A 55,541-nucleotide genomic window follows, 5' to 3' on the forward strand; every position below is an offset into this window, starting at 1 on the left:
TGCGTTCTGGGCGCAGGTCGAGCGTATTTTTGGCCCTTACAAAGAACCACGCCGCTGGCTGCGAGACAACGGGGCTGAACTGCACAGATATCGCTTCGACTCCGTCGCTTGACCTCGGCGCGATTTGTGATCACATAAACTCATGTTAACCTCACGCCCCGCCGAGTCTCATACGGCAACCCATGATCGCGTTTATCGCGCCCTCAGATCCCGCATCATGCATGGAGAGATTGCCCCGGGGCAGGCGTTGACACTGCGCGGGATTGGCAAGGAATTCGGTGTGTCGATGACTCCGGCGCGCGAGGCGGTGCGGCGTCTGGCGGCAGAAGGTGCTTTGTTCCTGTCCACCTCCGGTCGGGTATCAACGCCGGAACTCACGCGCGATCGGATCGAAGAGCTGGCGGCGCTGCGCGCGCTGCTTGAGGTTGAACTGGCCAGCCGGGCCCTGCCGCGCGCGCATATGGCGCTGATTGACCGGTTGCAAAGCATCAACATGGCAGTGGCCGAGATGGTCACGAAACGCGATGCGGTGGGATATATCCGTGCAAATCTGGAATTTCACCGCACGCTGTATCTACGCGCACAGGCCCCTGCGATGCTTGCCATGGCCGAAACTGTCTGGCTGCAGCTGGGTCCCACGATGCGTGCCCTATACGGTCGGTTGCGGAGGACCGAGCCACCGCACTACCATCGTCTGATCATCGCAGCGCTCAAGGCCGGGGATGAGCCTGGATTGCGACTAGCAGTGCGTTCGGATGTGACCCAGGGCTTGCGGCTGCTTGTGACCTGAGCGGCTTGTTGCCCATCTTCCAATTCAGTTGATTTCGGATGTCGCTTTGCTGGCTTGAGCGACCGGGCTGCGCTATCCTGAACGCAAATCACAACAAGAGCAGATTTAACCATGATTAATCGAAGAGTGTTTTCCTTAGGGCTTGGGTCAACCTTGTTGGCGGCCTGCTCCACAGGCACGGCACCCAACAGTGCCCCGGCTTCGCGGATGCGTGCGGTTCCGAACGCAGGATGGGATGCCTGGGTGGCCAGTTTCAAAAATCGGGCAGCGTCGCAGGGCATTTCACAGACGACCCTTAACCGAGCGTTTCAAGGCGCAGGATATCTACCCGACGTGATCGAACGCGATCGCAATCAGGTGGAATTCAAACGCTCGCTTGAGGATTATCTGGCGATTGCTGCCTCGGATGAACGGATCAACACTGGCAAGCAAATGCTTGTGCGGCATGCAGGAACCCTGTCGCAGATCGAAGCCCAATACGGTGTCGACAAAGAGGTCGTCGTGGCTGTTTGGGGCCTGGAAAGCCGCTATGGCGCACGGCGGGGCGATGTACCGGTGATCTCGGCAACGTCGACTCTGGCCTATGACGGGCGGCGCGGAGCGTTTTTTGAGAAGCAACTGGTGGCAGCGCTGAAGATCATTCAAGAGGGCGATACGACCCCGGCTAACATGACCGGCAGCTGGGCCGGAGCGATGGGCCACACACAGTTCATTCCGACGTCCTACCTTGCTTATGCAGTCGATTTCACCGGCGACGGGCGGCGCGATATCTGGTCCGATGACCCAGCAGATTCACTTGCGTCAACGGCTGCTTATCTGGCACGTGCCGGTTGGGTGCGAGGGCAGCCTTGGGGCGGTGAAGTGGGCACGGTTTCGGGCACGCCGGCGGCAGTGCTGCAACCGCAGACGCCCGGCCCACGTATTGCTGTGTTCCGCAATTTTCAGGTGATCAAGCGCTACAACAATTCGGACAGCTACGCGATCGGCGTGGGTCATCTTTCTGATCGCATTGCTGGCGGCGCGCCGTTCCAAGCGTCATTCGGGCCGGATGCGACCGGTTTGACGCTGGAGGATCGTAAAGAACTGCAGCGCCGCCTGACATCCGCAGGCTATGACACACAAGGCGCAGATGGTGTTATCGGCAAGAATACTGAGGCGGCAATTAGCGCCTACCAGCGCGCCAACGGGTTGTCCGTGACTGGCCAGCCTTCGGTGGCTCTGTTGCAGCGGTTGGGTGGCTGACGGGTTAAGCCGCCAGCCCTTTCGAACCGATATCCAGGAACTTCTGACGGCGGTCCTTGATCAGGGCTGCCGCGTCTTTCCCATCAAGCTCTTCCAGCATCGAGGCAATTGCAGACCGCACGGCTTCGACCGCCGCCGGGCGGTTGCGATGTGCACCGCCCTTGGGCTCGGTGATGATGTGGTCACAAACGCCCAGCTTGTGCAGATCCTGAGCGGTAAGGCGCAACGCCTCGGCGGCCTCGCGCATCTTCTCGGCATCTTTCCACAGGATCGACGCGCAGCCTTCGGGCGAAATCACCGAGTAGACCGAATGCTCCAGCATCGCTACGCGGTTCGCAGTCGCAAAGGCGACCGCGCCACCCGAACCACCTTCGCCGATGATTACGGACACCAAAGGAACGCCAATCTTTAGGCACATCTCGGTTGAGCGCGCGATCGCCTCGGACTGGCCACGTTCTTCCGCCCCCTTGCCGGGATAGGCCCCAGCTGTATCGATCAAGGTGATTACCGGCAGGCCAAAGCGGCCTGCCATTTCCATCAGGCGTACAGCCTTGCGATAGCCCTCGGGGCGGGCCATGCCGAAATTGCGTTCAATCCGCGATTTGGTATCGCTGCCTTTTTCGTGGCCAATCACCATGACGGGTTGATCGTTGAACCGCGCCAGACCGCCAATTACCGCCAGATCGTCGGCAAAGTTCCGGTCACCTGCCAGTGGGGTGAATTCGGTAAACAGCGCATCCACGTAATCGTTGCAGTGTGGACGTTCAGGATGACGCGCCACCTGACATTTCCGCCATGGGGTCAGATCGGCATACAGCTCGTCCAGAAGCTTGGCGGCCTTGGCATCCAGCGCGGCGGCCTCTTCCGTCACATCCATTTCTTCATTGGCACGGGCCAGCGCGCGCAGCTCTTCAGCTTTGCCTTCGATCTCGGCCAGCGGTTTTTCGAAATCCAGATACTGGGTCATGACGCCTCTCAACGCGGAAGTTCCCTGCTATATGACCAAAGGTGGTCCGGGATGCAACTCAGCAAGATTTGTGGTCGCGGAATATGCGACCACGGACGGGCAAAGAGAAGGAAGGATACCGAAGGCCGCCAGCTACGAAGATCGCGTGTTGCGCGTGTTGGCCTACATCCATGATCACCCCGCCGGGGATCTGTCGCTGGATGCTTTGGCCGAGGTCGCAGCCATATCGCGGTTTCACTGGCATCGCGTGTTTCGCGCCATTACTGGCGAGACCTGCGCGCAGGCCACCCGTCGGATACGCCTGCACCGTGCCGCCTGCTGGCTGGTGCAAACAGACAGACCGGTTACGCGGATCGCGACCGACATTGGCTATCCGAACCAAAAATCCTTTGCGCGGGGCTTTTCCGAGGCCTACGGCAGCAGCCCCACCGCGTTTCGACGTGCGGGGCAAATACTGCCGGCCCATCCAATGTTCAAAACCGGAGGATATCCGATGCATCCCGTAACAACCCGAACCGAACCGTCCCGCCGAGTCATAGCGCTGCCACATAAAGGGGCGTATGCCGAGATTGGCCGCAGCTTTGAGGCCTTTGGTGCCCTGTGCGAATCCCGCAAGCTGTGGCCGCAAGTCGGCCCGATGATCGGGCTGTATCTCGACAGTCCGGACGATGTGCCCGAGGATGATTTACGCAGTTTTGCAGATGCTGAATTCTGCGGTGATGATACGCCCGAGGGGATGGAAGACCTTGAAATTCCGGGTGGCAAAACAGCGGTGCTGACCTTCAAGGGCCCTTATTCCGGCCTTCACGGCGCGTATCAGACATTATTTGGCAATTGGTTGCCCGAGTCTGGCGAAGAACCTGCGGACCATCCGTGTTATGAGATCTATCTCAACGATCCACGAGAAACGGCCCCCGAGGATATGTTGACAGAAATTTGCCTGCCGCTCAGGTAACCTAATTCGGCCACAGCACCGGATAGAGCGAGGCCACAAGCAGGGCCGCCATCGTCCAGTTGAATACCAGCAATCGGTGCGGGTTCGTCAGGATTCGCGCCATTTGCTGTCCAAGAACCGTCCAGGTGCTGACCGAGGGTAGGTTAATGGCGCCGAACACCAGCGCGACCAGCAGAATCGCGTTGATCGTTTGGTCGGGCGCATAGGCGGCTGTCGCGGTCAGCGCCATCGCCCAGGCTTTTGGGTTGACCCATTGGAAGGCTGCAGCTTGCAGAAACGTCATCGGGGTGCCCGCAGCATCGGCACCTTTTGCGGGCGCTGCATGGGCGATTTTCCATGCCAGATACAGCAGATACAGAACCGAAAGAACTTTCAACACGGTATGACTAATCGGATACCGGTCAAAGACCTGAACCAGCCCCGCCCCCACCAGAAGCACCATAAAGGTGAAGCCCAAACCGATACCCAGCATATGCGGGATCGTGCGGCGAAAGCCGAAATTCGCACCTGATGCCATCAGCATAAGGTTGTTGGGGCCTGGAGTGATTGACGAGACAAAAGCAAACGCGATCAGGGCCATCAGGATATCGTAGGTCATGGCTGCATTTTCTCGCTGAACCCGGCAAATGAAATTGCGTATTCGTGCGTTCAAAGGTTAATGTTGCAATAAATGGCGAAGATTGATCAGATCAACCAACATATATTGCAAGAGCTTTCGCGGGACGGTCGCATCAGCAACCTCGATCTTGCCGAGCGGGTGGGCCTGTCGCCCTCCGCTTGCTTGCGCCGGGTGCAGGAGCTTGAGCGGGCAGGGATCATTTCCGGCTACCGAGCAGTGCTGAACCCGGCGGCGCTGGGGGTGGGTTTCGTTGCCTATATCGGCGTTGGTCTGGGCGAGCACACAAAAGCGGCGCAGGAAGGGTTCGAAAGGGCCTTGCAACAAGCGCCCGAAGTGGTGGAATGTCACAACATCACCGGCACGATCGAATACCTGTTACGGGTCGAATGTGCCGATCTGCCTTCCTACAAAACCTTCCACACCGAGGTGCTGGGTACACTGCCGCATGTGACCTCGATCACCTCATATGTTGTGATGGGATCGCCTAAGGATATGCGTGCGTGACCATTAAAAAGTGATTTTTAACCATCTTGCGAGGTCAAAGTTCAGCGCCTAGTGTCATCTCAACAGGATCGTCGGCAGGGATTAACCCCGAAGCAGGCGCAAATTCAGGGAGTAGACCATGACATTTTTCCGCACCGGAGCGCTGGTGGCTGCCTTGGCAATGTTTGCCGGCGCTGCGACAGCAGCACCTTTGAAGTTACAGCCAGCTAGCCCTCAGCCCAGCCCAAAAGCCGGCTTGAACGTAAAATACAGTTGGGAAGGTAACCCGCCTCGCAAAATCCAGAACCTCTCGAAGGTCAATCATCTATTGAAGAAGGCAAAGCCGGGTCAGCCCCTCAGAGGTTTGGACTACAGAGACACGAACGAAGGTGATCCTGTCCTGACCTACAATCAGGCGTTCAATGTTGCCGCGGAAATCAGCGGATATATCCGCTTTGATTCACCCGGAGTTTACGAGCTTGAGACCTGGTCGAACGATGGGATTGACGCCTGGGTCGGCGGTCAGCAGATCGGCTATGTCAACGGCCGTCAGGGCTGCGAAGCCAACCAACGCACCGAGGTCGAGGTGCCGCAGGCGGGTTGGTATCCAATCAAAATCAAGTATTTTCAGAAATACGGTACATCCTGCCTGATGATGAAATCAGGAAAGAAGGGTGAGCGTTTCACATGGACACCAAACAATGTATTTGGACGCTGATCAGATCGATTGGGGCGCTCAGCTGAGCGCCCTTTTTTCTTAGCTACCCGCCGCGATTAATTCCGCCTGCGCCACAATAACCTCGGCTTGCTTAATCGAAGCGATATCGACCAAACGCCCTTTGTAGACCGTCGCGCCTTCGCCGTTGGCTTTTGCCCGTTCCATGGCAGCCAGAATCTCTCGCGCTTCGGACACTGCTTCATCCGACGGTGTGAAGACCTGATTGGCCAATGCGATTTGCTTGGGGTGGATGGCCCATTTGCCGACCATCCCCAGTGTGGCAGACCGTTTGGCCTGCGCGATATAGCCCTCATCATCCGAAAAATTGCCGAACGGACCATCCACCGGCAGCACGCCATGGGTGCGGCAGGCGGCGACAATTGCGGCCTGCGCCCAGTGCCACGGATCGGACCAGTGCTTCTCACCCTCGCGCAGCATATAGTAGTTTTCCTGCGTACCCCCGATGCCGGTTGTTTGCATGCCCATTGAGGCTGCAAAATCTGCGGCGCCAAGGCTCATGGCCTGCAGGCGCGGGGATGAGGCTGCGATTTCTTCGACATGCGCCAGTCCGGCGGCGGATTCGATGATCACTTCGAATGAAATTGGCTTGGTTCGGCCCTTGGCACGCTCGATTGCGGTAACCAGCGCGTCCACGGCATAGACATCGGCCGCGCAGCCTACCTTGGGGATCATGATCTGATCCAGACGGTCGCCTGCCTGTTCCAGCACATCAACCACGTCACGGTACCAATAGGGTGTATCCAGCCCATTGATCCGAACCGACATGTATTTATTGCCCCAATCGACTGTGTTCAGTGCCTCGATTACGTTAGCGCGAGCGGTATCCTTGTCGGAAGGAGCCACCGAATCTTCTAGATCCAGATTAATGACGTCTGCAGCTGATGCTGCCATCTTGGGAAATAGCTTGGTGTTCGAGCCCGGGCCAAACAGTTGGCAGCGATTGGGCCGGGCCGGAGCGGCAGGTTGGATGCGGAAGCTCATTTGGACCTCATGCGAGTAAGGAAATTGCGTTTAGGGTTGGTCATGGGATATTAAATTGCGCAATGCTGCGCAAGCGTGATTGTGCATATGCGGCAATGCGTATGCAGCATGATTGAAGATACTGGCAAAATGGGGTGCTTAAAGTTTGATCAGTTTAAAAACTTCGAACAATCTTGTGCAGGAAAGCCCAAATACGCAAAAACTTCCCGCTGTGGGCGGGCAGGCAAGAAGAATTTGAGAAACCCTCGTCAAAACGGTTCTCTAGCTTAAGCCAGAATCAAAGGAGTGCACCGCAATGATCGAGACACCGTACCTGTTGTTTTTGGGCGATGCGCCCGACTTGTTGGCGGCCAAAGTGGCCATTGGTATCCGGGACTGGCGTCCTGAGAATGCCGTGGGTCAAATAAGGCTGGATGGTTGCAAGACTGATTTGGGTCTTACCGAAATGACACTTGCCGAAGGTAAAGCTGCTGGTGCCAAGACTCTTGTCATTGGTGTTGCCAACCGGGGTGGGGTCATCAGTGAGGCCTGGAAAGAGGTTCTGATCGCAGCGTTGGAAATGGGTTATGATCTGGCGTCGGGCCTACACAACCTGCTGCGCGACGAAGGCGATCTGGTTGCTGCGGCGCAGACTCACGGCTGCACATTGCACGACGTCCGTGTACCGACCGTAGGATATCCTATCGCAAACGGCCGCAAGCGTACCGGTAAGCGGTGCCTGGCCGTTGGAACCGACTGCTCTGCCGGCAAGATGTACACTGCGATGTCCATGGACGCTGAAATGCGCAAACGCGGCATGAAATCCACCTTCCGGGCCACCGGTCAGACCGGAATTCTGGTCACGGGTCAGGGCGTCCCGCTGGATGCGGTTATCGCCGATTTCATGGCGGGATCCGTTGAGTATTTGACACCAGACAATGATCCGGATCACTGGGATCACATCGAAGGGCAGGGCTCGTTGTTCCATGTGTCCTATTCTGGCGTCACCATGGCGCTGATTCATGGCGGTCAGCCCGACGCGCTGATCCTGTGCCACGAGCCGACCCGGACCCATATGCGAGGATTGCCTGAGTATTCGCTACCGACGCTGGAGCAGTTGCGCGACACAGCACTGCCGCTGGCGCGCGTGGCAAACCCAGAGTGTCAGGTTGCAGGAGTGTCGATCAACACCCAGCATCTGAGCGAAGACGACGCACACGCATACATCGCCAAGGTTGAGACCGAGATGGGTATCCCAGCAACCGATCCTTACCGGTTTGGTGCCGGTAAACTGGTGGATGCGCTGGCCGCACTGTGATCTAAGCAGGTTGCCGATCGCCCCTTGCTGTCGGCAACAGACACCACTTTCGATGAAAGGTTGAACGCGTGCAGATTGACGTTTCCCGCGATGTATTTCGGCTGGCGCAGGTATTCACTATCTCGCGCGGCTCACGGACCGAGGCAAAGGTCCTGACGGTTCGGATCTCGGATGGTGTGCATCATGGTTGGGGCGAATGCGTGCCCTATGCGCGCTATGACGAAACGCTGGATTCAGTCGAGGCCGAGATTGCCGGCCTGCCCGACGTATTCTCTCGCTATTCCCTGATGGATCTGCTGCCTGCCGGCGCGGCTCGGAATGCAGTGGATTGCGCGCTTTGGGACCTTGAGGCGAAACGCTCCGGCAAACGGGCGTGGGAGCTGGCGGAACTTGCCGCACCGGGGCCTGAAGTTACGGCCTATACTCTTTCCCTGGACACTCCCGAGGCAATGCAGGCACAGGCGGCAGAAAATGCGTTCCGACCCTTGTTGAAGATCAAACTTGGTACACCGGACGACATGCCTCGGCTTGAGGCCGTGCGGGCTGGTGCGCCGGACTCCAAAATCATTATCGACGCCAATGAGGGTTGGTCTGCTGAAGTGTACGCCGATCTTGCGCCGCATCTTGTGCGACTGGGCGTTGCTCTGGTTGAACAACCTCTGCCAGCCGGTGAGGATGATGCGCTGATCGGTATGGATCGTCCGGTGCCGGTATGTGCCGACGAATCCTGTCACGATCGGGCCAGCTTGCCTGCGCTAAAAGGCAAATATGATGTGGTGAACATCAAACTCGACAAGACCGGCGGTCTGACCGAGGCGCTGGAGCTGCGCAAGGCCGCGCTGGCCGAGGGCTATGGCATCATGGTCGGATGCATGGTTGGAAGTTCGCTGGCCATGGCACCTGCAACGCTGGTGGCGCAGGGCGCGATGGTGACGGACCTTGACGGACCGCTTTTGTTGGCAGAAGACCGCGACACACCCCTGATTTTTGATGACGCCGGAGTGCATCCGCCCAAAGCGGCACTTTGGGGCTGAGGAGAAGAACATGACCCGCACCGTTTATGTAAATGGCGAATACCTGCCTGAAACCGAGGCAAGCGTCTCGATCTTTGATCGAGGTTTCCTGTTTGCAGACGCCGTCTACGAAGTGACCAGTGTGCTGGATGGTAAGCTGGTCGATTTCGAGGGCCACGCGGTGCGGCTGAAACGCTCGCTGGACGAGTTACAGATGGCTGAACCCTGCAGCAAAGAAGAACTTTTGGAAATCCATCGCAAACTGGTCGAGCTGAACAACATCGAAGAAGGTCTGATCTATCTGCAGGTTTCGCGCGGCAGTGACGGCGACCGGGATTTTGTGTTTCCGTCAGCGGATACCAAGCCTACGCTGGTTCTGTTCACGCAGAATAAGCCAGGTCTGGCCGACAGCCCCGCGTCGAAGAAAGGGGCCAAGGTCATTTCGATCGATGACATCCGTTGGGGCCGCCGCGATATCAAAACCGTGCAGCTGCTGTATCCGTCCATGGGCAAGATGATGGCGAAAGCGGCTGGCTGTGACGATGCCTGGCTGGTTGAAGATGGCTATGTCACCGAAGGCACCAGCAACAACGCCTATTTCGTCAAGAACGGCAAGATCGTCACCCGCCCGCTGTCCAACGACATTCTGCACGGCATCACCCGCAAGGCGGTTCTGCGCATGGCAGCCGAGGCGCAGATGGAGATTGAGGAACGCCTGTTCACCATCGGCGAGGCGAAAGAGGCGGATGAGGCCTTCACCACTTCGGCCAGCGCCTTTGTCATGCCGGTGGTTGAGATTGATGGCGTGGCACTGGGTGATGGCACGCCGGGCCCGATTGCCAAACGCCTTCGCGAGATCTATCTGGACGAAAGCCGAAAGGCCGCAATCTAAAGCAAAGGCCCGCCAAAACGGCGGGCTTTTTCGTTTTCGGGGCGTCAGCCTTTTTTCGTGACGTTCTCGTCAAACGCGACCTTGAAGGCGGCTTGTTTCTCGGCGTTCGCTTCGGTCTGGTAGTTGGCCTTCCACTCATCCATGGTCATGCCATAGAAAATCTCGCGCGCTTCGTTTTTGTCCATGTCGATGCCCTTGGCATTGGCGGCTTCCTGATACCAGCGCGACAGGCAATTACGGCAGAACCCGGTCAGATTCATCATATCGATGTTCTGTACGTCGGTGCGATCCTGCATCAGATGCTGCTGCAAACGGCGAAACGCTGCGGCCTGAAGTTCGATTTCAGTTTGCTTGTCCATTGTCGGGCTCCGAATGATTGTCTTGCGATCTGGACCTGACCTAGCAATCCGTGGGCCATGTTACAACGAACAGGAGAGGCCCTAAGGCCCCTTGGAACGTCAGGTTTGGATGCTTTATGCCAGTTTGAGGGCCAACCACGGCACAAGGCAAAAAATGATTGTCAGGATTTTGTAGTTCGCAAGATACCTGAAATAGGCCCTCTTTACGTCGGCCCGCTCCATTTGGAACATTCTGCCATGTACGCCTGCGATCCAGTCCTGCATGATGATGATCATCAGCGTGCTGAACAACAAAACCGCAATGTTAAGGGCGGTCATCCAGCCGAAGACAGTTGTCAGGAATTCCTGAGTCATGGTCGTCTCCTTTCCCTTAATATATGGGTGTCAGTATATTGGCTCACAATATTTCGAGGATCGGAAGCGGCATGAAGTGACCTTACGTTATAGTCCGCTATCGTTCAGTGCATCCTGCAGAATAACGGCCAATCGTTCGGCCCAGCTGCGTTGCCCATCATGATCCGCAATCAGATCATTACGCAGCTCGATCAGTGCATTAGGACGGCCGAAACTGCTGCAATGCTTGTCGATCGCATCGCCGGGTAGCACACCTGTATAGGGTTCATTTACCCCAACGCACAGATCATCCTCGGCGTTCAACCGGTTGATCAGCGGGCGCGAGAACCGCTCATCCGGTGTGTGCAAGACGCCGATGTGCCACGGCCGAGGATCGCGGCCACGGAGCTGGCGCGTAAAGGAATGCATCGAGATGATGACCGCATGCGGCAGGGCCGCAAGCTGCGCCAGCGCATCGTGATAGGGCCGGTAACACATATTTAGACGACGCTCACGCTCGGTCGCATCTGCGTGGCGGTTACCGGGGATGATCGAGCCGTCATAGAGCTTCATCAGCAGCGTCGGATCGTCCTCGCCCCGGTTGGGGTCAATTACGAGGCGCGAGAAGTTGGCTGCGATTACGGGGGCGTTCAGGACCTCACCCAGATGCTTTGAGACCTCGTAGGCGCCCACGTCATAAGCGATATGGCGTTCCATATCTTCGCGCGGCAGGCCCAGGTCTCCGCCGTTGATATCGGGCGGCACCATGTTGGTGGCGTGGTCGCAAGTAATCAGCCAACGCGACGGGCGATCCGCGCCGTGAACAAAAAACGGAGAGTATGTCATGAGCCTGTCATCTTGTTTGCCGCAGGTGTAGGACAGTTGCGTTGGAAAGGGAATTGCGCAATAAGCAGCCTGAGCAATGTTTGCGGTAACATTTACGCGTTTGAGGAGAGCCTGATCAATGCGACGCCTGAGAAATGTGAAAATCGTGGCGACGCTGGGACCGGCGTCCAATGACTATGACACCATCCGTGCGCTGCATGAGGCCGGGGCCGATGTATTCCGGCTGAACATGAGCCATGGCAGCCACGATGAGATTCGCGAGAGGCACCGTATAATCCGGCAGATCGAAAAGGATCTGGAAAGCCCGATCGCGATTCTGGCTGATCTGCAGGGGCCAAAGCTGCGCGTTGGCGTGTTTGCAAATGATGCGGAAGAACTGGAGGAGGGCGCCGCATTCCGTCTGGATCTTGATCCGGCAGCCGGGGATATCACCCGGGTCTGCCTGCCACATCCCGAAATTTTTGCCGCATTGGAGCCAGGTGCGCGCCTGCTGGTCAATGACGGAAAGATTCGTCTGATCGTGCAGGATTGCGGTCAGGATTTTGCACATTGCACGGTCGAAGTCGGTGGCACGATTTCGAACCGCAAGGGTGTGAACGTGCCTGACGTGGTGCTGCCATTGGCAGCGCTGTCGGCCAAGGATCGCGACGATCTGGAATTTGTCTGCCAACTGGGTGTGGACTGGTTGGCGCTGAGCTTCGTTCAGCGTGCCAAGGATGTGTTCGAGGCGCGCGCACTGGCGGATGGCCGAGCATCGATCTTGTCCAAGATCGAAAAACCTGCTGCGGTCGAAGCTTTTGACGATATCCTTGACGCCTCAGACGGGATCATGGTTGCGCGGGGTGATCTGGGCGTCGAACTGCCTGTTTCGGCAGTCCCCCCGATCCAAAAACGTCTGGTGCGTAAATGCCGTACAGCCGCGAAGCCTGTGATTGTCGCAACCCAGATGCTGGAAAGCATGATCGAAAGTCCAATGCCCACACGGGCCGAGGTTTCAGACGTGGCCACCGCGATCTACGAGGGTACCGATGCAATCATGCTGAGTGCTGAATCGGCTGCTGGTTCTTATCCCATCGAGGCGGTTCAGACGATGAACAAGGTTGCCATCGAAGTTGAAGCTGACCCAACCTACACTCAAATTATTGCCGCGTCGCGTACCGCCAAGGGTACGACCATCGCTGATGGTATCGTGGCTGCGGCACGCGAGATTGCTGAAAAGACTGACATCAAAGCCATCTGCTGCTTCACTCAAAGCGGGACCACCGCCTTGCTCACCGCCCGTGAGCGTCCCGGTGTGCCTATCATCGCGATGACCCCCGCCACCGGCACCGCCCGCAGGCTTTGCCTGAGCTGGGGTTGTCATTGCGTCTTAACCCCTGAACAAGAGCGGTTCAAAGGTGCGGTCGTCAGCGCCGCTCGCGCCGCCCGTTCGGGTGGTTTCGCCGCTGAAACTGATCAGATTGTGGTCACCGCCGGCGTCCCTTTCAATGTTCCTGGCACCACCAACATCTTACGTATCGCCCCTTGTGATGAACGGCTGATCTACAACACTGATCCGGGCTAAGCCCGGATCACCACTACTAATTTCAGTTTGATACCAAGCGTATGCCTAATATTTGGGCATATAATAATATTTATTTACAGTACCTTAGAAGTTTGAGGGTTGTATCCAGCAATAATCTCTCTGTTTTTGCGTGTTTTTTCGGGATACTTGCCCTTAGGGCGGTCTACTCAAGCAAGTTCCAGGTTCCGGCTGCCCTGCCGGGGGCGAGGGCCCCGGCCAAAGCAACAATAACGGAGGAACGGCATGACAACGAAAATTGTCATAGGACTGGACGGGACAGAAACCGGAGAACGCGCGATCGCCTTTGCCAAAGACTTGGCCGGGCGTATCGGTTCATGCGAGCTTCTGGCGGTTTACGTCATCGAATGGTCTCCTTTCACATTCCAGACACCAGAAGAGAACGCCCTACGCCACAAACGGCGCGAAGAAGAGGTTGCGTTAGCTACGTCACGGATCATCGAGCCAGCGGTTGAAGCGTTGAAGGCTGCAGGATTCGAGGCGCGCGGCATCGTCCGTCACGGAGATGTGGCGGAAACGCTGAATGCAATCACGGTTGAAAACGGTGGCTCCCAGATCGTTGTGGGTCGGGCCTCGGCAGATGGGTTTAAAAAACGCCTGTTTGGCAGTTCGACCCAGAACCTTGTCATGCACGCCGATGTTCCGGTTACGGTCGTGAACTGAGGGGAGAGATTATGATGAATATTCAGAACAAACTGAGTCTGGCAGCACTTGCCGCTCTGGTTGCGAGCCCCACTGCCGCACAGGAGGCGGTCGGTTTGGACGATAAAATCAACCAGGCCTTTGCTGATTTCACCGGGCCTTTCGTCAGCTTTATTTTTGCCCCGTTTCCGGGCACCGGGTTCCCTTGGATCGTGGGTTGGCTGGTGATCGCCGCGACCGTCTTCACGCTTTATTTTGCCTTTGTACAATTGCGTTTCTTCGGTCATGCGATCAGCCTTGTGAAAGGTGACTATTCTGATCCCAATGATGCGGGTGAAGTTAGCCACTTTCAGGCGCTGGCAACGGCGCTGTCCGGTACAGTTGGCCTCGGTAATATTGCCGGTGTTGCGGTCGCCGTCGGTATCGGCGGGCCAGGTGCAACTTTCTGGATGATTGTCGCAGGCCTGTTGGGCATGGCGTCGAAATTCACCGAATGTACGCTGGGTGTAAAGTACCGCAACGAATATGATGACGGCACCGTTTCTGGTGGTCCAATGTATTATATGTCGAAAGGGTTCAACGAACTGGGCCTGCCGGGCGGTAAAATTCTGGCCGTTCTGTTCTCGATCTTCTGCATCCTTGGCGCGCTTGGTGGGGGCAATATGTTCCAGGCCAATCAGGCGCATCAGCAGATCGCAGGCATCGTCGGAGATTACCCGGGCTGGATCACTGGCCTGGTCTTTGCAGGCATCGTCTTTGCAGTGATCGTGGGCGGCCTGAAATCCATCGCGCGCGTGACTGAGAAAGTCGTTCCTTTCATGGGCGTGATGTATGTGGCCGCGGCGCTGGTGATCATCCTGATGAACGCGGATCAGATCGGTTGGGCCTTTGGCCAGATCTTCGCAGGAGCCTTCACCGGTCTTGGTGTTGCTGGCGGTATGGTCGGCGCATTGATCCAGGGCTTCCGGCGTGCGGCGTTCTCGAACGAAGCGGGCGTTGGTTCTGCGGCGATTGCCCACTCGGCGGTTCGCACCAAAGAACCGATCACCGAGGGCTTTGTGTCTCTGCTGGAGCCGTTCATTGATACGGTTGTGATCTGTACCATGACCGCGTTGGTGATCATCATCACGCAGCAGCTGATCGTCGATCCGGAGACCGGAAACTATATGCTGAACGAAGCCGGTAATGCCATCGCAACGGTTGACGGAAACTCGGGCGTCAGCCTGACTTCAGCCGCCTTTGGCAGCGCGTTCAGTTGGTTCCCTTACGTTTTGGCAATCGCAGTAGTTCTGTTCGCCTTCTCGACCATGATCAGCTGGTCCTACTACGGCCTCAAGGCCTGGACCTACCTGTTCGGTGAGGGTCACACCAAGGAACTGGTGTTCAAGGTCATCTTCTGCATCTTCGTAGTCATCGGTGCAGCGGCCAACCTTGGCCCCGTTATCGACTTCTCGGATGCGGCGATCTTTGCCATGGCGGTTGTGAACGTCTTCGCGCTCTACTTCCTGATGAAAGTGGTACGTCAGGAACTGGCATCTTATGCAGAGCGTTTGAAGAGTGGTGAAATCCGCAAATTCGAACATTAATCCAAACCACCGGGGCGGCGCGTGTCGCCCCGGTGCCTAGCCAGCCTGCAAAAAGCGCAGATTCTGGCCCAAACCCCCTTGCCAGTATGATCGAACTTGCGTAAACGGCGCTTCTGATCGCGTGACCGGCCGAGATGGCATGCCGAGTCGCGTTTGAAACCGAACCCCGAAAGGAGACGGAAATGCCTAAGATGAAGACAAAGTCGAGCGCCAAAAAGCGCTTTAAGGTGACTGCGACCGGTAAGGTCCTTGCTGGCCAGGCCGGCAAACGGCACGGCATGATCAAGCGGACCAAGAAATTCATCCGCGACGCCCGTGGCAACACCACCCTGTCCGCCCCCGACGCCAAGATCGTCAAGGGCTACATGCCCTACGACCGCTAAGAGGAGATTAAGAGATGTCCCGCGTTAAAGGTGGAACCGTAACTCACGCCCGTCACAAGAAGGTCATCAAGGCTGCCAAAGGTTACTATGGCCGCCGCAAGAGCACCTTCAAGGTTGCCCGTCAGGCCGTAGACAAGGCCAACCAGTACGCAACCCGCGACCGCAAGAACCGCAAGCGCAACTTCCGCGCGCTGTGGATCCAGCGTATCAACGCCGCTGTCCGTTCGCATGACGAGGCACTGACATATTCCCGCTTCATTAACGGCCTGAACCTGGCCGGTATCGAAGTGGACCGCAAAGTTCTGGCCGACCTGGCTGTGCACGAACCGGAAGCGTTCGGCGCGATCGTCGCCAAAGCACAGGCCGCGCTGGCTGCCTGAACCTCTTTCGAGAGACAGTGAATGAAAGGCCGTCCCAGTTGGGACGGCCTTTTTTTGAATCCGTAACGGGTGTCGATTGCGCCAGTTTGCCAAATTGAGCTTTCTAGGGCGACGAAGATAGATATCTCACCGCCTCCAACATCCTGGGCTGAATTGTACTGCAGACAACGCACCAAGCTCCGGCATCAGGGTGCAATGGTTGATGCGAGCGATCCAATCCGCCTTGAGAAATGGTAGTGTGCAACGCCCGTGAAATGCCGTGAATTCAGTGGGATGACTTTATGAGATCGTTCAGACCATGGCAGGCATCGCAGGTGATGCCCGGTATGGGTGGCGGAGACGAAGGGATTCGAACCCTCGAGACGGTTTCCCGCCTACTCCCTTAGCAGGGGAGCGCCTTCGACCACTCGGCCACGTCTCCGCTGGCCGGTATATCCTTGCCTGTCATCCAGATACAAGGCGATTTTCTATGTCTGGAAAATTTTTCTGAATACCGATGATCAAACCCACAAGAAGGAGCGCTGGGGCTACCGGAAGCAGGGGTGCGAAACCCCCGAAATGCTGAAAAACATGCAAAACCTTGCCAACTCCACCTGTTCTGGCGCATATTTGTCTAGTTTTAAGGCTCTAATAACTATTCAGATTTAGCTTTCTGAGGCGACAGATATCGGGCGTGGGGTGTTTGGCACCCTGGTAGGTACCTTTTGGGGGAAGGGGACTTGGGTTTGGCCTGGTTGAAATTGTTTTGTGTTTTCTTGGTTCTAGCGACGCTGCCTGCGTCGGCCATCGCATCAATCGGAAAAGTGCTCAGTGCTAAACCGGGCGCGGATATTATCCGGGCCGGTAAAAAGATACGCTTGCGTGAAGGGATGGATGTTGTTTCAGGCGATACTATTTCGACCGACAGATCAGGCGTGGTTCAATTGGTGTTCGTAGATGAAACCAAGATCGCGGTTGGTCCGAACGCGCGAATGATCCTGGATGTCTCGATGCTGCGAGGCAATCGGAAGGCAAAAAACTTCACCGTGCAGGCGCTGGGCGGCAGTTTCCGTTTCATTTCGGGCAAAAGCAGAAAGCGCGCTTATTCGATCAAAACGCCCGATGCCACCATGGCCGTGCGGGGAACGACATTTGACATGTGGATTACATCCGGCAGCCAAAGCGCGATGCTGGTTATCGAGGGCACCGTTCAGATGTGCGGCCGACGCGGGTCATGCCGGTCGGCAAGCCGACAGTGCAGTCTCTTTGCGACCGGTTCGGGCGGTCAGGTGGGGCGCCCGATAGATCAGGAGCAGTATGACAAAGCGCTAAAAGGTGGTTTCCCCTTCATACGCTCGCAAACGCAACTGCTGCCACCGTTTCGGGTGAGTGCCGAAGGGTGTTCGGGCAGACAGGCTCAGGCCCCAAAGATTGAATCTGAGAGGCCAGAGCGGCGCGAAGCGCGGCGGCAAACGGAACAAGGTCGTTCTGAGGTGTCGGCGGCCCGCGAAAGCGGGCGATCCGAAGCGCCAGACCGGGCCTCAGCCAGCGCCGAAGGGCGTTCCGGGACATCAGCGCGCGCAGGTGTAAGCGCCTCGGGTGAAACGAGAACATCCGTAAACGCATCCAGTGGAAATAGCGGTGGATCGGGTGTCAGGGCAACGGCGACGGCAGGTAACGCTTCAGCGATAGCTGGTTGGTAGCATCAGGTTACATATATTTTCATGTTCCCCTGCGCCTGGAAGGTGAACGTGGTGGGTAAGATAAGAGACAAAATTGGGCATCGATTAGTATTCAGGCTTGTAGGCTTGGGGCTGATCTTGATGGGCTGCTTCATTAGGGTCGCGGATCCGTATCCCGTTCAAATGTCCAGATTGATTTACTTCGATATCCTGCAGCGGATTTCACCACGGGCCTACAACCCGGATCTGCCGGTCCGCGTAGTAGATATTGATGAAAGGTCTCTGGCAGAATGGGGCCAATGGCCATGGCCTCGTACCCTGTTGGGTCAGATGGTCGAACGATTGGGCGAATACGGTGCCGCTGCGATTGCCTTTGATATGTTGTTTGCCGAGCCCGACCGATACTCTCCGATGCGACTGTTGCAAGACCCGACTTTGTCCGGACTATTGCAGGTGGATCAGGCCGCGATCGATCTGGACAATGACGTCAGATTTGGGGACGAAGTTGCGAAATGGCCAGTGGTTCTGGGTGTGGCAGCCCGGCAAACCGATAGCGGTTCGGCCATTGTACCGAAGGCGGGGTTAGTTGAAATCGGAGAGAACCCCGCAGCTGGCCTTGTCAGCGTTGCCCACTGGACCTCTCTGGCACCGCCATTGGGGGAAGAAGCGGCCGGGATCGGGGGTGTTAATGTTTCGCCCCAAGGAAGTTTGGGTGTGGTGCGACGGGTCCCTGTGCTTTGGTCCGGGCCCAACGGTGTATTACCTGCGCTTGGGGTTGAAGCCCTGCGGGTGGCCATGGGCGAATCCGTTTATTTTGCCGAAGGATCGCAGGACGAGATCGGCATCATGCTTGAGGTTGGTCTGGGTGATTTTGTGCTGCCGACCACCGAGAATGGCGAGATCTGGGTGCGTTACAGGCGGGACAATCCTGGCCTCTATCTGTCGGCCGATGATGTCATGCGCAGCGGTAGTGATCCAACGCTTCAGTCAGAGATAGAAGGACGGATCATTCTGGTCGGCACCTCTGCGGCGGGCCTGTTCGATATGCGCGAAACGGCACTGGGTGAATCTGTTCCCGGTGTTTCGATCCACGCCCAGATTATCGAACAGATCATCCTTGGCGATGTGCTGAGCAGATCGGATGTTACCTCTGCACTTGAGCTGCTGGCGTTCGTGATCCTGGGCGTCGTTGTCACAGTGGTCATGTCCAACTATGGGGCGGTCGCTTCTTTTGCTGCAGGCGGAGTGGCCGCATCGGCCGTGATTGCCATCAGTTGGTTGGCGTTCCAGAACCAGTCGGTTCTGTTTGATGCGACCTTCCCTTTGGCCGGAGGTATGGCCAATTTCGGGCTTCTGGCCGGGTACCTCTTTGTTTCGACCGAGCGGGAGAAGCGGGTGATCCGCCAGACTTTCTCGCACTATGTCGCACCGGAAATCCTCGATGAGATGGAGGCCAACGGGCATCAGCTGCAATTGGGAGGTGAATCTCAGGAGATCACGGTGATGTTTTCGGACATTCGGGGCTTCACGCCATTGTCCGAGTCTGTATCAGCCACCGATCTGGTGGCCTTGCTGAATGCGCTGTTCTCAGAGATCGGGGATCAGATTCTGGTCGAGCGTGGAACGATCGACAAGTTCATCGGCGATGCGGTTATGGCTTTTTGGAATGCACCGCTGCCCGTGGATGATCACCCGTGCCGCGCTGCTTTGGCCGCGCTGAAGATGCGCGGCGCGTTAGATAGGTTCAACACTTTGCCCATCATGCGCGGGCGTCCTCCCATCGCTCTGGCGACAGGCTGCGCAACCGGAGCCGCCTGCGTAGGCAATATCGGCTCGCGGCGCCGGTTCAATTACACAGTAATCGGAGATGTGGTGAATGTGGCAGCGCGGATCGAACAAAACTGCCGACATGTGGATTATGATATTCTAGTCTCAGACTCTATTCGCCGTGTCACCAATTCTGATCTTGCGCTGCTAGAGGCGGGCTTCGTGGATTTGAAAGGCAAAAGCGAGCCAGAGCCTGTTTATGTACTGGTCGGAGATCGAGAAGTTGCAGGCAGTGCATCGTTTCAAAAGCTGCAGACCGCACACATAGGTCTACTAGAGGCGATACGCGCACGGGAATCACAGACCGTAGTCGCTGGGTTGTGCAAGGAATGTGCCAAGTATGCGATGGCGGTTGAGCCAGGTTTGGCATCATTCTATCGCGCGCTACCGGGGCGCATGGCGGATTTCCGATCAGAGGTGCTTCATGCGCGGCCGGTGTTTAGTCATCATCATGGTCTGCGCGAAGGTGCAGAGTAAGTACTTCGCCATATGCTTTGGAAAAGAGAACGGGGCGCTGTTGAAAATCAACTGCGCCCCGCCGGAAGTATCAATCTCGCCCCCTCGAATACCATCTAAAACAACACGGGCTAAAACTTTCGATATATTCGAGATCGACCTTCTGTCCCTATATTTAACGAATTCGGCAGGGTAGACAGTGAAGAAGTTCACATTACCCTGAAATTGTTTAAATTTTTTCTTAGCGCCAGTCGAAAAACCCTGGTCCGGCCTGTTTCAACAGAGAGGCGGCCATTGTCTGACCCAGTTTTGCGCCGTCTTCGAGCGCCCCGGTGGCCTCTTCGCTGATCGCCTCGGAACCGTCCGGGCGCAGAGCTTCTCCGCGCAAAGTAAGTTGGCCATCCTTAACCTGCGCCAAACCGGCGATCGGTGTTTCGCATGAGCCATCCAGCCCGGCCAGCAGGCTGCGTTCAGCCGCAAGGCGTTGGCTTGTTTCAACATGATGAATCGCCGCCAGCATCTCGGCGGTGCGGCTATCGTCGCTGCGCCGTTCAATGCCGATGGTGCCCTGCGCAATGGCAGGTAGCATGTCATCAGGCGATATAGCAGTCGCGGGGACGTCTTTCATATCCAAGCGGCGCAATCCGGCCATGGCCAGAAAGGTACAATCGGCCACGCCATCGGCCAGCTTCTTCAGGCGAGTCTGCACATTGCCGCGAAACTCGACCACTTTCAGATCGGGCCGCCGATTCAGCAACTGCGCCCGGCGGCGCAACGATGAAGTCCCGACAACTGCGCCCTCTGGCAGATCGTGAATCGAACTCAGAGTCGGCGAGATAAACGCGTCGCGCACATCTTCGCGCGGCAGGAATGTATCCAGCACCAGCCCGTCAGGCTGTTCGACGGGCATGTCCTTGGTCGAATGTACGGCGATGTCGATCTCACCTTTCAGCATCGCCTCTTCGATTTCCTTGGTGAACAGACCCTTGTTGCCAATCTCTTTCAGCGGCCGGTCCGCGTCGATCATGGCGCGGTTGTCACCGGTGGTCTTGATTACCACGATCTCAAACGCGTCCTCAGGCAGGTCGAAAGCGGCGCCAAGTCTCTGACGGGTTTCATAGGCCTGCGCCAGCGCCAGCGGAGATCCACGGGTGCCGATTTTCAGAGGCGATGCGGGGGTAGGCAATATCAGACTCATGTGCACAGCTTTAGTCGCGTCACATTGCCCTGACAATGGGGGCAGCGCTTGACAAATTGCCACTGAGGGCCGACGCGTTGCACCAAACCGGAACACTGGGGGCACGAATGGCCGAGACAAAGAAATTGCTACGGGCGCTGGCGGGGGAAGTGCAGGATGTGCCGCCGATCTGGATGATGCGACAGGCCGGGAGGTATTTGCCTGAATATCGTGCAACGCGCGCGCAGGCCGGAGATTTCCTGTCTCTTTGCTATAACCCCGAGCTTGCCGCCGAAGTCACGCTTCAGCCCATTCGCCGCTACGGCTTTGATGCCGCGATCCTGTTTGCTGATATCCTGCTTGTGCCGCAGGCGCTGGGTGCAGATTTGTGGTTTGTCACCGGCGAAGGTCCTCGCCTTTCGACTATTACACGGGAGTCGGAGTTTGATACGCTGAAGCCGGTTGATGCAATTCATGAGACGCTCTCTCCAGTGTATGAAACCGTGCGTATTCTTTCGCGTGAGCTTCCTTCTGAGACAACTCTGATCGGATTTGCAGGCGCGCCCTGGACAGTGGCGACCTACATGATCGCCGGACGGGGCACCCCGGATCAGGGGCCAGCCCATGCGCTGCGCGAAGAAAACACTGCGCTGTTCGAGGCGCTGTTGGATCGGATCACGGCCGCGACAATAGAATACCTGTCTGCCCAAATCGAGGCAGGGGCCGAGGTTGTCAAAATATTTGATAGTTGGGCGGGATCATTGAAGGGCGAAGCGTTTCAGAAATACGCCGTAGAACCCTGTCGCGTGATTACTGCCGCCATAAAAGCCCGCCATCCGGGCATTCCCGTCATCGGTTTCCCACGCGAAGCGGATCAGGGTTACATCGGTTTCGCCAAGGCCACCGGTGTGGATTGTGTCGCGCTGGACAATTCTGTGTCGCCCGAATGGGCTGCTGCGAATGTGCAAGTCGATGGGTGTGTGCAGGGCAATCTGGCTTCATCGCATATGGTGACAGGCGGGCAAGCGCTTGTCGATGAGACGCGGCGGATTGTCGAAGCCTTCTCAAAAGGACCGCATATCTTCAATTTGGGTCATGGTATTACGCCAGATGCGGACCCTGAGAACGTTCAATTGATGATCGATACGGTGCGCGGGCGGTAAGCCTGGCGAGGGGGGCAGCCCCCTCTTGGCCTGCGGCCAATTCACCCCCGAGGTATTTTTAGCCAGATGAAGCGGGAGGAAGTTCGTTCAAAATCTCATTTGTATGCTCTCCGCGTTTGGGGCTGGGCCGCGGTTGCCAGTTGTAGGTTGAGAATCTAGGAGCGGCTGCGGCTTGACGTGTTTCGTCGTGGTCGATCCATGTTTGGCGAGCCGAATTCATAGGGTGATCCCGTGCTTCTTGTGGACTTAGGACCGGCGCAACGCAGGCGTCTGTCCCCTGGAATAGCGCCGCCCATTCGTTGCGCGGTTTTCTGGCAAAGATTTCGCTCAACCGTTCCGTCAGGTTGGGCCACGCGGTCTGGTCGTATTGCTGAGCGAACTCCGCATCATCGCTGAGCCCGAGGATGTCCAGGAAGTGAGCATAGAATTTTGGCTCCAGACATTGAACTGAGATGAAGCCGCCATCTGCGCAGGCGTAGGTTCGGCTCCAATGCGGTCCGTCAAGCAGGCTTTGACCCCGGGTGTCGGACAGGTTGCCGGTTTGGCGCAGACTCATCAGCAAATTCATCATGTGTGCCGAGCCATCGTAGATGGCGGCGTCCACCACAGTGCCTTTGCCTGTGCTCCGGGCATTCAGAAGCCCGGCGAGCAGACCTGCAACCAGATACATCGCACCACCGCCGATATCCCCGACTAGCGTTGCGGGCGTCAAAGGCGGTTGGCCGGGCGGCGACGCGTAAGATAAAGCCCCTGAAAGGGCGATATAGTTGAGATCATGGCCCGCTGTCTCAGAAAGTGGGCTATGCTGCCCCCAGCCTGTCATTCGGCCATAGACCAGCTTTGGGTTCAGGTGATGACAGTCTTCCGGCCCCAGCCCCAGCTTTTCCATCACGCCGGGGCGAAAACCCTCGATCAGCGCATCAGCCGTTGCGATCAGCCGTTTTGCAACGCTAAGGTCCTGCGGGTCTTTGAGGTCCAGCGCAATTGATCGTTTGCCGCGATCCAGCAGCGAACGTTCAGGCATACCCGGAGTGACGGCGGACCCTTTGCGATGGATGGTGATGACATCGGCGCCCATATCCGCCAGCAGCATGGCCGCGAAGGGGGCTGGGCCCAGCCCTTCGATTTCGATGATGCGTATGCCGTGCAGCATGTCTTCCTCCTGCGGCGCAGGGTTTCTGTTGGGCGGAGCGAATGCAAGCGAAGAATCCCGATCCAGTGCCTTGGTTTGAGCAAACTGGTTGCCTGCATCGATGTTTCAGGGCTAGGTCTTTGTGGTCTGCCGTAGGATTAAAAAGAGGTTGAGAGATGCAGTTAAGCGATACCCGTGAAATTCAGGCGCCGCCTGCCGCCGTTTACGCTGCGTTGCTGGACCCTGAAGTATTGAAAGCCTGCATCAGCGGCGCGCAGGAGATTACCGGTGATCCAACCGAGGGGTATAATGCGACCGTGGTGCAAAAGGTTGGCCCTGTGAAGGCGACTTTCAAAGGCACAGTGACCATGTCCGACATGATTGAGCCCGAACGCCTGACCATCGCAGGTGAGGGCAAGGGGGGCGCTGCAGGCTTTGCCAAGGGAAGCGCTGATGTAACCTTCGCGCCCAGCGAGGCTGGTGGCACCCTTCTGACCTACGAGGTCGAGGCTAAGGTGGGTGGCAAACTGGCTCAGCTGGGCAGCCGCCTGATTGATGGGTTTGCCAAGAAGATGGCCGATCAGTTCTTCGCCAATCTTCAAGAATATTTCGAAGGTCCGCCACCGCAAGAAGACGCTGCCGAAGAAGAGACCAAGTCAGGCTGGCTAGGTCGCCTGACGGGACGAGACTGAACCCTGCGCACACGCGCATGGCACTGTGCGGAATTGGACTGTTCGACGATGGTCCGTCACGATAGGTTGCGGGGTCAGAACGAGGGTACGCATGACGACCATATTGTCGATCCGGGATTTGCGGAAGTCTTATGCCGATGGGTTTGAGGCGCTGAAAGGTGTGTCTCTGGACATTGAAGAAGGTGAGATTCTAGCGCTGTTGGGACCCAATGGGGCGGGTAAAACAACGCTGATCTCGACTGTGTGCGGTATTACCACGCCGACTTCGGGCTCGGTCACCGTAGGTGGCCATGACATCCAGACCGAGTATCGCGCAGCCCGCAAGATGATTGGGCTGGTGCCGCAGGAAATCGCGCTGGAACCGTTCGAGAAGGTCTGGAACACTGTCCGCTTTTCGCGCGGGCTGTTCGGTCATAGCGGAGACAACGCCAGGATCGAGGAAATCCTGCGCAAGCTGTCCCTATGGGACAAACGCCGTAACGCAATCAAGGAACTATCCGGAGGCATGAAGCGACGTGTGCTGATCGCGAAAGCCTTGGCGCATGAGCCAAGGGTGCTGTTTCTGGATGAACCCACCGCCGGCGTAGATGTCGAGCTACGTAAGGACATGTGGGAGATCGTGGCCGAATTGAAGCAGGCTGGTGTCACCATCATCCTGACCACTCACTACATCGAGGAAGCCGAGGCAATCGCCGACCGTGTGGGTGTCATCGACAAGGGTGAGCTTTTGCTCGTGCAGGACAAAGACACATTGATGGCGCAGATGGGCAAAAAGCAGATTGAGGTCATGTTGACCGAGCCCATTTTATCCGTTCCCGACGTTCTGTCCGATCATCAACTGACGCTCAACGGTGCAGGCGATGCGCTGATCTATACTTACGACACCAATGCCGAGCGCACGGGCATCACCACTCTTCTCAATGATGTTGCACAGGCCGGTCTAGTGCTGCGTGATGTGCAGACGCGGCAATCGAGCCTTGAAGAGATTTTCGTCAACCTCGTGTCCGGAGAACCCGCATGAACTGGTCCGCTATTACTGCCATCTACCGGTTTGAAATGGCCCGGTTCTTTCGCACACTGGCGCAGAGTTTTCTGTCGCCGGTCCTGTCGACCTCGCTTTATTTCGTGGTGTTTGGCACTGCCATCGGCAGTCGCATTCAAGAGATTGAAGGCGTGTCCTACGGGGCCTTCATTGTGCCGGGTCTTATCATGTTGTCCGTAGTGATGCTGTCAATCTCGAACGCGTCCTTTGGCATCTACTTTCCCAAATTCTTGGGTACGATTTATGAGTTGCTTTCAGCCCCCATCAATTTCATCGAGATTGTGATTGGTTATGTGGGCGCGGCCGCAACTAAGGCACTGTTTGTAGGTCTTGTCATTCTGGCCACTGCGACGTTCTTTGTGGACATTCGCATTGAACACCCGTTTGCCATGGCGGCTTTCCTGATCTTGTCTTGCCTCAGTTTCTCGCTGCTGGGGTTTATCGTGGGTATCTGGGCGGGAAATTTTGAGCAAATGTCGCTTGTCCCCCAGCTTGTTGTGACGCCCCTGATTTTTCTGGGTGGGACGTTTTACTCGATCTCGATGCTACCTCCGCTTTGGCAGACGATCACTCTGTTCAACCCTGTGGTCTATCTGATTTCCGGGTTCCGCTGGTCATTCTATGGTATCGCAGATGTCCCGATATTTTGGAGCCTTCTGGCCATACTGGCCTTCACCGGAATATGCCTCGCGATCATTGGCTGGATCTTCAAAACCGGTTGGCGCATCCGCAGCTAGGGCGTTGCATTTTTGCCCATCAGGTGTGTGAAATTGGTTCACGTCGCGTTTATGGCGCTTCGGGTCTCTTGTTTACGGCTCCGGCGCGCTCTACATCGGCTTCCATGAAACTCAGCCTGCCCTTCATGAAAAAGCCGCCACTTGTGGCCGTTGTTCGCCTGTCCGGTGCCATTGGAATGGCCGGGCGAGGGTCGATGAACGCGACCGCTCTGGCACCGGTGTTGGAGAAAGCCTTTCGCAAGGGCAAGCCCGCTGCGGTCGCGCTGGAGATCAATTCGCCGGGCGGCTCCCCCGTTCAAAGCTCATTGATCGGTGCGCGTATCCAGCGACTGGCGGAAGAGCTTAAGATCCCTGTTTACGCTTTCGTCGAAGACGTGGCGGCTTCGGGTGGATATTGGTTGGCGGTTTCAGCGGATGAGATTTGGGCCGATGACAGTTCGGTTCTGGGGTCGATCGGCGTGATATCGTCGGGATTTGGCGCGCATGTTTTTCTGGCACGTCAGGGCTTTGAACGACGCGTACATACTGCGGGTCAGTCGAAATCAATGCTCGACCCGTTTGCTCCGGAAAAGAAAGAAGACATTGCACGGCTCAAAGTGCTGCTGGGCGATATCCACGAGAATTTCATAACCCATGTGAAATCTCGCCGGGACGGCAAGCTGGACAGCAGCGCTGATCTGTTCAATGGCGAGGTCTGGCTGGCCCGTCGCGCACAACAGCTGGGCTTGATTGATGGTATTGCCCATCTGAAGCCCAAGATGCAGGAGAAGTTTGGCGACAAAGTCAGGTTCCGCCGCTATGGCCTGCGCAAACCGATCTGGTCGCGCTTCGGCGCGACGCTGGCGCAGGATGCCATAGCCGGGTTTGAGGAGCGCGCTGCCTACGCGCGTTTCGGGTTGTAGAGTGATCATCAAAGCAGTCACCTTGTTCCTGATCGCCATGGGCGTTCTGGCGATGTTCGGCAAGCTACGCTTTCCTGGACAGAAACGATTGAGTTCTGCGAAATGTCCGCGTTGTGGGCGGTTTAGGATCGGCAAAGGCCCGTGTCCTTGCGAAGAAGGAGGCCGTGGATGACGGCATGGCTGTTCTCCGGCCTCGGGCTGCTGATCCTGTTGTTGGCAGGCGACGCGCTGGTGCGAGGGGCCGTGAACCTCAGCCTGCGGTTGGGGGTTCCCGCCCTGATCGTCAGCCTGACAATAGTTGCCTTTGGAACTTCGGCCCCTGAGCTGCTGATTGCAATCAGCGCCATCAAGGAAAACGCGCCGGGCATTGCGTTGGGTAACGTGGTGGGCTCGAATACAGCGAATATCTTGCTGGTTCTGGGATTGCCCGCGCTTCTGGCGACCTTGCACACAAGTGAGTGCGACAGCCGCAAGAACTACATCTTCATGCTTCTGGCGTCGGTGTTATTTATCGGGTTGGCTTTTTGCGGGGTCTTTAATCTGCTCAGCGGGGCAATTTTGCTGGCTGCGTTGGCTCTGATCCTCGGCAACGCGTTTCGCGAAGCACATGCGCACCGTAAAGCCTGTGGTGAAGCTTGTGCCGATGAGGACGAGCTTGAGGGTCTTGAGGAAGCAGATCCTGACATGCCTTATTGGAAGGTGGCGATCTACCTGATCCTCGGCTTGATCGGACTGCCAATGGGTGCGCATCTGCTGGTCGAAAATGCGACCGTCATTGCCCGGAACTATGGTGTGAGCGAAACAGTGATCGGCCTTACGCTGATCGCGGTGGGTACGTCCCTGCCGGAACTGTCGACAACCGTCATGGCTGCCCTGAGGCGACAAGCGGATGTGGCACTGGGTAACGTCATCGGATCGAACATGTTCAATCTGCTGGCCATTGTCGGCATTACGACCTTGTTTGGGCGTATTCCCGTCGATCCTGAATTCCTGCGTTTCGATCTGTGGGTGATGCTCGGCGCGTCGCTCTTGTTGGTTCCTTTTGTATTCTTCAAGAAAGATATCACACGCGTCTGGGGCCTGATCTTGACAGCGCTCTATGTGATCTATGTTGCAAGCCTGTTAGCCTGACCTGACGAGGAGAATGAGCCCATGACCCGAGCATTGGTGACCGGTGCCGGTAAACGCCTTGGTCGTGCCATGGCGCTGTATTTGGCGCAGCGCGGAATGGATGTCGCTGTGCACTATTCCAGTTCGGATCAGGCCGCGCGTGAAACGGTTGATGAGGTTCAGGCGCTGGGCCGAAGGTCAGTTGCGCTGCAGGCCGATCTGCTTGATGAGGGGCAAGTCAGCTCATTGCTGCCGCGTGCAGCTGAGGCGCTGGGTGGTCCGATCACCTGTCTGGTCAACAATGCATCGATATTTGAGTATGACAATATACACACAGCTACCCGCCAAAGCTGGGATCGGCATCTCGACAGCAATCTGCGCGCACCATTCGTACTGACCCAAGCCATGGCCGAGCAGGGGTTGCAGTCGGAGCTTGATGATCAGGGAGAGCCTCTGGCGATTGGGCTGATCGTGAACATGGTGGATATGCGGGTGCGTAAACTGACGCCTGAGTTCATGTCATACACGATTGCCAAGATGGGGTTGTGGGCCTTGACCCGGACTGCAGCGCAGGCTCTGACACCCGCAATCCGTGTGAACGCGATCGGCCCCGGTCCAACGCTGCAGGGTCATCGCCAAAGTGATGCTCATTTTAGCGCTCAGCGGCAGAACACGATTCTGGAGCGCGGCGCGAACCCGTCGGATATTACTGCTGCGCTGGGATACTTTCTGGATGCACATGCCGTTACGGGGCAGCTTCTTTGCGTCGATGGTGGGCAACATTTGGGTTGGCAAACACCCGATGTTCTTGGTGTAGAATAAGTAAATCTGCTGCAAGTTTTGCACCGCTCTCATCTCTGTTACTCGAGCGTTACAAAAATGTCTTAATTTTCATACACTTGTCGCAGATCAAGAAAATTATCCTTTAAAAACAACGTCATAATTTCCTGCCTATTTTTTGTGCAGATCAACGAAAAGGCAAGGATTCAAGGGAAAATCGTGATGCCCCAAAAGTTATCTGCACAGTTATCCACAGAAGCCGTGGATTTGTTTTCTCTTGATCTGAAGCGCACAAGATTGCAGCCATGGTCAGAGAATCATATCTCAGACTCATGACCGCTAGCACTGATTCCGAATCGTCGACCCAAGCCAACGGCTATGCCTGCATTCAGCGTTATGTGAAAACGCTGGACAGCTCGCCGGGTGTGTATCGGATGTTGGATGGGGACAGCCGAGTTCTTTACGTAGGTAAAGCGCGAAACCTGAAGGCGAGGGTATCGAACTACACCCGCCCGGGGCACTCGGGTCGGATCGAGAAAATGATCGCCGCAACTGCCTCGATGATGTTTCTGACCACTCGGACCGAGACCGAGGCGCTGCTGCTGGAACAGAACCTGATCAAGCAGCTCAAGCCCAAATACAACGTATTGTTGCGGGATGACAAAAGCTTCCCGAATATTCTGGTCGCCAAGGATCATGCCTTTCCGCAGATCAAAAAGCACCGAGGGGCGAAGAAAGAAAAGGGGGCTTATTTCGGCCCCTTCGCCAGTGCAGGCGCGGTGAACAGGACGCTGAACCAGCTGCAAAAGGCGTTCCTGCTGCGGAACTGTTCGGATTCCATGTTCGATAGCCGGACCCGGCCGTGTTTGCTCTATCAGATCAAGCGATGTTCTGGACCGTGCGTCGGACTGATCTCGGAAGCCGATTATCGTGAAAGCGTTAAGGATGCCGAAAGGTTCCTGTCAGGCCGATCTACCAAAGTGCAGGAAGATCTCGCCGCGCAGATGATGGCTGCCTCCGAGGCGATGGAGTTCGAACGAGCCGCCGGTTTGCGCGACCGTATCCGGGCGCTGACGCAGGTGCAGACGTCTCAGGGCATCAATCCCCGCGGCGTGGCCGAGGCTGACGTCATTGGCCTCTACATGGACAGCGGTCAAGCCTGCGTTCAGGTGTTTTTCATCCGGGCCAACCAGAACTGGGGTAACCGCGATTTCTATCCGCGCGTCGGCCCGGATGTGTCACAGGCTGAGGCGATGGAAGCGTTTCTGGGCCAATTCTACGACAATAAGGAACCACCCCGGCAGTTGATCCTGTCTGATGCGATCGAGAATGCCGATCTGATGCAGGAGGCATTGTCGGAAAAAGCTGGACGCAAGGTGGAAATCCTGGTGCCCCAACGCGGTGAAAAGCAGGAACTGATCGCTGGTGCCTTGCGCAACGCACGTGAATCGCTGGCCCGGCGGATGTCGGAAAGTGCCACGCAGGCCAAATTGCTACGCGGTGTGGCCGAGGCCTTTGATCTGGACGCGCCGCCGAACCGGATCGAGGTTTACGACAACTCTCACATTCAAGGCACCAATGCCGTGGGTGGCATGATCGTCGCGGGCCCAGAGGGGTTCATGAAAAACGCCTATCGCAAGTTCAACATCCGCGGCGATGATCTAACCCCCGGCGATGACTTCGGCATGATGAAAGAGGTCCTGACCCGCCGTTTTACGCGCCTGCAAAAGGAAGATCCGGATCGGGACAAAGGGCATTGGCCCGATCTGCTGCTGATCGACGGTGGTGCAGGGCAGGTGAGCGTCGTGAATGAGATCATGGCCCAGCACGGGGTCGAGGATATCCCGATGGTCGGTGTCGCTAAGGGTGTCGATCGCGATCACGGCAAGGAAGAATTCCACCGCATCGGGCAGCGCCCTTTTGCGCTGAAACGCAACGATCCCGTATTGTACTTTATCCAGCGCTTGCGGGATGAGGCGCATCGCTTTGCCATCGGCACCCATCGCGCGAAACGCGCCAAGGCGGTTGGTGCAACGCCACTGGACGAAATCCCCGGCGTCGGGGCCGCGCGCAAACGCGCCCTGCTGACTCATTTCGGCAGCGCCAAAGCGGTGAGCCGAGCCAATTTGGCGGATCTTAAAGCCGTCGAGGGGATTTCAGCCGGGTTGGCGCAGAAGGTCTATGACTTCTTCCATGACAAGGGCTAGGCTTTTCGCCCCCGCCAAAGGATATAGAGGCCCGACGCCACGATGAGGCCGCAGCCAATCCACATGGTCTGATCCAATCGCTCGCCAAACATCACCACGCCCAAGCCGATACCGAACAACAGCCGCGAATAGCGAAACGGCGTCACAGATGAGACCTCGCCGGTGCGCATCGCCTTCATCAGCGCGGCATAGGCCATGACTCCCATCACAATCGCCCCGCCCATGTGCAGGCTGACATTAGGCGTCAGAGTTTGCAGCGATGTTCCTTCCCAGAATCGATAAGCCAAACCCGCGACAATGATGCAGAGGAAGCCATAGAACCCCAGAACCTCAGTGCCCAGTGTTGCGGGCGCGGCGCGGCTGGCCAGATCGCGCCCCGCAAAGCCGAGCATCCCCAGCACGGCAAGGATTGACAGGGCCGAGAAGCTGTCTCCGGTCGGTTGGATGATGATCACAACGCCAACAAGACCGATCAAAATGGCGCTCCATCGCCGCCAGCCGACGGATTCACCAAAGAACAACGCGGCCCCTGCGACGACAACCAGTGGTGTGGCCTGAAGGATCACCGTAGCCGAGGACAGTGGCGTCAAAGCGATCGCCAATACATAGAAAAGCCGTCCTAGGATCTCGAAGACCACACGTACCTTCATCGGGCGCGACAACACGTCGGGCTGGAACAGACGCGTGCTACGTACTGTGGCAACCGCTGCGTAGATTACTGCACCGCCCGCACCGAAGAGAACAAGCACTTGCCAGATCGGGATCGACGCCGAAGCCGCCTTAAGCAGCGCATCCTCCAGCGCGAACAGTGCCATTGCGGCGACCATCCAGGCGCTGCCGATCAGATTTGACCGGGGATCGGTTTGAATATGCGGTGTCATGTCAGCTCTGGGGTGTTGTCTGGTTGGCCAGCCGACAATCTGACGCCAAAGCAATCAAGTGCCAAGATGAAACCTGTAATGTGACCACCGCTGCGACGCTTTGACTTTTAAGACAGCAAACGCTTGTGCTGGGTCAGTTTTTTAAGACCCTGTCTTTTCTGTCTTGAACCGGCGATGTAGGGTCCAAGCCATGAAATGGAACCTGCCGAATATTCTGACTGTACTGCGCCTTGTGGCGGCCCCCGGTCTCGCCGTGATGTTTCTGTATTTCACCCGTCCCTATGCGGATTGGTTTGCTTTGATTCTGTTCCTGTCAGCGGCGATCACCGATTGGTTCGACGGGTATCTGGCGCGCGCCTGGAAACAGGAAACGAAGATTGGCGCCATGCTGGATCCCATTGCCGACAAGGCAATGGTGGTAATCGCGCTGATGATATTGGTGGGCTATTCGACTGAACACTGGACACCATGGCTGGTCCTGCCCGCTACAGTGATCCTGTTTCGCGAAGTCTTTGTCTCAGGCTTGCGAGAGTATCTGGGCGATGTGGCCGGAACCCTGAAGGTCACCAAGCTAGCCAAGTGGAAAACGACGGCACAGATGGTAGCGATCGCGATCCTGTTCTCGCAGGGGATATTCGAGCACCATTTTGTGATGGCCACGTTTGGCATGGATGCGACAACCATTGATCAGGTTCTGGCAGGGCAGGTCGAGGACCTGAACAACATCCGCTGGCATCTTGAGGCCATGTTCTGGTCAGGTCGTATCGGGCTATGGCTGCTCTGGATTGCCGCGACGCTGACATTGATCACAGGCTATGACTACCTACGTAAAGCCATGCCCCACCTGAAGGAGAGCTAACCGATGAACGTGCTGTATTTCGCTTGGGTGCGCGAACGCATCGGCCTGCCGAAAGAGAAGATTGAAACCGAGGCCGCAACAGTCAGCGATTTGGTCGCGGAACTGAGCGCGCGTGAGGATCGCTATGCTGCTGCCTTTGCCGATCTGTCGGCCTTGCGCGTGGCGCTGGACCAAGAGCTTTCGGATTTTGACGCCCCACTGACCGGTGTACGCGAGGTTGCGTTCTTTCCGCCCATGACGGGTGGCTAGAATGCGGATCGTCGTGCAGGAGGCCCCGTTCGATCTGGGGGCCGAAGCCAACGCTTTTGCCGCCGGGGACGATGCCAACGGGGCCATCGTGACCTTCACGGGCGTTGTGCGCGATCTGGCTTCGGGCGATCTGGATGTGATGGAGATCGAGCACTATCCTGGCATGACCGAACGCGCCCTAACCAAGATCGCGGAAGAGGCGCAAGCCCGTTGGTCACTGGGCAACGTTCTGGTGATCCACCGCCACGGAAGGCTTGCGCCGGGTGACCGGATCATGATGGTCGCAACCGCCGCACCACACCGCAAAGATGCGTTTGAGGCGGCGGAATATCTGATGGATTACCTTAAGTCTCGCGCGCCATTCTGGAAGAAGGAAATCACCACGTCCGGAGCAGAATGGGTGGCTGCCAAGGACGAGGATGAAGACGCGCTGACCCGCTGGTAGGGTGCCTAGTCTGCGTTGTTGATCCGCCCGCGCATCTCTTCGGCTTCCTGCCGCGCCGCGCGCAGCCCTTCCATTGCGGCATTCAACTCGGCTTCGGTTTGAGTCAGCTGGTTGGTCAGCTCTGCCTCGCGCTGCTGAAGATATGTGATTGCCTGATCGCGTGTTTCTTCGGCCTCGTGCAGTTCCTGACTCATGCGGTCAAGATCGGCCACGTCGCTTTGGCGAACACGGGACAGCCGATGGGCCAGCCAGTTGGCGAACCAACCCATGCAGAAAGCTGCGAACAGGATGATGGCTGTGGCGATGATGAATTCTGTTCTGTTCAACTTACTGGTCCTCTGAGCCTGCATCCGGTGCGTCGGTTTCAGGTGTCTCGATTTCGGCCTCAGATTCGGCCTCGGCTTCCATCGCCTCAAGCCCGGTCAGGGTGTTGGCCACGGGTTCAGGACGGATCAGGCGAAACTCGATGCGGCGGTTCTCTTCGCGGCCTTCTTCGGTTTCGTTATCGGCGATGGGCTGCGTCTCGCCATACCCGACCGCAGAAAAGCTTGAGGTCGGCACGCGCCGTCCGCGCAATTCGTTCAGGATCGACTGTGCGCGCGACTGGCTGAGCTGCTGGTTCATCTCTTCACGGCCCTGACTGTCGGTATGGCCCTGAATCTCCAACCGGATGGGGCCACATTCGCGCAGGATGTCAGCGATCTGGTTCAGGGCATCGCGCGAGTCGGCGGCTACTGTGGCTGAACCCGGTTCGAACGCAATCTTTCTGGCGGCCTGTACCTCTGCCAGCTGCTCTTCGCAGACCTCAGGGTCGGGCGGCGCGTCGGCGGGTGCGGGCGGCTCCTGATAGGTGATTGACAGGGTGTAATCCTGCGCCTCGCCCAGCTTGTCCGACAGCATGCCGGCGATCCGGGCCTTGGCGTCGGGATCATGGCTGATGCCCGACAGCGCTACATTGTCCGGCGTAACGGTCAGGGCGCCATTGTGCAGTTGCGACAGTGCCTCCAGCCCGGCCAAGACGCGTATGGGCCAATCCGCGGGCAGGTCCGGTGCAATCCGGGTGGCTGTGTGCACCTGCAATGATCCAAAGGCGGCACGTGCAAAGCTGTCGGTCATTTCACGCAGCGTTTCGTCACTCAGACGGCCACGCAGTTGAACCAAACCCTCAGGGCTACGTGTTGCGACGAATTCAATAGGCCCAGTCGGGTCATCCGGTTCGGGTTCGGGAAGAATTGCATGCAAGGCGAAGACCTCGGGCAGCGTATTTTCGAGCTCTCCCACGATGCGGTCGAACTCCAAAGGGTTAGTCCCTTGTGTGGCAACTAGAGTGATATCTGCATCCGACAGAGTAACTGAACCCTGACCAAGTTCGGATAGCGCACGAATGCTGAGCTGCGCTGCATTCGCCCAACGCGGAGACGGTACGCCTAGCCCAATGGTGCAGGAATAGGGGCCGGTTAATCCGGCCTCTTGTGCTGCAGCGACGATGATGTCGCGCGCAACTTCATCCTGGGCCGAGCACGCATCAAACTGCCCGCCATCCTCATCTATCAGATAGCGCAGCGTGAATGGTGTGATTACCGGGCGAGGTGCCGAAATCGAAAGGCCGATTCGCAGACCTGGTGGCGCGGCGCGGCTCAGGTCTTGTTCCAGCTGGTCTTTCTCTTGCTGGCTATCGGCAATGGCCGTGATACGCACCAACCCTGGGCTGGCAGATATCTTGGCCCGTGGCAAATCCGAGAGCGCTTCGATCGCATAGTCGATTGCCTGATCCCAACCGTCTGGCTTGGGATAGTCGGCACTTTCCATCAGGTCCGAAACTGACGCGTCCCGATCAAGGCGTTGCAGCCTGTCTACCAGATCATCGCGATCCAGAGCCGCAGGTACTAGCCCGATAATCGAAATTCCACTGTCATTGCGCAAGATCTCGGTAGAAAAGCGGGGCGGTGTCAGATCGGCGGTGGGAGCAACCTCCATCTCGTCAATGACGCGCGAGGTGTCGACCTCGGTGCCCGCAGCGATCAGGGCGTTGAATCGGGTCGCCTCAGTCGGGGCCGTGCCGGTCAGAACGACACGCAGGCCGTCGGATTCGACTTCGGCCCAATCATGCCCCTGCAAGTTCAAGGCCTTTCGCACGGCCAGTTCCGAGGCGTCTTCGATCTTGCTGACCGCAAATCCAGCGACCACCAGCGATAGAACGGCGGACACCGCGAAAATCAACGCAACAGCTAGGGCGTAAGGCAGACGCATGGGCGAAATCGAGACTCCTCGGGCGGTTGGTTCCGGGACTCATACAGAGCGCAGCACAGAGGTGCAATCAGAGGAAAAGGGCGACGCAGAGGAAGATCAGCGGAATCAAGCCGGTGTCACGATTGGCCCGGAAAAGCTGCAGCAATTTGGCGTTGTCCTCCGTGTCCAGCCCCCGCAATTGCCAGGCCAGATGCCACCCCATCGCCCAGGGCCCGCCAAGGGCGACCGCCAAAGCAAGAACCGATGTCCCGGGCAAAGCCGCGTCGATAATTGCAAAGGCCATTAGACTGACGGTTCCAATCAGAAAATACTTGAGCCAACGGGCGGTATCGGTGCCAAACAGCCGTGCGGTGGACTTGATGCCGATCAGCTCGTCATCCTCGGCATCCTGATGGGCGTAGATCGTGTCGTAGAACAAAGTCCAGGCGATTCCTGACAGATAAAGCATGATCGCAGGCCAGCCCACGGTGCCGGTATGTGCTGCCCAGGCCAGCAATGCGCCCCAGTTGAAGGCCAGCCCCAGAAAAATCTGCGGCCACCACGTAAAACGTTTCGCATAGGGATAGATGGTAACAGGCAGCAAAGACAGAACCCCCATCGCAATCGCGGCCCGGTTGAAGGTCAGAAGGATGGCCAGGGCCAACAGACATTGCAGCACCATCCAGAATACCGCCTGACGGACACTCACCTGGCCTGAGGGAATCGGGCGCGACCTTGTACGCTCGACCTTCCCGTCAAACTCTCGATCGGTGATGTCATTCCACGTACAGCCCGCGCCACGCATCAAAAACGCACCAATGGCACAACCAACTGCGATCCAAAGATCCTCCCATCGTGGTGCGCCGTCGCTCAGGATGGCCAAGGCCAGACCCCACCAGCAGGGAATCAGCAGCAGCCATGTGCCGATGGGTCGGTCTGCACGGCTGAGCCGCAGGTAAGGGCGGGCAAAGGCGGGGGCGTGGGTGTCGACCCAATTGCCGGTTACGGCATCGGCGACCTGACCGTCTGGTGTTGGGGCATTGCCTTGCATATGTAGGGTCTCATGAATGCGAAGATCAGACTGTATGTAGAGCACCCTTTGGGTCCGGGGCAATCGGTTCCTTTGACGCGTGAGCAGGCGCATTATCTGTTCGGTGTCATGCGCCTGTCGGTTGGGGGCCGGGTCGCCCTGTTCAATGGCAGCGATGGCGAGTGGCAGGCAGAGGTAGCAGAAGCAAGTAAACGAGGCGGTATTCTGTCGTGCGTGGAGCAATCGAAACCTCTGCAATTACCGCCCGATCTGTGGCTTCTCTTTGCACCGATCAAGAAGGCGCGGACCGATTTCATCGTTGAAAAAGCAGCTGAAATGGGGGCCGCACGGATCATACCGGTGCAGACCGAATTCACCAACTCCGAGCGCATTCGACAGGATCGCTTGCAGGCCCACGCAATTGAGGCGGCCGAACAATGTGGCGGCACTTTTGTGCCTGAGGTCGCTGACCTCCAGCGATTGGATCGTATCCTGGGCGCGTGGCCCGATGATCGCCAATTGATGTTCTGTGACGAGGCTGAAGCCGGCTCGGCCCTGCGCTTGGCAGAGAATGAGAAAGGCAAGCCGTGGGCGATCCTGATCGGCCCCGAGGGCGGGTTTTCCGAGCCAGAACGTAAACGGTTGGCGGAGCTACCATTTACCCATGTGGTCAGCCTCGGCCCACGCATCCTGCGCGCCGATACAGCAGCCGTTGCGGCGATGACAATGTGGCAGCAAGCGTTGGGAGATTGGACGTGACGTGGCAATTGGCGCAGGAAACGGACCTGTCCAGGATCGACACGTTTTTGTCCCAACATATCCAAACATCGATGTTCCCTTTGGCCAATCTACGGGATTTTGGCCTGTGCGGTACGCATCCCCGGTCGTTGAATGCATGGACGCTTGGCAGCCCGTTGCGTGCGGTCTTTGCCATAACAAATGAAGGCATGATCCTACTGCAATGTCCCGACTGTTCGGATACCGAACTTGCCGCAGCGATTGACCTTATTCGAGGCCGGGCCCTGTTCGGCATCGCGGCTGAGGCAACGCAGGCTCGTCGGATAATGCAGTTGGCAGGTTGGGAGGGGCGACCCGCGACCCTGAACAGCGATGAGCCGGGGTTTTCCCTGGCGTTGGATCGACTTCAAATACCGGATTTCAGTGGGGCAGATCTCATGCCGCTTACAGATGTAGACCGTTCGGTCCTTGAAGACTGGCGAGAATGCTACCTCATCGAAGCCATGGATTTTGATCCTGTGCGCGCACAGACGCAGGCTGGGAAGGACATCAAGACCTATATCGAGCGGGATTCGCATCGAGTTTTGCTGCAGAATGGCCTACCGGTCAGCATGACCGGCTTCAACGCTCGCTTGCCTGAAGTGGTGCAGATCGGCGGTGTCTACACGCCACCCGATTTACGAGGGCGGGGCTATGCGCGTTTGGCTGTTGCCCTGCATCTGGTTGAGGCGCGCGACGCGGGAGTTTCCAGGGCTGTCCTCTTTGCGGCTTCCGATGCGGCAGCGCGTGCCTATATATCCATTGGGTTCCAGCCTGCGGGTCAATACTCGCTGATCCTGTTCAAAAACCCGGAGGACGTGGCATGAGTTTCTTTCGACCCGAAGCCAAACTCGCCCTGTGGCGCTGGCGCGAAGTGCTGGTAGCAGGGTTTGTTCTGATCCTCGGCCTCAGCTGGATCAGCGGCCCCGGCGGATTGCTGGCGTGGTTGGGATGGCTGCTGATCGTCGTCTCGATGGCACTGGCGGTGATCGGAGTGCAACGCGCGCGCTTTCGCAATGGTGCGGGCGGGCCGGGCGTGGTGACTATTGATGAAGGCCAGATCACCTATCTGGGCCCGCTCGACGGCGGCATCGTTGCAGCCCGCGAAATCGAGCGGTTGGCGTTGGATCCGACCTCGCAACCTGCGCATTGGGTTTTGGATCAGCCAGGGCAGCCGACCCTTCACATTCCGGTGAACGCCGAAGGGGCCGAGGCACTGTTTGATGTGTTCTCAGCACTTCCGGGGCTTAAAACCGAGCAAATGCTGTCGGAACTCAACGGTCGTGCGGCACATCCGGTGGTGATCTGGGAACGCACGCCGTCACGGCCTGCGCACCTTAGGCTGCATTGACACTGGCGCGGTTTGCGCTCAGGACTGACCGCCAAGACAGACACATCAGGATCGGAGCACGGGTCACATGTCCATCCCCCAGTCCGGCGGCGGACCGATCGAACGCCATGAGCAACTGGCCGAATATCTGGAATCGGGCTGCAAGCCCAAGGAAGATTGGCGCATCGGAACCGAGCATGAGAAGTTCGGCTATTGCAAAGACACTCTGAAACCTCTGCCGTTTGAAGGCAAACGGTCGATTGTGGCCGTGCTGGAAGGTCTGCGAGACCGCCATGGCTGGGCTGAAGTGCGTGAAGCTGGACATTTAATCGGGCTTGAGAAGGACGGCGCGAACGTCAGCCTGGAACCAGGCGGTGCGTTGGAACTGTCCGGCGCTCCGCTCGAGACAATTCATGAAACGTGTGATGAGGTGAACACTCACCTGCGTGAAGTGAAGGATATCGCCGATGAGATCGGTGTCGGCTTTATCGGTCTGGGCGCAGCCCCGATCTGGACCCATGAAGAGATGCCGTTGATGCCTAAGGGCCGTTACCGGCTGATGAACGATTATATGGAGAAAGTCGGCACCATGGGCCGCGCCATGATGCGGCGCACCTGCACGGTTCAGGTCAATATCGACTTCGGGTCCGAGGCCGACATGGTGCAGAAGCTGCGCGTCGCGCTGGCCCTTCAGCCGGTCGCGACGGCGCTGTTTGCGAACTCTCCGTTTTTCGAGGGCAAGGTGAACGGCCAGAAAAGCTGGCGCAGTTATATCTGGCGGCATCTGGACGATGCACGGACGGGCATGCTGCCCTTTGTGTTCGAAGAAGGCTTCGGGTTCGAACGCTATGTACAATATGCGCTCGATGTACCGATGTATTTCGTCTATCGCGACGGCCAGTATATCAACGCGCTGGGCATGTCGTTCCGCGACTTCCTGCAGGGCAAACTGCCTGCACTGCCCGGTGAGACGCCGACTCTGTCCGATTGGGCCGATCACCTGACCACGGCATTTCCCGAAGCGCGGATCAAGAAATTCATGGAGATGCGCGGTGCCGATGGTGGCCCATGGCGTCGCCTATGCGCTCTGCCTGCATTCTGGGTTGGTCTGACCTATGACCAAACCGCGCTGGATGCCGCTTGGGATCTGGTCAAAGGCTGGGATGCCGAGACGCGCGAAGCGCTGCGGGTTGAGGCTGCCAAGGATGGTCTGCAAGCACAGGTTGGCAACATCAACATGCATGATCTGGCGCGCGAAGTGGTCTCGATTGCCGAGGCTGGTCTGGCGTCGCGCGCCCGCCCCGGCGCAGGTGGTCTGGTGCAGGACGAGACGCATTTCCTGAACGCGCTAAAGGACAGCATCGATACGGGCAAGGTTCCCGCTGATGAGTTGCTGGATCACTACAATGGCGACTGGAATGGCGACCTGACCCGGATTTATCCCGAATACAGCTATTGATCCCCACCGTCCTGCTTGCATTCGCGGGGCGGGGCCGATAGCAGGTTGGCGACCAAATTCAGAGGGCGTCATGGACGATCTTAAGGCAAAATATCTGGGCCAAATCGCCGAAGCTGGCGATGAAAACGCGCTTGAGGCGATCCGCGTCGCCGCCGTCGGCAAAAAAGGCGAGGTCGCGCTGAAGATGCGCGAGCTGGGCAAGATGACCCCCGAGGAACGTCAGGTCGCAGGCCCCGCGCTGAACGCCCTGAAGGATGAGATCAACTCGGCGCTTTCTGCCAAAAAGGCCGCGCTTGCCGACGCCGCGCTGGATGAGCGTCTGCGCACCGAGTGGCTCGACGTTACACTACCGACCCGGGCACGTCGTCAGGGCTCGATCCACCCGGTCAGCCAGGCGACCGAGGAACTGACCGCGATCTTTGCCGAACTGGGTTTCTCGGTGGCCGAAGGGCCGCGGATCGAGACCGACTGGCACAACTTTGACGCTCTGAACATCCCCGGCCACCACCCTGCGCGGGCCGAGATGGACACGTTCTACATGCACCGCGCCGAGGGCGACAATCGCCCGCCGCATGTGCTGCGCACCCATACTTCCCCAGTGCAGATCCGCTCGATGGAACTGCAGGGCGCGCCGATCCGCGTGATCTGCCCGGGCGGTGTCTACCGCGCCGACTATGACCAGACCCACACGCCGATGTTCCATCAGGTCGAGGGGCTGGCCATCGACAAAGACATCTCGATGGCGAACCTGAAATGGGTTCTGGAAGAGTTCGTGAAAGCGTTCTTCGAGGTCGACGACGTCGAGCTGCGCTTCCGCGCCTCGCACTTCCCCTTCACCGAGCCGTCGGCCGAGGTCGATATCCGCTGTTCCTGGGATAACGGCCAGCTGAAGATCGGCGAGGGCGACGACTGGATGGAGATTCTGGGTTCCGGCATGGTCCACCCCAAGGTGATCGCCGCCGGTGGGATTGACCCCGAGGTCTATCAGGGCTTTGCGTTTGGGATCGGGATCGACCGTCTGGCGATGCTGAAATACGGCATTCCGGATTTGCGGGCGTTCTTTGATTCAGACTTGCGTTGGTTGCGCCATTATGGGTTTGCTGCGCTGGATATGCCGAATTTGCATGGTGGTTTGTCGCGTTGAGTGGTCAATGGATTAGTTCAGCCGCACTAGTTGCGCTTGTTGTGGCGATTATTGTGTTTCCTTGGCAGCGAGGGCTCGAGCACAAATACCTAATAAAAAAGGAAAAGAGAGAACTCTATCGACTGCTACTTGCCAAGTTTTCCAAGGTTCGCGAAGCGCTTTTGGAACACGAATACGAGTCCGCAGCTCGGTTTCTTGCCGAATTTGAAGGGTTGTCTTACGAAGCTGATTTGCTGACATCCATGGAAGTATCGAATGCGTTGCGTGATGTTTCTGGTCACTGTGAAAAACAAATTAAGCCTCTGCCTCAATTATACGAAGACTTGTGTTACCAACAAAAAAAGGAACCTGAAAAAGCGGACGCTACGTCTGAAAAACTTGCAGAGGCTGCATTTAAAATAGGCTATGCGAACGGGTTTCTTACTACGCTGTTGAAAGAGGATATTGAACAAACTGCTTCAGTGTTCGATTGGAACCGAAAAAAACGGGTTGCTATACTCTTGGAAGCTGTCGATCAGAAATTTGGTGATTGAAACGGAATTCTTTATGAGCGCGGAGCAAAGGCCGATAGGCTGCCGCGCTATCGCCAGACCGCCCGCACGGGCTGGCGATTTGTCTCCGTTAGCGTTCCGTTTGAACGTTTCGCGGATTTGGCTGGCATAAAGTGCCGAACACAAACCCCTGATTGTCACCCCGCGGTCTGGCGATAGCGCGGCTTTGTGATTTGATCTGGTGTAGGGTGGGGTTTCACCCCACCGTGAGGCGGTTGGTGGGGTGAAACCCCACCCAACACCAATAAGTTACGTGACAGGGCGGCGCATGTCGCTAGGCTCCGGCCTATGATCTATCGACTGCTTTTTCTTCTGCTGACCGCGACCCCGGCCCTTGCGATGGGTCCGTGGAAATCTGACTGCCACGGCGATTCCGCCTGTGAGGTCGGTGACCGTTCGTACCATGTGCTGGAACCCGATGGCTGGGATGGCGAAACGCCTCTGCCGGTGCTGCTGCATTTCCACGGCTGGGCGCGGCAGGGCGATGTGGTGGTGAACCATGAACGTATCGCCGGGGCGACTAAGCTGCGCGATGTGCTGTTGGTGGCTCCGAATGGGCTGGGCAAAAGTTGGAACTTCTGGACTGCTGATACCGCAGACGTGCCGTTCGCAGATCGCGTGCTTGAGGACGTCGCCAAACGCTATCCCATTGATCCTGAGCGTATCTATGTCTCGGGCTATTCTTATGGCGGCGCAATGGCATGGCGCTATGTCTGCCAGTCGGGCAATGACATCGCCGCGCTGTTGGCGGTTGCGGGCTCGATCCGCCAGACCGAGGACTGCCCGGAAGCCCCGCGCGAGGTGCGCCATGTGCATGGGCTGGACGATACGGTGATGGATTTTCCCTTTGGGCCGGACGGCGATACGACCTATCCAGTGGCTCTGTGGAAGACGAAGTTCAACTGCAACGGCGCGACCCCGCGCGGGGATTGGAGCGTGAAGCCGTTCCTGACGCTCAGCCGGGTAGAGTGGACCGATTGCGCGCAAGGGCAGGTGACACTGGACACCCACCCCGGCGGGCACTTTATTCCCCACGGCTGGATCGGCTGGCAGCTGGACGAGCTTTTGGGTCGCACCCCCACCTATCCGTGAGCCGCAGCGCTTGCACCTTGGCGCAATCTTTGCCATTGCCTGTGCCGACTGAATGTTTGCCGAAAAAGGCCCGCTGCAATGAAATTCACTCTGTCCTGGCTGAAAGACCACCTCGATACGGATGCGTCGGTTGATGAGATTGCCGAAGCACTGACCGATCTCGGGCTTGAGGTCGAAGAGATCGTCAACCCGGCGGACCGTCTGGCGGGCTTTACGCTGGGCCATGTGAAACATGCCGAGAAGCACCCGGACGCCGATAAGCTGCGCGTTTGCACGGTTGAAACCGACGAGGGCGATCTGCAGATCATTTGCGGCGCGCCCAATGCGCGCGAAGGCATCACCGTGGTGGTTTGTAAACCTGGTATGTATATTCCCGGCCTGGATATCACCATCAGCGTCGGCAAGATCCGTGGCGTCGAGAGCTTTGGCATGATGGCATCCGAGCGCGAGCTTGAGCTGTCGGATGAACATGACGGGATTATCGAGCTACCTTCGGGCGAGGTCGGCGACAAGTTTGTCGATTGGTTGGCTGAGAACGATCCGTCAAAGGTTGATCCGATGATCGAGATCGCGATCACGCCGAACCGCCCGGATGCGCTGGGTGTTGCGGGTATTGCGCGTGATTTGGCCGCGCGCGGGTTGGGCACGCTGAAAGTACGCGATTACACTCCGGTGCCGGGTGATTTCGAAAGCCCGATCAAAGTGTCGATCGACGAGGATACGCTGGACGGCGCGCCGCATTTCACCGGGCGTCTGATCCGTGGCGTAAAGAACGGCCCGAGCCCTCAGTGGCTGCAGGATCAACTGAAAGCGATTGGTCTGCGTCCGATCTCGGCTCTGGTGGATATCACCAATTATATGACCTTCGACCACAACCGTCCGCTGCACGTGTTCGACGCGGACAAGGTGCAGGGCAATGTGCGGGTGCATCGCGCCAAGGGTGGTGAAAAGCTGGTCGCGCTTGATGAAAAAGAATACTCCCTTCAGCCTGGCATGATGGTGATTTCGGACGACAAAGGCCCGGAATCTATCGCGGGTATCATGGGCGGCGAGGAAACCGGTTGTACCGAGGAGACTGTGAACGTCTTCCTTGAAAGCGCGTTCTGGGATCATGTACAGATCGCCCTCACAGGTCGGGCGCTGAAGATAAACTCGGACGCGCGGTATCGATTCGAGCGCGGCGTCGACCCGGAATACACGCGCGAAGGGTTGGAGCATGCGACGCAGATGATCTTGGATATCTGCGGCGGTGAAGCCTCGAATGTGGTCGAGGCGGGCAAAGCGCCGAACCACGCGCGGGCCTACAAACTGGACGCGGCGCGCGTGCAGTCCTTGGTCGGGATGGAGATTCCGGAAAGCGAGCAGCGGCAGACACTGACCCGTTTGGGCTTTCGTCTGGATGGCGAGATGGCGCATGTGCCCAGCTGGCGACCCGATATCATGGGGGAGGCCGATCTGGTGGAAGAGGTTGCGCGGATCGCTTCTCTGACCAAGTTGCAGGGTATTCCGCTGCCGCGTACGACGGCGGGTATCCCCAAACCGGTCATGACAGCCACGCAGCGTCGCCAGTCGATGGCGCGCCGGACCTGTGCAGCGCTGGGGTATAATGAATGTGTGTCTTACACCTTCATCGATCAGGCCTCGGCGGCGCTGTTCGGCGGCGGTGACGCAGCAACCATGTTGGAAAACCCGATCTCGTCCGAGATGAGCCATATGCGCCCTGATCTGTTGCCTGGTCTGCTGCAAGCGGCGGCGCGCAATCAGGCGCGGGGTTATGCCGATCTGGCCTTGTTCGAGGTCGGGCCGGTGTTCCACGATGGTGAGCCGGGGGATCAACAGACACAGGTTACCGGCCTGTTGGTTGGGCGTAGCGGTCCCAAGGACGTACATGGTGCTTCCCGTCCCGTTGACCTGTTTGATGCCAAAGCCGACGCAGAGGCGGTGCTTGCCGCCATTGGTGCGCCTGCCAAGGTTCAGATCCTTCGTGGCGGCGATGCCTGGTGGCACCCGGGTCGGCACGGCAAGATTTGTCTGGGCCCCAAAAAGGTTCTGGGCGTTTTTGGTGAATTGCATCCGCGCGTGTTGCAGGCGATGGACATCAAGGGCCCGGCGATGGCGTTCACCATTTGGCCGGATCAGGTGCCGATGCCACGTAAATCCGGTGCGACCCGTTCTGCCTTGGAATTGCGCGACCTGCAGGCGGTCGAGCGCGATTTCGCCTTTGTTGTAAATGCGGATATCGAAGCTCTGACGTTGGTCAATGCGGCTGCGGGTGCTGATAAGGCTCTGATCGAGGACGTGCGCGTCTTTGACGAATTCATTGGCGGTAGCGTCGGCGAGGGCAAGAAGTCTCTGGCCATTACCGTAAGGCTCCAGCCGTCGGACGCGACCCTGAAGGAAAAGGATATCGAAGCGGTCAGCACCAAGATTGTCGAAAAAGTGGTGAAAGCCACTGGCGGCGTCTTGCGGGGATGAGTTGGTTTTCGCCTCCGGCGGGAGTATTTTTGAAATGATAAAGGGGCCATTGCGCCCCTTTTTCACGGGAGGAGAGAAAAATGCTGAAGGTCTATTTGTCCGGTGAGATTCACACGGATTGGCGCGAGCAGATCATTGCGGGCGCCGATGGGTTGGATGTTGAGTTCAGTAGCCCGGTCACCGATCACGGTGCTTCGGACGATTGCGGTGTCACGATCTTGGGGGCCGAGCCGAACAAGTACTGGCACGATCACAAGGGTGCCATGGTCAACGCGATCCGGACCCGCAAGGGCATATCAGACGCGGATGTTGTGGTTGTACGCTTTGGGGACAAATACAAGCAGTGGAACGCGGCATTTGACGCGGGCTATGCGGCAGCACTGGGCAAGTCGATCATTGTTCTGCACGGGGCTGATCATCAGCATGCGCTGAAAGAAGTAGATGCAGCAGCACTCGCCGTCGCTGAAGAACCCGCGCAAGTTGTTGAGATCTTGCGCTACGTTCTAACAGGCGCGCTGCCTGGGTAACCCGATGGCCCGTGGCGGCGGATTTGGATCCCGCCGCACAGGCCTTGTGTTTCAATCCCGTGAGGGGATGTTCAGTCCTCTTTGCACTGCGGGTCGATCCAGGAACCTGTCCAGATAGCGCGTAACGTTGCCATAGCTTTCCCAGCCTATGACATCCTTGACGCCGTAATAATCTAAACCGCGCAGCCACGGCGCGATTGCGATATCGGCGATCGAGAATTCTCCGGCGATCCAGTCTTCGCCGTCCAGTTGCCGGTCGAGAACGTTCAGCAGGCGTTTGGCCTCGGACACGTAGCGTTCGCGCGGGCGGGGGTCTTCGATTTCAGCCCCTGCGAATTTGTGGAAATACCCAAGCTGGCCAAACATTGGTCCGATACCGCCCATCTGGAACATAACCCATTGGGTGACCCGGTGCTTGTCGCCTTTGTTCTGACCCAGCAGCTTACCGCTCTTTTCAGCGAGGTACAGAAGGATTGCACCGCTTTCGAACAAAGCCAACGGAGCATCGTCGGGCCCGTTGGGATCAATGATCGCCGGGATCTTGTTGTTCGGGTTCAGCGAAAGAAACTCCGGGCTTTTGACATCTGCATCGGCCAGTGTGACACGATGTGCCTCATAAGGCAGGCCGGTTTCTTCCAGCATGATCGACGCCTTTACCCCGTTGGGTGTGGGGAAGGAATAAAGCTGAATCCGCTCGGGGAACTGTGGGGACCATTTATTCATGATCGGGAATTGGATTGTGTCCAGCATGATGGGCTCCTTTTATCGCGCCTGTCTCAGTCAATCTGGTAATTTGTGGCGCTTTTGTAAGGTCCAATTCTGTGCGTGATCGGTCAGTCGATGTTTGCTGGGGAACAGCAGGGGGGAAAACTCGGAAATCCCGCACCTAGACCTGCGCGCAAAATTAGCCCAGACTTTTCAGCGATCCCGCGCCAAAAGGCGCGGGTTTGCTGTTGGCGCAAAGGAGAAGCGTGTGGAAGATGTCGTAACACAGGTGGGCGCATTTGGTCCGCTGATCATGAGCGCGATCAAAGCGTTGATCGTTCTGGTATTGGGTTGGATCGTTGCCGGAGCCATTAGCGGTCTGGTGCGGCGGCGGATCAACGCCACGCCACATATCGACCCGACTTTGGGGAATTTCGTTGCGAGCCTCGTGAAATGGGTGCTGCTGGCGATTGTCTTTGTCGCCGTTCTGGGCATTTTCGGAATCGAGGCGACCAGCATCGTGGCCATTCTGGGTGCCGCATCCCTGGCCATCGGTTTGGCGCTGCAGGGAACACTCAGCGATCTGGCCGCGGGCGTGATGCTGGTGGTGTTCCGGCCCTATAAGCTGGGCCAATATGTCGATATTGGTGGCACAGCGGGTACTGTGAAAGACCTGAACCTGTTCACGACCGAGCTGGTGACGCCGGACAACGTGCAGATCATCGTGCCAAACGGTCAGGCTTGGGGTTCGGTGATCACCAACTATTCCGCCCATGACACCCGCCGGGTCGATCTGGTGTTTGGCATCGACTACGGCGATAGCGCGGATGAGGCTATGAACATCATCCTTGATGTGGCCAAAGCTGACGATCGTATCATGGCTGATCCTGAGCCCTGGGTGCGGGTGACAAATCTTGGGGATAGTTCGGTTGATCTGACCGCGCGCCTGTGGTGCGCAGCGGCTGACTATTGGGATGTGAAGTTTGAACTTACCAAAGCGATCAAAGAAGCGTTTGACGCCAAAGGCGTATCCATCCCGTATCCGCATTCTGTGGAGATTCACAAAGAGGCGTAAGCCTCCCGCCCGTCGATCGGGCATTGAAATGCCCTCTTCCGGTTGGGCCGGGCACCGCGCTAAGGCGCGGTGCTTTTTTGCGCGAACCTTGGTCCAGAAAAAACAGCGCCGCGCTATTGGCGCGGCGCTGGGCCCAAGTCTGTAAAGCGTCCCTTGGAAAAGGACGCTTTCAGAGGCGGGAGCGCTCTTAGTTCAACAGAGTTGTTGGATCGACAGAGGCGATGTTGAGGGCGGTGCCCACCGCTTCGTAAGTCAGCTTGCCGGCGTGGACGTTCAAACCTGCCAGCAGGTGTGCGTCGTCCTTACAGGCCTGCTTCCAGCCCTTGCTTGCCAGCGACAACATAAACGGCATGGTTGCGTTGCCCAGTGCGATGGTCGAAGTCCGGGCAACCGCACCGGGCATGTTGGCGACGCAGTAGTGCATGATGCCGTCAACTTCGTAAACCGGATCGGCGTGGGTGGTGGCTTTCGAGGTTTCAAAACAGCCGCCCTGATCGATCGCAACGTCTACCAGAGCCGCGCCGGGCTTCATGGTCGACAGCTGTTCGCGCGAGATCAGTTTGGGAGCAGCTGCGCCCGGGATCAGGACCGCACCGATGACCAGGTCGGCATCCTGGATCAGCTCGGCTGTCGCACCAGCGGTTGAATACTGGTTCTTGAAGGTTCCGCCGAACACATCGTCCAGATAGCGGAGACGCGGCAGCGAACGGTCCAGTACGGTCACATCCGCGCCCATGCCTGCGGCAATCTTCGCTGCGTGGGTGCCTACGACACCTCCGCCGATGACGATCACTTTGGCAGGGCCTACACCCGGTACACCACCCATCAGAACGCCGCGGCCACCGTTGGCCTTTTGCAGAGTCCAGGACCCGACTTGCGGAGCCAAGCGACCGGCAACCTCGGACATCGGCGCCAGCAGCGGCAGGCCGCCATTGGAGTCAGTCACGGTCTCATAGGCAATCGCGGTGCAGCCGGATTCCAGCAGATCGTGGGTCTGGTCTGGATCGGGTGCCAGGTGCAGATAGGTGAACAGCAACTGACCTTCGCGCAGTATTTTGCGCTCGACCGCCTGAGGCTCCTTGACCTTGACGATCATATCAGCCGTGGCGAACACTTCTTCTGCAGTGTCGACGATGCGGGCACCTGCCGCTACATAAGCATCGTTATCAAAGCCCGAGCCCATCCCGGCACCGGTTTCGATAATGACTTCGTGACCGCGGGCCACAGCTTCGCCAGCAGCGTTCGGGGTCATCCCGACGCGGAATTCCTGAGGTTTGATTTCCTTGGGGCAGCCGATTTTCATGTGAGACTCCATTCATAAACTGCCTAAATTATGGGCATAAATTGGCGCAATTTTTGTGAAACCCCACTTGCTAAACACACAATCTGCGGGAAAATATTCGAGGTATAGGCAACTTGACGCAATGGATGTGCGCAAATGACGATTGACGCAACAGATCGGAAGATTCTGGCAGCCCTGCAGCGCAAAGGGCGGATGTCAAATTCGGAATTGTCCGAACAGGCGAATCTATCCCCTTCGGCCTGCCACCGGCGCGTGCAGCGACTTGAGGCTGAGGGTTATATCAAGGACTACGTCGCCCTGTTGGATGCACGGAAGTTGAACGTTCCAACCACTGTGTTTGTCGAGATCACGTTGCAGGGTCAGGCGGAAGAAGTGCTGGAGGCGTTTGAAAAAGCCGTAGCACGGATTCCGGATGTGCTGGAATGCCATTTGATGGCGGGCACGGCGGACTACATTCTAAAGGTCGTCGCAGAAAATACCGAGGATTTTGCTCGCATTCATCGGCAATACCTGTCGCGCTTGCCTGGGGTGGCGCAGATGCAAAGCTCATTTGCTTTGCGCACGGTGTTCAAAACCACGGCCTTGCCTGTCTGAAACCAACTATTGGGGTTAGCCTTGCGTCAATTCTGCCGCTTGTATCTGTCGTGCGGTCGGGCCAAAATCCATGTTTCCGACCTTATGTACGACCTCGGCACTTTGCGCTGACACTCCGTGGTTACACTGGCCGTGTACGGTCCGAACCCGATGAACGATAAGGAGCAGACCTTGGCTTACGAAAACAACAGCACGCCGAAAGATTGGCTGGAAGCTGAACTGGAAGACACGCTGGACGAAGATTTCGAGATCGAATTCAGCGAACCCATGCTTTCGATGGAAGTGCGCAAGATTTACAAGGACCAGCATCCTGACATGCTGGATCGCAAGGTCTATTTTCGCAACCTTTTGCGGCTGCAGGCTGAACTTATCAAAGTTCAGGATTGGGTGGTCCATACAGGGGCCAAGGTCTGTATTCTGTTTGAAGGGCGCGACAGCGCCGGGAAAGGGGGCGTGATCAAGCGGATCACGCAGCGTTTGAACCCTCGTGTAGCGCGTGTGGTCGCCTTGCCTGCACCCAGCCGACGCGAACAAAGCCAGTGGTATTTTCAGCGCTACGTGCCCCATTTGCCTGCGGCCGGTGAGATCGTGTTCTTCGATCGGTCCTGGTACAACCGCGCTGGTGTTGAACGCGTGATGGGATTTGCCAACGAGGATCAGGTCGAACAGTTCTTTCAGGACGTTCCTGAATTCGAACGGATGCTGGTGCGGTCGGGGATTATCCTGCTGAAATACTGGTTCTCGATTACAGACGAAGAACAGCAATTGCGATTCCTGATGCGTATTCACGATCCGATGAAGCAGTGGAAACTGTCACCGATGGATCTGGAATCCCGCATCCGGTGGGAGGCATACACCAAGGCCAAAGAGGATATGTTCTTTCGCACCAACATATCCGAGGCGCCTTGGTATATTGTTGAAGGCAACGACAAGAAACGCGAACGGCTCAATTGTATCGAGCACCTGCTGACCAAGATCCCCTATGAGGATGTGCCGCAGGAAAAGGTCAATCTGCCGGATCGGCGCTATAACCCCGAATACGAACGGCGCATTTTGCCGGATGAGCTACACGTGCCTAAGATATATTGATTTGGCAGGAAAGTGGTGCGGGAAAAGGATCCCCGCACCTGAACGGTTTGATTAACCCCAATCAAATCCGCAGTTCGTTTCGAAAACAAACACGCCGCACATGTCGTCATTCATGTCTTCGACTGTGGCTTCAACGGTTTCGATCATGTTGTCAGCGAAGTCGGTGTCGAACACCAGATCGAAATCATCCATCTCCGGGGTCGTGTCAGCCTGCTGCACCGGAGACCATTCGAACTGGTCAAATTGGGCTTGCAGCGCATTAACAAACGCTTCGATCCCGGCAAGGAAGGCCTGAACGTCAAAGCAGTCCGCGCCCGGTGCACCATTGTCAACGACAACTTCAGGTGTTTCTGGCTCGGGTTCTTCGACCTCGGTGACGTCGGTCTCCGGAGTTTCGGGTTCCTCGACCTCGACGACTTCAGTATCCGGCACATCGGGTTCCGGGTCTTCAACTTCAGTCACATCGGTATCAGGCGTTTCCGGCTCTTCAGTTTCGGTCACGTCTGTTTCCGGAGTCTCCTCAACCGGGTCCTCGGTCTCGGTAACCTCAGTTTCTGGCGTTTCGTCTGCCGGTTGCTCGGTTTCCGTCACATCGGTGTCGGGTGTTTCGTCCGATGGTTCTTCGGTTTCGGTGACGTCTTCCTCCGGGGTCTCCTCTGCCGGTTCTTCGGCATCGGGAACTTCCGCTACCGGTGTTTCGTCAACTGGTTCCTCAGTCTCGGTCACATCGGTTTCCGGCACTTCTGGTTCGGTCGGGGTGGTAACCTCTTCCTCCTCTGGCTCAACAACTTCTTCAACCGGAGGCGTCACCGGCGGGGTGGTGCCGCCGTTATCAAGATCGACATCGCCCTGAGTCGCCGCAAAGTTCTGCGTCACCATGACAGCGTCGTACCCCTGCATGTCGCCTTCTTCGATCCCGATGCCGATATATTTGAAATCGGGGTTCAGAATGTTGGCGCGGTGACCGGGGCTATTCATCAGGTTCTGGTGCAACTGGGCGACATCATCGCTGATACCGGGTGCGCCACGCTCGGATTGCCAGGCGATGTTTTCTCCGGTGCGCCAGCTCCCGGACAGGTCGAACCCTGCGGCTTGCATCCGTTGGGTCGCGGATGAACCACCCTGACCGGTGTGGCTGAACCGGTCGGTGTCCAGCATCCAGCTGCTGTGGTCCTCGGAAGATTCGTTCAGGTTGCGTTCAAGTTCCAGGGGATCAAGACCGCGGGATGTGCGCTCTTGGTTGATCAGCGCGAGCATTTCGCGCTCGACCGTACTTGCTGTCGACATCAGTGCCTCCGTTTTTGGTTATGTCTGAGTGGACGGCCTCACTTACAGACGATCAAAGAACGCTGAATAGGGCGGGTACGGCGATGGGCGTTTTTCGGCGGCAGAATGCAACCGAACGGCGATTCGCTGCGCTGTAAAATGCCGACTGCGGCGATTGCATCAAAATCGGCAGGTTGCCGCGAGGGTAAAGCCGGGAATTGGCGGGATCATCCGCCCTAAAAACGACAAACCCCCGGGCAGGGCCTCGGGGGTCGTCAAATAGTGTCATCCAAAGCTGGACGAGTCGCAGGAAGCTCTTAGAGCAAACCTTCGCGCTGTGCTTTCTTGCGTGCCAGTTTACGGGCACGGCGGATCGCTTCAGCTTTCTCGCGCGCTTTTTTCTCGGACGGTTTCTCGAAATGTTGCTTCAGCTTCATTTCACGGAACACGCCTTCGCGCTGCAGCTTTTTCTTCAGGGCACGAAGCGCCTGATCGACGTTATTGTCGCGAACACTAACCTGCATGTGGTTGTCACCACCTTTCTAGATAGAGTTGCAAGGATTTGCAGGAAGTGGCCGTATAGCAAAGCACGCCTAACTTGTCTAGTACTGGACCCGCAGCCTCGGAGACCCGACATGACAGCAACCTATGAAGACACCAAAGAGCAGCTTCTCGATGCGATTCTGAACCATGTGCCGTTCGACGGCTGGTCGGAAACCAGCTTTCGTGCGGCCATCAGCGATTGCGATCTGGAGCCCGCGCTTGCCCGAGCGATCTGTCCGCGTGGTGCCGTCGATCTGGCACTGGCCTTTCATACACGCGGGGATGCCGCGATGTTGGAGCGGTTGAAATCCGAAGACCTGAGCGGTCTGAAATTCCGTGAAAAGATCGCCGCTGCCGTCCGTTTCCGCCTGCAGGCGGTCGAAGACAAAGAAGCAGTGCGCCGAGGTATGACTTTGTTCGCGTTGCCGATCCATGCCGCGGATGGGGCCAAGGCGGTCTGGGGCACCTGTGACCAGATCTGGACAGCACTTGGCGATACTTCGGACGACGTGAACTGGTACACCAAACGTGCCACTCTGTCGGGCGTCTATTCTTCGACACTGTTGTATTGGCTGGGTGATGACAGCCCGGATTATCAGGCGACATGGGAATTCCTGGATCGGCGGATCGAGGGCGTAATGCAGTTTGAAAAGTTCAAGTCGCAGGTGAATGGCAACCCGCTGCTGAAACCGTTTCTGGCCGTCCCCAACTGGCTTGCGGGTCAGGTGAAGGCTCCGACGAAGTTGCCCGACAACCTGCCCGGTTCGCTGTCATCGGGAAAATAGTCGCAGCGTTTCCACTTGCCGCTGGGCCTCTGCGTTTTCGCCTGCTAGGCATTGGGCAAAGGAGATATGCCCATGACCCAGACAATGCGCGCTGTCGAGATCACTGAAGCTGGTGGCCCGGACGTTCTGCAACTGACGGAACGCCCGATGCCGGAACCGGCAGAGGGTCAAGTGGTTCTGAAAGTCGCGTACGCCGGGGTGAACCGCCCTGATGCGCTGCAGCGGGCAGGGGCGTATGATCCACCTCCCGGTGCAAGCGATTTGCCGGGGCTGGAAGCGTCAGGAGAGGTCGTCGCCATCGGCTCGGGTGTCGAAGGTCTGGTCGTTGGCGATCGGGTTTGCGCCCTGTTGCCCGGCGGCGGTTATGCTGAATATGTCGCAACGCCCGCCGCTCATTGCCTGCCTGTGCCTGCGGGTATGGGTTTGAAAGAAGCTGCCTGCCTGCCCGAAACCTTCTTTACTGTTTGGTCCAATGTCTTCACCCGTGGCGGCTTGAAGCCGGGGGAGCGGTTTCTGGTCCATGGCGGTTCCAGCGGGATCGGCACGACGGCTATTCAGCTGGCCAATGCGTTTGGCGCCCGCGTCTTTGCAACCGCCGGGTCGGCTGAGAAATGTGAGGCTTGTATCAAGCTAGGTGCCGAAAAGGCGATCAACTATCGCGACGAAGATTTCGTGGCTGCGATGCGCGCCGAGGGCGGGGCGAACCTGATTCTGGACATGGTCGGTGGTGATTATATCCCGCGCAACATCAAGGCTTTGGCGGAAGACGGGCGGCTGGTTCAGATCGCTTTCCTGCAAGGTCCGGTGGTCGAACTGAACTTTGCGCTGATGATGGTGAAACGCCTCACCCTGACTGGCAGCACCTTGCGCCCACAAAGCGATTTGGCCAAGGCGCGCATCGCGCAAGACTTGCGTGAAGCCGTGTGGCCATTGCTTGAGGCCGGGAAGGTCGCACCGGTGATGGATTCAGAATTCGATCTTTCTGATGCCGCCGCTGCACATGCGCGGATGGAAGCATCGGGCCACATTGGCAAGATCGTTCTGAAGGTCTCTGGTTAAGCTGCTGCCATGTAGTCAGGCGACCGCCCGGCGATACAGGTGCCATGTGGCGTGGCCTAGAACGGGCATGACGACGATCAGCCCCAGCAACATCGGGATCGCGCCCAGTACCAACATCGCGGCCACAATGGCCCCCCAGGTCAAGATCACACCCGGGTTCTGACGCAAGACCCGTACCGAGGTTACGACGGCCACGGGAACGCCCACTTTGCGATCCAGCAACAGCGGAAAGCTGACCACGCTTAGCGCCAATGCGACCAGTGCAAACAGGAAACCGGTGACGGTGCCGATGATGATCATGCTCCAGCCTGCTCCGGTGGTGAACACTTCTGTCACGAATGCCATGGCCGAAGCCGGAGGTTCTGGCCCTAGGGTTTGCGCGTAGATGCCTTGCGCGACCATCAGCCAGATCATCAATAGCATGACCAGATAGAAGCCCAATGCCAGTATGGCTCCGAAGGAAGGCGAACGGAATACGCCGAACGCGTCCAGCCAATGAACGTCTCCGCCCTGTTCCCTCTTGCGACTGATCTCATAAAGCCCGACGGCGGCGACCGGCCCGATCAGGGCAAAGCCCATGACAAGCGGGGCCAGCAGGGGCACCATGTCTTTGTTGAGCCCGATACCGAACATCAGCAGACCTGCGATTGGATAGATCAGAACGACAAAGATCGCATCGGCCCGGGTTTCGAGAAAATCGTTATATCCAGCTTTCAGGCATTCGCGCAGATCCTGCAGGGTCAGCGTATGCACCGTCGGCAGAGCCTGAACATCCGCGCTGCCGATCTCGGTCACGGATTCAGTGACATGATCGCTGGTTGCCCGCAGATTTCGGGCGACCCAGGTGATTGGGTTACCGATTGTCTTGTCCATGTTCATCCCCTTTTCTGGCGTGGGTGCGCCGCGGGATGCATCCGGCGTGGCAATTCGCGTGACCGGATCAGCCGGCAACGTCTGCCCAATTACAACGTCTCGATGCATTATAGCACATATTGCGAAATTTTGCCCGATCACCCTTGCAGAGCCGGAAGGATTGCTCTGCCGCACAGGCGTGTTAGCTTTGTTTCCACAGGCAAGGGAGGCATTCATGCAGCAGACA

At 57.5% G+C, this 55,541-nt stretch carries 59 protein-coding genes and 1 tRNA gene (2 of these 60 running past the window's edge); 42 read left to right on the top strand and 18 right to left on the bottom strand.

Annotated elements, in window-relative coordinates; all coding sequences use genetic code 11:
* From ACR0DK_RS14735 to ACR0DK_RS14745, 3 genes are all read left to right on the top strand, one after another.
* Window positions 1-112: the end of a M48 family metallopeptidase gene (locus ACR0DK_RS14735; protein WP_255612001.1), read on the top strand. It extends 581 nt beyond the left edge of the window; only the last 112 of its 693 coding nucleotides appear in the window; its start codon lies off the left edge, out of view; its stop codon occupies window positions 110-112.
* Between the two features lie 30 nt (window positions 113-142).
* Window positions 143-790: a GntR family transcriptional regulator gene (locus ACR0DK_RS14740; RefSeq protein WP_170395556.1), complete on the top strand. Its 648-nt coding sequence runs from the start codon at window positions 143-145 to the stop codon at window positions 788-790.
* 111 nt (window positions 791-901) lie between these two features.
* Window positions 902-2,032, top strand: coding sequence for a lytic murein transglycosylase (locus ACR0DK_RS14745; protein ID WP_170609137.1), 1,131 nt, complete (start codon window positions 902-904; stop codon window positions 2,030-2,032).
* A gap of 4 nt (window positions 2,033-2,036) precedes the next feature.
* On the opposite strand, the gene ACR0DK_RS14750 is transcribed toward ACR0DK_RS14745, so the two are convergent.
* Window positions 2,037-2,999, bottom strand: a complete 963-nt coding sequence (locus ACR0DK_RS14750) for an acetyl-CoA carboxylase carboxyltransferase subunit alpha (protein WP_170395560.1) — start codon at window positions 2,997-2,999, stop codon at window positions 2,037-2,039.
* On the opposite strand from ACR0DK_RS14750, the gene ACR0DK_RS14755 reads away from it, so the two are divergent.
* Entirely contained in the window at window positions 2,998-3,954 is a 957-nt protein-coding gene (locus tag ACR0DK_RS14755) for an AraC family transcriptional regulator (RefSeq protein WP_255612002.1), read from the top strand. The genes ACR0DK_RS14750 and ACR0DK_RS14755 overlap by 2 nt on opposite strands.
* Before the next feature lies 1 nt (window position 3,955).
* Here ACR0DK_RS14755 and ACR0DK_RS14760 read toward each other — a convergent pair whose 3' ends face one another.
* Window positions 3,956-4,552, bottom strand: coding sequence for a LysE family translocator (locus ACR0DK_RS14760; protein WP_170423576.1), 597 nt, complete (start codon window positions 4,550-4,552; stop codon window positions 3,956-3,958).
* 72 nt (window positions 4,553-4,624) lie between these two features.
* Here ACR0DK_RS14760 and ACR0DK_RS14765 point away from each other — a divergent pair, with 72 nt between their 5' ends.
* Window positions 4,625-5,077: an Lrp/AsnC family transcriptional regulator gene (locus tag ACR0DK_RS14765; RefSeq protein ID WP_170513733.1), complete on the top strand. Its 453-nt coding sequence runs from the start codon at window positions 4,625-4,627 to the stop codon at window positions 5,075-5,077.
* Between the two features lie 118 nt (window positions 5,078-5,195).
* Entirely contained in the window at window positions 5,196-5,774 is a 579-nt protein-coding gene (locus tag ACR0DK_RS14770; protein ID WP_170395568.1) for a PA14 domain-containing protein, read from the top strand.
* 39 nt (window positions 5,775-5,813) lie between these two features.
* On the opposite strand, the gene ACR0DK_RS14775 is transcribed toward ACR0DK_RS14770, so the two are convergent.
* Window positions 5,814-6,776, bottom strand: a complete 963-nt coding sequence (locus tag ACR0DK_RS14775) for an L-malyl-CoA/beta-methylmalyl-CoA lyase (RefSeq protein ID WP_480736811.1) — start codon at window positions 6,774-6,776, stop codon at window positions 5,814-5,816.
* 295 nt (window positions 6,777-7,071) lie between these two features.
* Between ACR0DK_RS14775 and dgcN the strand changes: the two genes are divergently transcribed.
* From dgcN to ACR0DK_RS14790, 3 genes are all read left to right on the top strand, one after another.
* Window positions 7,072-8,073, top strand: a complete 1,002-nt coding sequence (gene dgcN, locus ACR0DK_RS14780) for an N-acetyltransferase DgcN (protein ID WP_170395572.1) — start codon at window positions 7,072-7,074, stop codon at window positions 8,071-8,073.
* Window positions 8,074-8,141: 68 nt separating this feature from the next.
* Window positions 8,142-9,107, top strand: a complete 966-nt coding sequence (gene dgcA / locus ACR0DK_RS14785; protein WP_480736816.1) for an N-acetyl-D-Glu racemase DgcA — start codon at window positions 8,142-8,144, stop codon at window positions 9,105-9,107.
* A gap of 10 nt (window positions 9,108-9,117) precedes the next feature.
* Complete coding sequence (locus ACR0DK_RS14790; protein WP_480736819.1) at window positions 9,118-9,978, top strand: D-amino-acid transaminase; 861 nt, start codon at window positions 9,118-9,120, stop codon at window positions 9,976-9,978.
* 44 nt (window positions 9,979-10,022) lie between these two features.
* Here the strand turns inward: ACR0DK_RS14790 and ACR0DK_RS14795 are convergent, their stop codons facing one another.
* The 3 genes from ACR0DK_RS14795 to ACR0DK_RS14805 form a co-directional block, all read right to left on the bottom strand.
* Window positions 10,023-10,337 carry a DUF1244 domain-containing protein gene (locus ACR0DK_RS14795; protein ID WP_170612782.1) on the bottom strand — a complete coding sequence of 105 codons (315 nt, stop codon included), beginning with the start codon at window positions 10,335-10,337 and terminating at the stop codon, window positions 10,023-10,025.
* A 114-nt stretch (window positions 10,338-10,451) separates the two neighbouring features.
* Window positions 10,452-10,691, bottom strand: a complete 240-nt coding sequence (locus ACR0DK_RS14800) for a DUF6868 family protein (RefSeq protein WP_170395580.1) — start codon at window positions 10,689-10,691, stop codon at window positions 10,452-10,454.
* Window positions 10,692-10,778: 87 nt separating this feature from the next.
* Window positions 10,779-11,516 (bottom strand): N-formylglutamate amidohydrolase, encoded by a 738-nt coding sequence (locus ACR0DK_RS14805; protein WP_170423585.1) that lies wholly within the window; start codon window positions 11,514-11,516, stop codon window positions 10,779-10,781.
* A gap of 118 nt (window positions 11,517-11,634) precedes the next feature.
* Here ACR0DK_RS14805 and pyk point away from each other — a divergent pair, with 118 nt between their 5' ends.
* The 5 genes from pyk (at window position 11,635) to rplT (ending at window position 16,089) form a co-directional block, all read left to right on the top strand.
* Window positions 11,635-13,080: a pyruvate kinase gene (gene pyk, locus ACR0DK_RS14810; protein ID WP_170395584.1), complete on the top strand. Its 1,446-nt coding sequence runs from the start codon at window positions 11,635-11,637 to the stop codon at window positions 13,078-13,080.
* Window positions 13,081-13,323: 243 nt separating this feature from the next.
* Window positions 13,324-13,761 carry a universal stress protein gene (locus ACR0DK_RS14815; protein ID WP_170395586.1) on the top strand — a complete coding sequence of 146 codons (438 nt, stop codon included), beginning with the start codon at window positions 13,324-13,326 and terminating at the stop codon, window positions 13,759-13,761.
* Between the two features lie 14 nt (window positions 13,762-13,775).
* Window positions 13,776-15,326 carry an alanine/glycine:cation symporter family protein gene (locus tag ACR0DK_RS14820; RefSeq protein WP_170465878.1) on the top strand — a complete coding sequence of 517 codons (1,551 nt, stop codon included), beginning with the start codon at window positions 13,776-13,778 and terminating at the stop codon, window positions 15,324-15,326.
* Between the two features lie 182 nt (window positions 15,327-15,508).
* The gene (rpmI, locus tag ACR0DK_RS14825; protein ID WP_010443552.1) at window positions 15,509-15,709 is read left to right on the top strand and encodes a 50S ribosomal protein L35; all 201 of its coding nucleotides are present in this window, start codon (window positions 15,509-15,511) and stop codon (window positions 15,707-15,709) included.
* Window positions 15,710-15,723: 14 nt separating this feature from the next.
* Window positions 15,724-16,089, top strand: coding sequence for a 50S ribosomal protein L20 (gene rplT, locus ACR0DK_RS14830; protein WP_008756009.1), 366 nt, complete (start codon window positions 15,724-15,726; stop codon window positions 16,087-16,089).
* A gap of 331 nt (window positions 16,090-16,420) precedes the next feature.
* Here the strand turns inward: rplT and ACR0DK_RS14835 are convergent.
* Window positions 16,421-16,510 (bottom strand) — tRNA-Ser (locus ACR0DK_RS14835).
* A 334-nt stretch (window positions 16,511-16,844) separates the two neighbouring features.
* On the opposite strand from ACR0DK_RS14835, the gene ACR0DK_RS14840 reads away from it, so the two are divergent.
* Window positions 16,845-17,771 carry a FecR family protein gene (locus ACR0DK_RS14840; protein ID WP_480736823.1) on the top strand — a complete coding sequence of 309 codons (927 nt, stop codon included), beginning with the start codon at window positions 16,845-16,847 and terminating at the stop codon, window positions 17,769-17,771.
* A gap of 162 nt (window positions 17,772-17,933) precedes the next feature.
* On the top strand, window positions 17,934-20,054 hold the full coding sequence (locus tag ACR0DK_RS14845) for a CHASE2 domain-containing protein (protein WP_480736826.1): 2,121 nt from the start codon (window positions 17,934-17,936) through the stop codon (window positions 20,052-20,054).
* 220 nt (window positions 20,055-20,274) lie between these two features.
* Here the strand turns inward: ACR0DK_RS14845 and hemC are convergent, their stop codons facing one another.
* Window positions 20,275-21,231 (bottom strand): hydroxymethylbilane synthase, encoded by a 957-nt coding sequence (hemC, locus tag ACR0DK_RS14850; RefSeq protein ID WP_480736828.1) that lies wholly within the window; start codon window positions 21,229-21,231, stop codon window positions 20,275-20,277.
* Between the two features lie 107 nt (window positions 21,232-21,338).
* Between hemC and hemE the strand changes: the two genes are divergently transcribed.
* A complete protein-coding gene (gene hemE / locus ACR0DK_RS14855) occupies window positions 21,339-22,373 on the top strand; it encodes a uroporphyrinogen decarboxylase (RefSeq protein ID WP_170802314.1) in 1,035 nt (344 codons plus the stop codon).
* A 58-nt stretch (window positions 22,374-22,431) separates the two neighbouring features.
* Here hemE and ACR0DK_RS14860 read toward each other — a convergent pair whose 3' ends face one another.
* The gene (locus tag ACR0DK_RS14860) at window positions 22,432-23,526 is read right to left on the bottom strand and encodes a CaiB/BaiF CoA transferase family protein (RefSeq protein WP_480736830.1); all 1,095 of its coding nucleotides are present in this window, start codon (window positions 23,524-23,526) and stop codon (window positions 22,432-22,434) included.
* Between the two features lie 155 nt (window positions 23,527-23,681).
* Between ACR0DK_RS14860 and ACR0DK_RS14865 the strand changes: the two genes are divergently transcribed.
* From ACR0DK_RS14865 to uvrC, 7 genes are all read left to right on the top strand, one after another.
* On the top strand, window positions 23,682-24,197 hold the full coding sequence (locus tag ACR0DK_RS14865; protein WP_170395597.1) for an SRPBCC family protein: 516 nt from the start codon (window positions 23,682-23,684) through the stop codon (window positions 24,195-24,197).
* Window positions 24,198-24,288: 91 nt separating this feature from the next.
* A complete protein-coding gene (locus ACR0DK_RS14870; protein ID WP_170395599.1) occupies window positions 24,289-25,218 on the top strand; it encodes an ABC transporter ATP-binding protein in 930 nt (309 codons plus the stop codon).
* Window positions 25,215-25,976 (top strand): ABC transporter permease, encoded by a 762-nt coding sequence (locus ACR0DK_RS14875; RefSeq protein ID WP_170395601.1) that lies wholly within the window; start codon window positions 25,215-25,217, stop codon window positions 25,974-25,976. Before ACR0DK_RS14870 ends, ACR0DK_RS14875 begins: the two co-directional genes overlap by 4 nt.
* Window positions 25,977-26,080: 104 nt before the next feature.
* Window positions 26,081-26,878, top strand: coding sequence for a S49 family peptidase (locus ACR0DK_RS14880; protein WP_170395603.1), 798 nt, complete (start codon window positions 26,081-26,083; stop codon window positions 26,876-26,878).
* A gap of 168 nt (window positions 26,879-27,046) precedes the next feature.
* On the top strand, window positions 27,047-28,009 hold the full coding sequence (locus ACR0DK_RS14885) for a calcium/sodium antiporter (RefSeq protein ID WP_170395605.1): 963 nt from the start codon (window positions 27,047-27,049) through the stop codon (window positions 28,007-28,009).
* A 21-nt stretch (window positions 28,010-28,030) separates the two neighbouring features.
* Complete coding sequence (locus ACR0DK_RS14890; RefSeq protein ID WP_170395607.1) at window positions 28,031-28,810, top strand: SDR family oxidoreductase; 780 nt, start codon at window positions 28,031-28,033, stop codon at window positions 28,808-28,810.
* Between the two features lie 290 nt (window positions 28,811-29,100).
* Window positions 29,101-30,975 carry an excinuclease ABC subunit UvrC gene (uvrC, locus tag ACR0DK_RS14895; RefSeq protein WP_480736838.1) on the top strand — a complete coding sequence of 625 codons (1,875 nt, stop codon included), beginning with the start codon at window positions 29,101-29,103 and terminating at the stop codon, window positions 30,973-30,975.
* On the opposite strand, the gene ACR0DK_RS14900 is transcribed toward uvrC, so the two are convergent.
* Window positions 30,972-31,856 (bottom strand): DMT family transporter, encoded by an 885-nt coding sequence (locus ACR0DK_RS14900; protein ID WP_223117503.1) that lies wholly within the window; start codon window positions 31,854-31,856, stop codon window positions 30,972-30,974. The two genes, uvrC and ACR0DK_RS14900, sit on opposite strands and share 4 nt — an antisense overlap.
* 190 nt (window positions 31,857-32,046) lie before the next feature.
* Between ACR0DK_RS14900 and pgsA the strand changes: the two genes are divergently transcribed.
* The 3 genes from pgsA to ACR0DK_RS14915 are packed head-to-tail and all read left to right on the top strand — an operon-like array spanning window position 32,047 to window position 33,409.
* On the top strand, window positions 32,047-32,715 hold the full coding sequence (gene pgsA, locus ACR0DK_RS14905) for a CDP-diacylglycerol--glycerol-3-phosphate 3-phosphatidyltransferase (protein ID WP_170395613.1): 669 nt from the start codon (window positions 32,047-32,049) through the stop codon (window positions 32,713-32,715).
* 3 nt (window positions 32,716-32,718) lie between these two features.
* A complete protein-coding gene (moaD, locus tag ACR0DK_RS14910; protein WP_170395615.1) occupies window positions 32,719-32,964 on the top strand; it encodes a molybdopterin converting factor subunit 1 in 246 nt (81 codons plus the stop codon).
* 1 nt (window position 32,965) lies between these two features.
* Window positions 32,966-33,409: a molybdopterin synthase catalytic subunit gene (locus tag ACR0DK_RS14915; RefSeq protein WP_170408409.1), complete on the top strand. Its 444-nt coding sequence runs from the start codon at window positions 32,966-32,968 to the stop codon at window positions 33,407-33,409.
* A gap of 5 nt (window positions 33,410-33,414) precedes the next feature.
* On the opposite strand, the gene ACR0DK_RS14920 is transcribed toward ACR0DK_RS14915, so the two are convergent.
* The 3 genes from ACR0DK_RS14920 to ubiA form a co-directional block, all read right to left on the bottom strand.
* Window positions 33,415-33,735 (bottom strand): hypothetical protein, encoded by a 321-nt coding sequence (locus ACR0DK_RS14920; RefSeq protein WP_170395619.1) that lies wholly within the window; start codon window positions 33,733-33,735, stop codon window positions 33,415-33,417.
* A 1-nt stretch (window position 33,736) separates the two neighbouring features.
* The gene (locus ACR0DK_RS14925; RefSeq protein WP_170818560.1) at window positions 33,737-35,659 is read right to left on the bottom strand and encodes an OmpA family protein; all 1,923 of its coding nucleotides are present in this window, start codon (window positions 35,657-35,659) and stop codon (window positions 33,737-33,739) included.
* A 67-nt stretch (window positions 35,660-35,726) separates the two neighbouring features.
* Window positions 35,727-36,689, bottom strand: coding sequence for a 4-hydroxybenzoate octaprenyltransferase (gene ubiA, locus ACR0DK_RS14930; protein WP_170597229.1), 963 nt, complete (start codon window positions 36,687-36,689; stop codon window positions 35,727-35,729).
* A 12-nt stretch (window positions 36,690-36,701) separates the two neighbouring features.
* Here ubiA and ACR0DK_RS14935 point away from each other — a divergent pair, with 12 nt between their 5' ends.
* From ACR0DK_RS14935 to ACR0DK_RS14975, 9 genes are all read left to right on the top strand, one after another.
* Window positions 36,702-37,427 (top strand): 16S rRNA (uracil(1498)-N(3))-methyltransferase, encoded by a 726-nt coding sequence (locus ACR0DK_RS14935; protein WP_480736844.1) that lies wholly within the window; start codon window positions 36,702-36,704, stop codon window positions 37,425-37,427.
* Complete coding sequence (locus tag ACR0DK_RS14940) at window positions 37,424-38,272, top strand: GNAT family N-acetyltransferase (RefSeq protein ID WP_480736846.1); 849 nt, start codon at window positions 37,424-37,426, stop codon at window positions 38,270-38,272. Before ACR0DK_RS14935 ends, ACR0DK_RS14940 begins: the two co-directional genes overlap by 4 nt.
* Window positions 38,269-38,796 (top strand): hypothetical protein, encoded by a 528-nt coding sequence (locus tag ACR0DK_RS14945; RefSeq protein WP_170408404.1) that lies wholly within the window; start codon window positions 38,269-38,271, stop codon window positions 38,794-38,796. The genes ACR0DK_RS14940 and ACR0DK_RS14945 overlap by 4 nt, the downstream gene beginning before the upstream one ends.
* Window positions 38,797-38,863: 67 nt before the next feature.
* Window positions 38,864-40,234 (top strand): glutamate--cysteine ligase, encoded by a 1,371-nt coding sequence (locus tag ACR0DK_RS14950; RefSeq protein WP_170408403.1) that lies wholly within the window; start codon window positions 38,864-38,866, stop codon window positions 40,232-40,234.
* 70 nt (window positions 40,235-40,304) lie between these two features.
* The gene (gene pheS / locus ACR0DK_RS14955) at window positions 40,305-41,378 is read left to right on the top strand and encodes a phenylalanine--tRNA ligase subunit alpha (protein ID WP_010443591.1); all 1,074 of its coding nucleotides are present in this window, start codon (window positions 40,305-40,307) and stop codon (window positions 41,376-41,378) included.
* A complete protein-coding gene (locus tag ACR0DK_RS14960) occupies window positions 41,375-41,911 on the top strand; it encodes a hypothetical protein (protein WP_480736849.1) in 537 nt (178 codons plus the stop codon). Before pheS ends, ACR0DK_RS14960 begins: the two co-directional genes overlap by 4 nt.
* Before the next feature lie 306 nt (window positions 41,912-42,217).
* Entirely contained in the window at window positions 42,218-43,021 is an 804-nt protein-coding gene (locus ACR0DK_RS14965) for a CE1 family esterase (RefSeq protein ID WP_480736851.1), read from the top strand.
* 78 nt (window positions 43,022-43,099) lie between these two features.
* A complete protein-coding gene (pheT, locus tag ACR0DK_RS14970) occupies window positions 43,100-45,496 on the top strand; it encodes a phenylalanine--tRNA ligase subunit beta (protein WP_480736853.1) in 2,397 nt (798 codons plus the stop codon).
* 80 nt (window positions 45,497-45,576) lie between these two features.
* Window positions 45,577-46,023 carry a YtoQ family protein gene (locus ACR0DK_RS14975; protein ID WP_170423625.1) on the top strand — a complete coding sequence of 149 codons (447 nt, stop codon included), beginning with the start codon at window positions 45,577-45,579 and terminating at the stop codon, window positions 46,021-46,023.
* A 51-nt stretch (window positions 46,024-46,074) separates the two neighbouring features.
* On the opposite strand, the gene ACR0DK_RS14980 is transcribed toward ACR0DK_RS14975, so the two are convergent.
* Window positions 46,075-46,773 carry a glutathione S-transferase family protein gene (locus ACR0DK_RS14980; RefSeq protein WP_223117509.1) on the bottom strand — a complete coding sequence of 233 codons (699 nt, stop codon included), beginning with the start codon at window positions 46,771-46,773 and terminating at the stop codon, window positions 46,075-46,077.
* A 223-nt stretch (window positions 46,774-46,996) separates the two neighbouring features.
* Here ACR0DK_RS14980 and ACR0DK_RS14985 point away from each other — a divergent pair, with 223 nt between their 5' ends.
* Window positions 46,997-47,803 (top strand): mechanosensitive ion channel family protein, encoded by an 807-nt coding sequence (locus ACR0DK_RS14985; protein WP_170423629.1) that lies wholly within the window; start codon window positions 46,997-46,999, stop codon window positions 47,801-47,803.
* A 187-nt stretch (window positions 47,804-47,990) separates the two neighbouring features.
* Here the strand turns inward: ACR0DK_RS14985 and ald are convergent, their stop codons facing one another.
* Complete coding sequence (gene ald, locus ACR0DK_RS14990; RefSeq protein ID WP_223117510.1) at window positions 47,991-49,106, bottom strand: alanine dehydrogenase; 1,116 nt, start codon at window positions 49,104-49,106, stop codon at window positions 47,991-47,993.
* A gap of 135 nt (window positions 49,107-49,241) precedes the next feature.
* Here ald and ACR0DK_RS14995 point away from each other — a divergent pair, with 135 nt between their 5' ends.
* Together ACR0DK_RS14995 and ppk2 are read left to right on the top strand one after the other, a co-directional pair.
* The gene (locus ACR0DK_RS14995; RefSeq protein WP_170395646.1) at window positions 49,242-49,700 is read left to right on the top strand and encodes an Lrp/AsnC family transcriptional regulator; all 459 of its coding nucleotides are present in this window, start codon (window positions 49,242-49,244) and stop codon (window positions 49,698-49,700) included.
* 150 nt (window positions 49,701-49,850) lie between these two features.
* Window positions 49,851-50,789 (top strand): polyphosphate kinase 2, encoded by a 939-nt coding sequence (ppk2, locus tag ACR0DK_RS15000; protein WP_170395648.1) that lies wholly within the window; start codon window positions 49,851-49,853, stop codon window positions 50,787-50,789.
* A 51-nt stretch (window positions 50,790-50,840) separates the two neighbouring features.
* On the opposite strand, the gene ACR0DK_RS15005 is transcribed toward ppk2, so the two are convergent.
* Both ACR0DK_RS15005 and rpsU read right to left on the bottom strand, forming a co-directional pair.
* A complete protein-coding gene (locus ACR0DK_RS15005; RefSeq protein WP_480736857.1) occupies window positions 50,841-52,076 on the bottom strand; it encodes a CAP domain-containing protein in 1,236 nt (411 codons plus the stop codon).
* A gap of 296 nt (window positions 52,077-52,372) precedes the next feature.
* Window positions 52,373-52,579, bottom strand: coding sequence for a 30S ribosomal protein S21 (rpsU, locus tag ACR0DK_RS15010; protein WP_005614280.1), 207 nt, complete (start codon window positions 52,577-52,579; stop codon window positions 52,373-52,375).
* Window positions 52,580-52,690: 111 nt separating this feature from the next.
* Between rpsU and ACR0DK_RS15015 the strand changes: the two genes are divergently transcribed.
* Together ACR0DK_RS15015 and ACR0DK_RS15020 are read left to right on the top strand one after the other, a co-directional pair.
* Entirely contained in the window at window positions 52,691-53,383 is a 693-nt protein-coding gene (locus tag ACR0DK_RS15015; RefSeq protein WP_480592409.1) for a COQ9 family protein, read from the top strand.
* A gap of 72 nt (window positions 53,384-53,455) precedes the next feature.
* Window positions 53,456-54,442, top strand: coding sequence for an NAD(P)H-quinone oxidoreductase (locus ACR0DK_RS15020; protein WP_170513806.1), 987 nt, complete (start codon window positions 53,456-53,458; stop codon window positions 54,440-54,442).
* Window positions 54,443-54,457: 15 nt separating this feature from the next.
* Here the strand turns inward: ACR0DK_RS15020 and ACR0DK_RS15025 are convergent, their stop codons facing one another.
* Entirely contained in the window at window positions 54,458-55,315 is an 858-nt protein-coding gene (locus ACR0DK_RS15025; RefSeq protein WP_170395655.1) for a DUF2189 domain-containing protein, read from the bottom strand.
* A gap of 214 nt (window positions 55,316-55,529) precedes the next feature.
* Here ACR0DK_RS15025 and ACR0DK_RS15030 point away from each other — a divergent pair, with 214 nt between their 5' ends.
* Window positions 55,530-55,541 carry the beginning of a quinone oxidoreductase family protein gene (locus tag ACR0DK_RS15030; protein ID WP_170423639.1) on the top strand. Its footprint extends 972 nt past the window's final position, so the window shows 12 of its 984 coding nt (coding positions 1-12); it begins with the start codon at window positions 55,530-55,532; its stop codon lies beyond the right edge, outside the window.

It is taken from the genome of Ruegeria sp. CE6, assembly GCF_056537485.1.

Coding starts and splice junctions, on each gene's coding strand:
- pyk (WP_170395584.1), top strand. CDS start 11,635: ATGCGACGCCTGAGAAATGTGAAAATCGTGGCGACGCTGGGACCGGCG.
- ACR0DK_RS14755 (WP_255612002.1), top strand. CDS start 2,998: ATGACGCCTCTCAACGCGGAAGTTCCCTGCTATATGACCAAAGGTGGT.
- ACR0DK_RS14740 (WP_170395556.1), top strand. CDS start 143: ATGTTAACCTCACGCCCCGCCGAGTCTCATACGGCAACCCATGATCGC.
- ald (WP_223117510.1), bottom strand. CDS start 49,106: ATGAAAATCGGCTGCCCCAAGGAAATCAAACCTCAGGAATTCCGCGTC.
- ACR0DK_RS14885 (WP_170395605.1), top strand. CDS start 27,047: ATGACGGCATGGCTGTTCTCCGGCCTCGGGCTGCTGATCCTGTTGTTG.
- ACR0DK_RS14915 (WP_170408409.1), top strand. CDS start 32,966: ATGCGGATCGTCGTGCAGGAGGCCCCGTTCGATCTGGGGGCCGAAGCC.
- ACR0DK_RS14765 (WP_170513733.1), top strand. CDS start 4,625: ATGGCGAAGATTGATCAGATCAACCAACATATATTGCAAGAGCTTTCG.
- ACR0DK_RS14950 (WP_170408403.1), top strand. CDS start 38,864: ATGTCCATCCCCCAGTCCGGCGGCGGACCGATCGAACGCCATGAGCAA.
- ACR0DK_RS14865 (WP_170395597.1), top strand. CDS start 23,682: ATGCAGTTAAGCGATACCCGTGAAATTCAGGCGCCGCCTGCCGCCGTT.
- rplT (WP_008756009.1), top strand. CDS start 15,724: ATGTCCCGCGTTAAAGGTGGAACCGTAACTCACGCCCGTCACAAGAAG.
- hemE (WP_170802314.1), top strand. CDS start 21,339: ATGGCCGAGACAAAGAAATTGCTACGGGCGCTGGCGGGGGAAGTGCAG.
- ACR0DK_RS14965 (WP_480736851.1), top strand. CDS start 42,218: ATGATCTATCGACTGCTTTTTCTTCTGCTGACCGCGACCCCGGCCCTT.
- ACR0DK_RS14800 (WP_170395580.1), bottom strand. CDS start 10,691: ATGACTCAGGAATTCCTGACAACTGTCTTCGGCTGGATGACCGCCCTT.
- ACR0DK_RS14880 (WP_170395603.1), top strand. CDS start 26,081: ATGAAACTCAGCCTGCCCTTCATGAAAAAGCCGCCACTTGTGGCCGTT.
- ppk2 (WP_170395648.1), top strand. CDS start 49,851: ATGAACGATAAGGAGCAGACCTTGGCTTACGAAAACAACAGCACGCCG.
- ACR0DK_RS14745 (WP_170609137.1), top strand. CDS start 902: ATGATTAATCGAAGAGTGTTTTCCTTAGGGCTTGGGTCAACCTTGTTG.
- ACR0DK_RS14860 (WP_480736830.1), bottom strand. CDS start 23,526: ATGCTGCACGGCATACGCATCATCGAAATCGAAGGGCTGGGCCCAGCC.
- ACR0DK_RS14900 (WP_223117503.1), bottom strand. CDS start 31,856: ATGACACCGCATATTCAAACCGATCCCCGGTCAAATCTGATCGGCAGC.
- pgsA (WP_170395613.1), top strand. CDS start 32,047: ATGAAATGGAACCTGCCGAATATTCTGACTGTACTGCGCCTTGTGGCG.
- moaD (WP_170395615.1), top strand. CDS start 32,719: ATGAACGTGCTGTATTTCGCTTGGGTGCGCGAACGCATCGGCCTGCCG.
- ubiA (WP_170597229.1), bottom strand. CDS start 36,689: ATGCAAGGCAATGCCCCAACACCAGACGGTCAGGTCGCCGATGCCGTA.
- ACR0DK_RS14770 (WP_170395568.1), top strand. CDS start 5,196: ATGACATTTTTCCGCACCGGAGCGCTGGTGGCTGCCTTGGCAATGTTT.
- ACR0DK_RS15025 (WP_170395655.1), bottom strand. CDS start 55,315: ATGGACAAGACAATCGGTAACCCAATCACCTGGGTCGCCCGAAATCTG.
- dgcN (WP_170395572.1), top strand. CDS start 7,072: ATGATCGAGACACCGTACCTGTTGTTTTTGGGCGATGCGCCCGACTTG.
- ACR0DK_RS14750 (WP_170395560.1), bottom strand. CDS start 2,999: ATGACCCAGTATCTGGATTTCGAAAAACCGCTGGCCGAGATCGAAGGC.
- ACR0DK_RS14760 (WP_170423576.1), bottom strand. CDS start 4,552: ATGACCTACGATATCCTGATGGCCCTGATCGCGTTTGCTTTTGTCTCG.
- ACR0DK_RS14845 (WP_480736826.1), top strand. CDS start 17,934: ATGTCCAGATTGATTTACTTCGATATCCTGCAGCGGATTTCACCACGG.
- ACR0DK_RS14775 (WP_480736811.1), bottom strand. CDS start 6,776: ATGAGCTTCCGCATCCAACCTGCCGCTCCGGCCCGGCCCAATCGCTGC.
- ACR0DK_RS14975 (WP_170423625.1), top strand. CDS start 45,577: ATGCTGAAGGTCTATTTGTCCGGTGAGATTCACACGGATTGGCGCGAG.
- ACR0DK_RS14805 (WP_170423585.1), bottom strand. CDS start 11,516: ATGACATACTCTCCGTTTTTTGTTCACGGCGCGGATCGCCCGTCGCGT.
- pheS (WP_010443591.1), top strand. CDS start 40,305: ATGGACGATCTTAAGGCAAAATATCTGGGCCAAATCGCCGAAGCTGGC.
- ACR0DK_RS14925 (WP_170818560.1), bottom strand. CDS start 35,659: ATGCGTCTGCCTTACGCCCTAGCTGTTGCGTTGATTTTCGCGGTGTCC.
- ACR0DK_RS14980 (WP_223117509.1), bottom strand. CDS start 46,773: ATGCTGGACACAATCCAATTCCCGATCATGAATAAATGGTCCCCACAG.
- ACR0DK_RS14815 (WP_170395586.1), top strand. CDS start 13,324: ATGACAACGAAAATTGTCATAGGACTGGACGGGACAGAAACCGGAGAA.
- ACR0DK_RS15020 (WP_170513806.1), top strand. CDS start 53,456: ATGACCCAGACAATGCGCGCTGTCGAGATCACTGAAGCTGGTGGCCCG.
- ACR0DK_RS14935 (WP_480736844.1), top strand. CDS start 36,702: ATGAATGCGAAGATCAGACTGTATGTAGAGCACCCTTTGGGTCCGGGG.
- rpmI (WP_010443552.1), top strand. CDS start 15,509: ATGCCTAAGATGAAGACAAAGTCGAGCGCCAAAAAGCGCTTTAAGGTG.
- ACR0DK_RS15005 (WP_480736857.1), bottom strand. CDS start 52,076: ATGTCGACAGCAAGTACGGTCGAGCGCGAAATGCTCGCGCTGATCAAC.
- ACR0DK_RS14890 (WP_170395607.1), top strand. CDS start 28,031: ATGACCCGAGCATTGGTGACCGGTGCCGGTAAACGCCTTGGTCGTGCC.
- ACR0DK_RS14875 (WP_170395601.1), top strand. CDS start 25,215: ATGAACTGGTCCGCTATTACTGCCATCTACCGGTTTGAAATGGCCCGG.
- uvrC (WP_480736838.1), top strand. CDS start 29,101: ATGACCGCTAGCACTGATTCCGAATCGTCGACCCAAGCCAACGGCTAT.
- ACR0DK_RS14870 (WP_170395599.1), top strand. CDS start 24,289: ATGACGACCATATTGTCGATCCGGGATTTGCGGAAGTCTTATGCCGAT.
- ACR0DK_RS14795 (WP_170612782.1), bottom strand. CDS start 10,337: ATGGACAAGCAAACTGAAATCGAACTTCAGGCCGCAGCGTTTCGCCGT.
- ACR0DK_RS14790 (WP_480736819.1), top strand. CDS start 9,118: ATGACCCGCACCGTTTATGTAAATGGCGAATACCTGCCTGAAACCGAG.
- ACR0DK_RS14995 (WP_170395646.1), top strand. CDS start 49,242: ATGACGATTGACGCAACAGATCGGAAGATTCTGGCAGCCCTGCAGCGC.
- ACR0DK_RS14820 (WP_170465878.1), top strand. CDS start 13,776: ATGAATATTCAGAACAAACTGAGTCTGGCAGCACTTGCCGCTCTGGTT.
- rpsU (WP_005614280.1), bottom strand. CDS start 52,579: ATGCAGGTTAGTGTTCGCGACAATAACGTCGATCAGGCGCTTCGTGCC.
- pheT (WP_480736853.1), top strand. CDS start 43,100: ATGAAATTCACTCTGTCCTGGCTGAAAGACCACCTCGATACGGATGCG.
- ACR0DK_RS15015 (WP_480592409.1), top strand. CDS start 52,691: ATGACAGCAACCTATGAAGACACCAAAGAGCAGCTTCTCGATGCGATT.
- hemC (WP_480736828.1), bottom strand. CDS start 21,231: ATGAGTCTGATATTGCCTACCCCCGCATCGCCTCTGAAAATCGGCACC.
- ACR0DK_RS14945 (WP_170408404.1), top strand. CDS start 38,269: ATGAGTTTCTTTCGACCCGAAGCCAAACTCGCCCTGTGGCGCTGGCGC.